The organism is Allobosea sp. RAF48 (assembly GCF_052114025.1).
Taxonomy (GTDB): Bacteria; Pseudomonadota; Alphaproteobacteria; order Rhizobiales; family Beijerinckiaceae; genus Allobosea.
In genome coordinates, this window is the sequence record NZ_JBFRDZ010000002.1 from 394,650 (window position 1) to 450,538 (window position 55,889).

Sequence of the window (55,889 nt, forward strand, 5' to 3'; positions counted from 1 at the left end):
GGCCGGCGGTCAGCGCCTTTTCGATTTCGCTTATATTGTGCTTCATCATCCGGATGTAAGTCCCCGCCGGGCCGCTCTCGGCCGAGAGCGCATCGGAATAGAGCCGGCCGCCGACCTTGGCGCCGCTTTCGCGCGCGATCTGTTCGACAAGGCGCGGATTGGTGACGTTTTCGAGGAAGACCGCCGGAATCTTCTGCGCCTTCACCTGCCGGATGATCCGAGCGACGTCCCTGGCGGAAGCTTCAGCCTCGGTCGAGACGCCCTGCGGCGCAACGAATTCGATACCATAGGCCTTCACGAAATAGCCGAAGGCATCATGCGTGGTGATCGCCTTGCGCCGCTCGGCCGGGATGCGCGCGACCAAAGCCTTCACCTCGCCTTCGAGCCCGTCCAGCGCCGCAAGATAGGTCGTGGCGTTGGCGTCGTAGGTAGCCTTGCCGGCGGGGTCGGCCATGCTCAGTGCATCGCGGATGTTGGCGACATAGGTCTTCGCATTGGCGATGCTCTGCCAGGCATGGGGGTCGTCATGGCCGTGGGCATGCGCATGACCCTTGCCGCGATCGTCATGGTCGTCATCGGCCTCGAGCGGCGTGATCCCCTTCGTCGCCTCGGCCAGCGTCGCCTTGGTGCCGGAGGATTTCACGAGACGCGGCAGCCAGCCCTCGAAATGCAGCCCGTTGACGACGACGAGCTTCGCAGCCGACATCGCCTTCGCATCGGCCGGGGTCGGCGAATAGACGTGTGCGTCGCCGTCCGGCCCAACCAGAGTCGTCACGTTGACGCGGTCGCCGCCGACCTGCCGGACGAAATCGCCGAGGACCGAGAAGCTCGCGACCACCGGCAGCTTCTCCTGCGCGAAGGTACTGAGCGGCGCGGCGGCTGCGGCGAGCCCGAAAGCGAGGCCGGCGACGAGGGCGCGACGGTTGGGCATTGGCAACTCCACGAAATGAAACAATATAACGTTTCTATCTCTGGAGATGGGCGCGAGGCAAGAGGCGACGCGCAAGTCCGTCCTGCGAGCCGAACAGGAGCGAGCCGATATAAATCGCGCCGGCCGCGAGGATGATCGAGGGGCCGGCAGGCAGGCTTGAACCGGCCGCGTAGGACACGACGAGCCCTGCATAGCCCGACACCATGCCGAAACCGGCAGCAAGCAGCAGCAGCCGCGTGATATCGGCCGTCCAGAAGCGCGCAGCAGCAGCCGGCAGCATCATCATGCCCACGGCGAGCAACGTCCCCAGCGCATGGAAACCGGCGACGAGGTTGAGCACGACGAGCGCGAGGAAAGTCAGATGCACGATGCCTCCGGAGCGGCTGACCGAGCGCAGGAAGCCGGGATCCACGCATTCCAGCACCAGCGGCCGGTAGAGCGCCGCCAGCGACAACAGCGACACGGTCGCGACACCGGCGAGCAGGATCAGCACCTGGTCGTCGAGCGCCAGGACATTGCCGAAGAGCACGTGCAGCAGGTCGATCGCCGACCCCCGCAGCGAGACGATGGTGACGCCCAGCGCCAGCGAGATCAGATAGAAGGCAGCGAGCGAAGCATCCTCCTTGAGCACCGTCGCCCGCGCCACCGCCCCGGCAGCGAGCGCCACGGCGAAGCCGGCCGCGAGCCCACCGATGGTCATCGCCGGCAGCGAGAAGCCGGCGACAAGATAGCCCAGCGCCGCGCCCGGCAGGATGGCATGCGCCATGGCGTCGCCTGTCAGGCTCATTCGCCTGAGCATCAGGAAGACGCCGATGGGCGCCCCCGAAACGGAGAGCGCCACCACGCCGACAAGCGCGCGCCGCATGAAGTCGAATTCGACGAAGGGGCTGATGAAGAGATCGTAGAGCATGAAACGCTATTTCCAGGTCATCCCGGGCGACCGCAGGGAGACCCGGGATCCATGCCTGAACCTCGTTCGGCAGCGCTCAGGCATGGATCCCGGGTCTTCGCTTCGCTACGCCCGGGATGACCGAGCACTTGTCATTGGGTTGGAGGAGGCGCTGGGGCGGTGGTTACGCCGCGTCGCGCTGGCAGGGAGTGGCGTGGCTGTCGAAGGCCTCGACCATGCGCCGCGCCTTCAGCAGGTTCTCTGGCGTCAGCACTGCGCCGGTCTCGCCCCAGGCGACAACCTCTCGCGCCAGCAGCAGCGTCTGCGGGAAAGCCTGCCGGACCGTCTCGATATCGTGCAGCACGGCGACGACGGTGCGGCTCTCGCCATGCCAGCGCCGGACGAGTTCGAGCAGATCGGCGGTCGTGCGCGCATCGATCGCGGTGAAGGGCTCGTCGAGCAGGATCACGTCGGCATCCTGCAGCAGGAGCCGCGCGAACAGCGCCCGCTGCATCTGCCCGCCGGAGAGCGTGCCGATCGGCCGGCGCTCGAAGCCGGTCAGGCCCACCGCCGCGATGGCATGCTCGATCTTGTGGGCAGCGCCCGCACCGATCCGGCCGAAGATGCCGGCCCGGTTCCACAGCCCCATCGCGACGAGATCGTAGACATGGATCGGGAAGGAGCGGTCGAGATCCGCCGATTGCGGGAGATAGGCGAGCCGCTTGCCCTTCGCGAGCGCAACGCCGCCGGACAGCGGCGCGAGCGCCCCGGCAATGCCCTTGAGCAAGGTCGACTTGCCGGCGCCGTTCGGGCCGACGATGGCGGTGAGGCTGCCGGTTTCGATCTCGCCCGAAAGGTGATGCACCGCCGGATGACGGTCATATCCCAGAGTCAGATCTGTCAGGCGGATGGCGGACATCAACGCTACTCGATCAAAGGATCACGGCCAGCGTCGCCACCCACAGCAGAGCGACGATGAGCGCCGCGAAACCAAGTCGCGCCGGCGCGGAAAGCCGCAGCAGCGAGAAACCGGGCTCTATCGCAACGGCATGGGAGTGAGTGTGGCTCTGCGACGGCATATGCACTGCTATAATATTACATTCGCCGCGGCGCAATGGCGGTCTGCCCGGCTGCCACGGCATCGCAGCGAAAGCGCTTGCATCAAGCGAGATTTTTGTACTCTATCTGTTCTAATTGGCCGGGGGACTTATCATGACGTTGCCGGTGCTTGCGGTCGCGGGCGCGACCTTGCGCGATCTCGGGCGCTTTCTGCTGCGCCATCCCTTAATGGTTTTAGTCGCGACGATATGTACGATCCCGATCCACCATCGACTCGTCCTGGTGGAACTGGCGGGGCAAAACGCGCCATCGCTCGAAAACTTCGCGACGTCGTGGCTCCTGAACGTCTCGTCGGCGATCCTCTGGCTGCCGCTTTGCCTCCTTGCAGTACGGGAGATCGTCCTGGGGCGGAACGTGGATTTCCGGATCGGCGCACCTTCGTTCACGACTTTGCGGTACGGCGCCTACAACGTCGTGGCGCTCTCGGCCATGCTGGTGATTTCAAGCGACGTTCCGGCATCTCCGGTCATCATGGCTGCGAAGTTGGTTTTCGCGATAGCGTTGAGCTGGATCCTGCTAAGGACGACGCTGGCATTCAGTGCACTCGCGCTCGGTAGGCAGGATCCCGGCCTCGCCCAGTCCATCGCAAGAACGGATGGGCTGACATGGCAGCTCCTCGCCATCGTCGTCGTGCCGGTGGCCGCAACGATGGCGGGTATCTTCGCGATCATGATCACCATGACGGGCATCTTGGATGTCGACGACAGCGACGCCTATATCTACCCGCTCGCCTTCGTGGGTGTTGCAAGCCAACTCGGCGTTCTCGGGATTGCGATCGCCGGGGCACATGTCTATCGCCTACTCGAAAGCTAGCGTTCCTCAGAACGGGAGATACTGGTAGAGCCAGGTCTCGGTCAGGACCGTGTCGCCGGCCTTGAGATAGCAGCGCAACTCGACCGGCTCGCTGCCGCCGACCGTAAGGTCGAACTGGGCGCGCCAGTGGCCGGGGACATCGTCCGGCATCGCCTCGGCGAAGACGTAGGAGAAGCTGCCGCGCGAGGCGGAAAGCACCACCTCCGGCTTCACGCCGAAGGGAATCGTCTCCAATGCCGGGCCGAGGAACTCGACCATGAACTTGCGCACGCCCTTTGGACGCGCCGTCCCGGGCTGGCCGCCATTTCCCAACCGCGTCGCGACGACCCGGCCGAGCGTGGTCGGAAAAGGTTCGTCGGCGAGCCAGTGCAGCGTGTAGCGGTAGTTGTAGGCATTGCCGGCTCGGGCCGAGGCCTCCGGCACCCACATCGCGACGATGTTGTCGTGGATCTCGTCGTCGGTCGGGATCTCGATCAGCTGAACCGAGCCCCTGCCCCAATCGCCTTCCGTCTCGACCCAGAGGCTCGGGCGGCGCTCGTAGAGCACGCCGTCCAGGTAGTGCCCGACTTCTCGATCGCGCTGCATCAGCCCGAAGCCGCGCGGGTTGTTGTCGACGAAGGCCGAGGCGATGGTGCGCGGCGGATTGTTGAGCGGCCGCCAGGCGCGCTCGCCCGGCCCCGTCCAGAGCGCAAGCCCGTCGGAATCATGGACCTCCGGGCGCCAGTCGATCGCCGTCGGCTTCAATGTCTCCGAATACCAGAACATCGAGGTCAGCGGCGCGATGCCGAGCCGCTCGACATCCTTGCGCAGATGGATCGCGGTTTCGATCTCCATGGTGACGCCCTTGCCGCGATGCATGCGGAAGCGATAGGCGCCGGCCACGCTCGGCCCCGAGAGCAGCGCATAGACCGTGACGTATTCGGCCCCGTCCTTCGGCGTCTCCAGCCAGATATGGGTGAAGTCAGGGAATTCCTCGGACCGGCCCGCGACTGCCGGGTCGATGGCGAGACCACGCGCCGAGAGGCCGTACTGATAGAGCTCGCCGATGGCGCGGAAATAGGACGCGCCGAGGAAGGCGACCCAGTCGTTCTTCTTCCAGTCGAGCGTCTCACCCTTGCGGCCGGGATGGCCACTGCGGCTTTCCTGGAAGCGGAAGCCGGCGAAGCCAGCCCCTGTCGGCAGCCCGCGCGCCGGCGAGTCGGCCGGCATCTCGAAATAGCTCTCGTCGTAGATAATCTCGCGCGCCCGGCCAGCCTCGACGACATGCATCCGCACCGGCTTCTGGAAATAGCGGCCGAGATGGAAGAAGGTCACCGGCCAGGGCGACGGCCCGTTCGCCCACAGCGCCATCTCCGGCTTGAACCTGATCTTGCCATGGGCGTCGTAATCGATCCGCTGCAGCACGTCCGGCCGCGGGCTCGGCGGCGGTTGATATGCCTGCGCCGCCATCTGCTTCGCCTGCGCCTTCAGCGCCTCGAAGGTGAAGTCCTCGGCCTGACCGAGCTTGAGCCCTTGCTGAGCCAGCGCCTCAGGCGTGAACCCGAGCGCCGCCAGCGTCGCCGTTGCGCCCGCGCCTGTGAGAAGAGTCCGTCGATCGAGGCGAAACCTCTGGTTGCTGCCCTGCCCGGCGCGGTTATCCATGTCGTTCCTGATAGCCTGTTGTCCCGTTGCCCGGCTGGCCCGCTCCCGGGGAAAGAGCAGCCGCGCGAAGCGGGAGATAGTCAGCCAATCATGGCGAAACCAGTCCGGGCTTGGGCTAAAGGCGAAAAGCGCGGGGCGCCGTCGTGCTTTCACTTTCACCGGCAGCATGCTCTAAAATGCGCGACAACCGGCCGCACGAGCCGGAGGCTTTCCAGGGAGACATCATGAAAACGCTGTTCCGCGCCCGGAACCTTGCCGGCCTCGCCGCCGCTGTCGCGCTCGCCGCCGCCCCGGTGAAAGCCAGTGCCCAGGACTTCATCAACATCCTGACCGGCGGCACCTCCGGCGTGTATTACCCCATGGGCGTCGCGCTCTCGAAGATCTATGGCGAGAAGATCCAGAACGTCCGGCCGACCGTGCAGGCGACCAAGGCCTCTGTCGAGAATCTCGTGCTGCTGCAGCAGGGCCGCGGCGAGATCGCCTTCACGCTCGGCGACTCGCTCGATGCCGCCTGGAAGGGCGACGAGGAAGCCGGCTTCAAGGCGCCGCTGAAGAAGCTGCGCGGTATCACCGCGATCTATCCGAACTATGTCCAGATCGTCGCCTCGAAGGAGAGCGGCATCAAGACGCTCGCCGATCTCAAGGGCAAGCGCCTCTCGGTCGGCGCGCCGAAATCCGGCACCGAGCTCAACGCCCGCGCCATCCTCGCGGCCGCCGGCATCACCTACAAGGACCTCGGCAAGATCGAGTACCTGCCCTTCGCCGAATCGGTCGAACTGATGAAGAATCGCCAGCTCGATGCCACCCTGCAATCGGCCGGCCTCGGCGTCGCTTCGCTGCGCGACCTCGCGACCTCCGTCGAGATCAACGTCGTCGAGGTGCCGAAGGCGGTCATCGACAAGGCCGGGCCGCCCTTCATCAGCGCCCCGATCCCGGCCAACACCTATACCGGCCAGACAAGCGACGTGAACACGGCCGCCGTGGTCAACTACCTCGTCACTCATGAGGGCGTGAAGGAGGAGCTCGTCTACCAGATGACCAAGAACGTCTTCGAGAATCTCGGCGATCTCGCCGCCTCGCACTCGGCCGGCAAGGAGATCAAGCTGGAGAAGGCGCTCGACGGCATGCCCGTGCCGCTGCATCCGGGCGCGGCGCGCTATCTCAAGGAAAAGGGCCTGAAGGCCGGTTCGTAGAACGTCATTCTCGGGCTTGTCCCGAGAATCTCATGACCAGTTCGCTGGTTTCCGAGATGCTCGGGTCAAGCCCGGGCATGACGGCGGTCGGCTTTCGAGGGTAGCGCGATGACACAGCAGACCTCCGTGACGGGAGCCGACACCGACCGGCTGCACGAACTCTCCGGCGCCACCCCGGTTCCGATCGAGCATCCCGATCTCGACAATTTCGAGCACGGCTTTCCGCCCGGCTTCGGCCCAGGCGGCTGGGGGCTCTTCGCCTATGCTCTGGCGATCGCCTTCGCCGCCTTCCAGATCGCGATCTCCGCCTGGAACTTCCTGCCGAGCCAGGCGGCGCGCGGCGTCCATGTCGGCTTCCTGCTGCTGCTCTCTTTCGGCCTCGTCGCCAATTTCCGGGCGAAGGATACGCCCGGCCGGCTGCTCGGCTGGGCGCTTGGCATCCTCGGCTTCGGCGTCGGCCTGTATCAATGGATCTTCTATGCCGACCTGATCCTGCGTGACGGCGACCCTTCGACCATGGACCTCGTCGTCGGCACGCTGCTGATCGTCCTGGTCTTCGAGGCGGCGCGCCGGCTGATGGGCAATGCCCTGCCGATCATGTGCGGCGTCTGCCTGCTCTACTGGTTCTTGGGCCAGTACCTGCCTGCGCCCTTCAACCATCGCGGCTATGGCTTCGACCAGATCATCGGCCATCTCTCCTTCGGCACGGAGGGCTTCTACGGCACGCCGATCTACGTCTCCGCGACCTACATCTTCCTGTTCATCGTCTTCGGCTCCTTCCTCGAGAAGGCCGGGATGATTCATCTCTTCAATGACGTCTCGCTTGGCATCTTCGGCGGCTCGCGCGGCGGCCCCGCCAAGGTCGCGGTGGTTTCATCCGGCATGATGGGCATGATCTCCGGCTCCGGCGTCGCCAACGTCGTCACCGTCGGCCAGTTCACCATTCCCCTGATGATCAAGTTCGGCTACCGCCGCGCCTTCGCGGCCGGCGTCGAGGCAACCGCCTCGATGGGCGGCCAGATCATGCCGCCGGTGATGGGCGCCGTCGCCTTCATCATGGCCGAGACGCTGGGCGTGCCCTATGCCGAGATCGTCAAGGCCGCCGCAATCCCGGCCGTGCTCTATTTCGCCTCGGCCTTCTGGATGGTGCATCTCGAAGCCGGCAAATACGGCCTCAAGGGCATCGAGCGCTCCATGCTGCCGAGCCCGCTCAAGGCCCTGCGCGAGCGCTGGTACCTGGCGCTGCCGCTCGCCGTGCTGATCTTCATGCTGTTCCACGGTTTCACGCCGCTCTTCGCCGGCACGATCGGCCTTGCCTTGACGGTAGGCTTGCTGCTCGGCGCGGGCATTGCGATGGGCCTGCGCACGCAGACCCTGCGCGTGATCTTCTGGATTGGCCTCGGCCTGATCGCGGCCGCGCTCTTCCGCGAGGGCATGGATATCCGCGTCGTCGCCGGGTTGATCGCGGTCTTGGTCCTCGCCAATGCGTTCACGCTCGGCGGGCGCACGACCTTGACGATCAGCCGCGACGCACTCGCCGACAGTGCCAAGACCGCCCTGCCGGTCGGCATCGCCTGCGCCATCGTCGGCACCATCATCGGCCTGATGACGCAGACCGGCATCGGCACCACCTTCGGCGCCTGGATCATCGGCCTCGGCCAGTCCAGCCTGTTCCTGGCGCTGATCCTGACGATGATCCTGTCGATCCTGCTCGGCACGGGCATCCCGACGATTCCGACCTACATCATCGTCGCGGCGCTTGCCGCCCCTGCGCTGGAGAAGCTCGGGGTGCCGCTGATCGTCAGCCACATGTTCGCTTTCTACTACGGCATCATGGCCGACCTCTCGCCGCCGGTAGCGCTGGCGGCACTCGCAGCCGCGCCGATCGCCAAAGAGAACCCCGACAAGATCGGCTGGGAGGCGATGCGCGTCGCGCTCGCGGGCTACGTCATCCCCTTCATCGCCGTCTATTCGCCGGCGCTGATGCTGCAACCGGGCGATCCGATGGCCAATGTCATCGGCTTCTGGCCGGCGGTGGTCTACGCCACCTTCAAGGCGACGGTCGCCATCGGCCTCTTCGGCATGGTCGCGATCGGCTACCTGTTCGGAAAGCTCTCCGTCATCGAGCGCGTGCTGAGCTTCGGCGCGGCGGTGCTGCTCTTCGGCGAGTTCGCCTATAGCGATCCACTCGGCTACGCGCTCGCCGCTGCTATCGTGCTGAGGCACTGGTTCGCGGCCCGCAAGGCCGAGACCGCGCTGGCATGAGCCTGTGTCTCGCGGCCGGCACGCTCGTCGTGGCGCTCGGCCGCAGCGAGATCACGCTCGGCTGGCACCATTCGGTGCAGAAGACGCTGTGGGAAGAGGTCTGGCGGGAGACGCCCGCCGGGCTCGAGATCGTCGAGGCGCGGATCGAGGGCTCCGGTGCCGGCATGGATCCGCCCGACGACGCCAAGCTTGTGGCTGGCTTCTGGCGCTGGCGCCCGGCGCTACCGCCGCTGAAGGAAGTCGTGATGCGCCGCTCGGGTGCGACGGGGGACTGGCGCATCTGCGCGGCATCAGGCTGCCGCTCGGTGGGAGACTATCTCCCGGCGGATGCCGATCCGGTCACGTTGAAGATCTGCGAGCAATAGCCGTCATTCTCGGGCGGAGCGAAGCGCAGACCCGAGAATCTCTTGAAGGCGAGGCGCGGGAGCCTTCCTCGGCCTGATATGCTCGGGTCAAGCCCGAGCATGACGCCCGATCAATCGACCTCGGTCAGATGCTCGATCTTGAGCATCCGGCGCATCAGGTTGAGCAGGCCATAGGCCGCGAAGACCGAGAAGATCGCCATCATGATGTATTCGAAGATGGCGCCGAGATCGAACAAGCCCGCCAGCGCCCAACCAGCCGCCAGGGCCACGCCGAAGAGCTCGACGGCAATCAGGATCCCGAACGAGGAGACCATGATCAGGTTGCGCCAGTTCATATGCCGTCCGGCCATGCTGTCCTTCCTTCGCGTGCCGGCCGCCTCACGCCGCCATGCGCCCTAGGCACCTAGCGGAGCTTGCCGCCCCATGCAACAAATTCGCGCCCGCCGCCCCCAGATGGGCATGATTCCGGAACTTGAAAAGCCCTGATGCTGGATACGCCTGTCTTCGCCTCCGCTGCAGTGGCAGCGCCCCATCGCCTCGCCTCCGAGGCCGGGCGAGCCGTGCTCGCCGAAGGCGGCAATGCGATCGAAGCCATGGTCGCGATGGCCGCGACGATCGCCGTGGTCTATCCGCATATGAACGCGATCGGCGGCGACGGCTTCTGGCTGGTGCATGAGCCCGGCGGCCGGCTGCACGGCATCGAGGCCTGTGGCCCGGCCGGCTCTCTCGCCACGATCGAGCGCTATCGCGGCAACGGCTACGACACCATTCCCTCGCGCGGGCCGGAAGCGGCATTGACCGTCGCCGGCGCCGTCGGAGGCTGGCAGCTTGCCCTCGATCTCTCGCGCTCGCTCGGCGGGCGCATGCCGCTCAGAGAATTGCTGATCGATGCCATCAGCCATTGCCGGGAAGGCTATGCGGTCTCGGATTCCGAGCTCGGCAACAAGCCCAACGAGCTGGAGGCGCTGAAGGCCGCGCCCGGCTTCCTCTCCAGCTTCTGGGTCGACGGCGCGCCGCCCAAGCCCGGCGCCCGCCGCAGGCCGGAAGCGCTCGGCGCAGCCCTGCAGCAGCTCGCCGATGCCGGCCTCGACGACTTCTACCGCGGCGACGTCGGGCGCGAGATCGCGGCCGATCTCGAACGCATCGGCGCCCCCGTCACTCGCGCCGATCTCGAACGCTATCGCGCGCGCTCCGTCGCGCCGCTGACGCTCAAGTTGCCCGGCCTCACCGTCGCCAACCTGCCGCCGCCGACGCAGGGGCTGGCTTCGCTGATCATCCTCGGCATCTTCGAGCGGCTCGGCCGGTTCGAGCTCGACAGCTTCGAGCACCATCACGGGCTGATCGAGGCGACGAAGCGCGGCTTCGCCATTCGCGACCGCTATGTCACCGACCCGGCCGAGCTCGATCACCCGCCTGCGGACTTCCTGACCGACGCCGCGTTGAAGCGCGAGGCCGCGGCCATCGATATGAAGCGGGCGGCGAAGCTGCCCCTGCGCAATGGCGACGGTGATACGATCTGGATGGGCGCGATCGACGGCAGCGGCCTTGCTGTGTCCTACATCCAGTCGATCTATTGGGAATACGGCTCCGGCTGCGTGCTGCCCGCAACCGGCATCCACTGGCAGAACCGCGGCGTCTCCTTCTCGCTCGACAGGAATGCCGCCAATCCGCTGGCGCCGGGGCGCAAGCCCTTCCACACGCTCAATCCTGCCTTCGCCCGCTTCGATGACGGGCGCATCCTGCCCTATGGCTCGATGGGCGGCGACGGCCAGCCGCAGTTCCAGGCGCAGATCCTGACGCGCTACCGTGCCGGCCAGAACCTCGCCACGGCGGTCGACGCGCCGCGCTGGCTCTTCGGCAAGACCTGGGGGGCCGGCTCAACCAGCCTCAAGCTCGAAAGCCGCTTCGATTCCTCGTTGCTGGAACGGCTCGATGCCGCCGGCCATCCGGTCGAGGAGAGCGGCCTGGCCTATTCCGAGGGCTTCGGCCATGCCGGCATGCTGGTGAAGCACGCCAAGGGCCGTGTCGAGGCGGTGCACGACCCGCGCTCCGACGGCGATGCAAGGGGGATCTGACGCCAGATGACTTTCGACGATCCGTTCCGCTGCTTTGTTCCCTACCCCGACGCGCCGGTGAAGCACGCCGCCGCGGGGCCTCTGGCCGGGCTGACGCTCGCGGTGAAGGATCTCTTCGACGTCAAGGGCTATCCGACCGGGGCGGGCTCGCCGCTGGTGCTGGCGCAGTCCGGCATCAAGACGAAGACGGCCCCGATCGTGAAGGACCTGCTCCAGGCCGGCGCCCGCTTTGTCGGCAAGACCCATACCGACGAACTCGCCTTCTCGCTCAACGGCCAGAATGCGCATTTCGGCTCGCCGATCAATCCCGCTGCGCCCGAGCGGATCACCGGCGGCTCGTCCTGCGGCTCGATGGCGGCGGTGGCGGGGCGCCTCGCCGATATCGCTGTTGGTTCCGACACCGGCGGGTCGGTGCGGGCTCCCGCAAGCTATGGTGGGCTCTTCGGCATCCGCCCGACCCATGGCCGGCTCTCGCTGAAGCGGGTTTGGCCGCTGGCGGAGAGCCTCGATACGCCCGGCTGGTTTGCCCGCGACGGCGAGGTCTTCGCCCGCGTGTCCAACACGCTGTTCGATCTGGATCGGACAGAACTGCCGGAGACGCCGCGCCTCATCATCGCCGACGACATGTTCGCCCAGGCCATCCCCGAGGCCGAGTCGATCCTGCGCAATGTCGTGCAGCGCACGATCCCGGCACTCGGCCAGCCGGAAAGCGTCAAGCTGGTGCGCGATCTCGACGCGCTCTACTGGGCCTTCCGCTGGATTCAAGGTCGCGAAGCCTGGTTGTCCGACGGCGCCATGATCGAGCGCTTCGCCCCGCCGCTCGGGCCGGGCGTCAGGGAGCGTTTCATCTTCTCCAAGGCGGTGACCGACGCCGAATACGCCCGGGGAGAAGCCACCCGCAAAACCTTCCGCACCCGGCTCGCGCGCCTTCTCGGCCGGGACGGCGTGCTGATCCTGCCGACCATGCCGGACATCGCCCCGTTAATCGCAGCGAAAGAGGCGGAGCTGGAGGATTTCCGCAACCGGGCCCTGCGTCTGCTCTGCCTTGCGGGGCTGTCTGGCTTCCCGCAGATCACCATTCCCGTGGCGCAGCGCGAGGGCGCGCCGCTCGGCCTGTCGCTTATCGGACCGAAGGGCTCCGACCGCTCCCTCGTCGCCTTCGCGGTGCGCTACGAGCGCGCCGCCCGCATCCGGATCGCCTGAGAGGAGGCCGCCATGAGCGGACATCACCACCACGATCACGACCATCATCACGACAACCACTTCACCGCCATCGAGGCGCGCGTGAAGGCGCTGGAAACGCTGATGGTTCAGAAGGGCTATGTCGATCCGGCCGCGCTCGACGCGATCATCGATACCTACGAGACGAAGATCGGCCCGCGCGACGGCGCCCGCATCGTCGCAAAAGCCTGGACCGATCCGGCCTTCGCCGAACGCTTGAAGGCGGATGGCACGGCAGCGGCGGCCGAGCTCGGCTATGGCGGGCGCGGCGGCGAGCATATCGTCGCCTGCTTCAACACGCCCGAGCAGCACAACCTGATCGTCTGCACGCTCTGCTCCTGCTACCCGTGGCCGGTGCTGGGGCTGCCGCCGGTCTGGTACAAATCCCCGCCTTATCGCGCCAAGGCGGTGATCGACCCGCGCGGCACCATCGCCGATTTCGGCGTGACGCTACCGGAGAGCCAGCGCATCCGCGTCTGGGATTCGACGGCCGAGACCCGCTTCATCGTCATCCCGATGCGCCCGGCCGGCACCGAGGGCTGGAGCGAGGAAAAACTCGCCAGCATCGTGACCCGCGATTCGATGATCGGGACCGGTTTGCCGAAGGTGGAGGACGCCGCATGAACAGCGCCCATGACCTCGGCGGACAGATGGCTTTCGGGCCGGTCGTCCCCGAGCCGAACGAGCCGGTCTTCCACGGCGACTGGGAGAAGCGCGTGCTCGCGATCAATGTCGCGGCCGGCGCCATGGGCGCCTGGACCATCGACGAGATCCGCCATGCCCGCGAGAGCCTGCCGCCGGCGCAGTACCTCTCCTCGACCTATTACGAGATCTGGCTGGCCGCGCTCGACAAGGTGCTGGTCAAGCATGGCTTCCTGACATCGGACGAACTCGCGACCGGCAAGCCTTCGGCTGAGCGCCGCGAACCGAAGCGCGTGCTCAAGGGCGAGGAGGTCGCCGGCGTGCTGCGCCGCGGCTTCCCCTATGAGCGCGAAGCGAAGGCGCCGGCCCGCTTCGCCGCCGGCGACAAAGTGCGAACCATCGTGATGCACCCGCAGCACCACACCCGCCTGCCGCGCTATGCCCGCGGCAAGGAAGGCGTGGTCGAGCGCATCGTCGGCTGCCACGTCTTCCCCGATACCGGCTCGCAAGGCCTGCCCGAGACGGCGCAGTGGCTCTACACGGTGGTCTTCACCGGCAGCGAGCTCTGGGGCCGCGATGGCGACCCGACCTCCGCCGTCAGCATCGAGGCCTGGGAGAGCTATCTTGAGCCGGCCTGAGACCGACCTGGCGGCAGCGCTCGCCGCCGACACGCCGATCCCGCGCGATGCCGATGGGCCGATCTTCGCCGAGCCCTGGCAGGCGCAGGCCTTCGCGCTGGTCGTCGCGCTGCAGAACAAGGGCGTCTTCACGGCCGATGAATGGGCGCAGGCGCTCGGCGCCGAAATCCGCGAAGCGCTCGCCAATGGCGGTTGCCGCGACGGCTCGGATTATTACGAGCGCTGGTGCGAGGCGCTGGAGCACCTGCTGATCGAGAAGGGATTAGCCTCGCATGACGGCGTCGACGCACTCGCCGCCTCCTGGGCCCGTGCCGCGGAAGCGACCCCGCACGGCAAGCCGATCCTGCTGAAGAACGATCCGCAGCGTTAGTTCGCCACTGGGCGAACTCAGCCCTCATCCTGAGGAGCGCCGCAGGCGCGTCTCGAAGGATGCTCCAGATGGTTCCAGAGCCTGCTGAAGCATCCTTCGAGACGCCGCTGACGCGGCTCCTCAGGATGAGGGCTGCGATTCTAGGCGTCTTCAGATTCAGCCCCCCGCCCCGCCGAGCCAGAGGCCGGTGAAGAGCGCCGCGCCCAGCACGGCGACGAAGGCGGCTGCAAGGAGCTCGAGCCCGGCGATCAGCCGCGCCGAGCGCAGGTTGCCGCCGCCGGCGAATTTCAGCGCCGCGAATTTGAAGAAGACCGCGAAGGCGGCCAGCGCCCCGGTGGTCAATGCGGTACCGAGCGCCATGGCCAGGGTCGCGGCGACGCCGGCCCAGAACAGCCCTTGCGACGCCGCGAAGACGAGGATGATCAGCGCCCCTGCGCAGGGCCGCGAACCAGCAGCCAGCACGACGCCTGCCATGTCCCGCCAGCCGGCGAGCCGCGAGACCTGATCGGCATCCGGCATATGGACGTGGTCGCAGGCCGCCGGATCATGCGCAGCGCCCGCCTCCAGCCCAATAAATGCGCCCGACTTGCGCCAGAGCATCAGCAGGCCGACCAGCGCGACCAGCAGGAAGCTGCCCTGCTCAATCACGGTCGTTGCGGCATTCATCTGCATCGCCGTGAGCCGCAGCAGCAGCGTCGCCACCGTCACGATCGCGATGGCGACCAGGGCCTGCAGCAGGGCCGCCGCGAAGCTCAGGCCAAGGCCGCGCTTCAGGCTACGGTTGTCGGCGACGATGTAACCGGAGATCACCGCCTTGCCGTGTCCGGGCCCGGCTGCGTGGAAGACGCCATAGCCGAAGGAGAGCCCGAGCAAACCCCAGAGCGCGCCGGGCGCCGTCGCGATCGCCTTCAGCGCCGCCGTCAGCTCGCGGTAGAAGCTCGACTGCCAGGCGATCAGCAGCGCGCCGAAGCCGGTGGTGGACGGCAGCGCCTCGCGTGGCAGCGCCGTGCCGAAAGGATTGCGCGGCGGAGGCGGAGGCGGTGGGCTAACACTCGCGATCAGCATGGCGAGAAGCGCAACCACGCCCACGACCAGGAGCAGCGCCAGCGCCGCAACGACGATGCGCGCAAATAGCGGCCTCGCCACTTTCGAGCCCTCATCCTGAGGAGCGCTCGGAGAGCGCATCTCGAAGGATGATCCAGAGTGCGCTGGACCATCCTTCGAGACGCCGCTCCGCGGCTCCTCAGGATGAGGGCTGAGTGACATAGTCACGGACATGCCACCAGCGCCCGCGTCGTCACTTCGAGCCCGCTGACATCGGGCATCGCGGTGATGTCGGCTTCGGCCAGGCGCTTCTGCGTGGCATCGTCGAGCTTGGGCGGCCGGTTCACCCGCACCACGCAGCCCTGCGGCGCGCCCTTGGTCACGACCGCGTCGGGCTCGTCGACGATGCTGAAGGCGACGAAATAGGTGGGATCGCCGATCTCGATGCCGAACGAGCGCGCTTTCGCTGGGCTCTTCAACGGCAGCGTGAAGACCAGGGTCAGCACCTTGTTGTCGAAGGACATCACCTGCTCGCCCGGCGTGCCGAATTCCTGCTTGCGGCCATTGAGCTTGGCCGCCGTGAAGAACTCGACATCCGGCAGCGATTCGACGTTGGTCTTGGCGAGTTCGGCGAGTTCGTCCGACGTCAGCTTGCCGTCCCCGTTCTTGTCGAGGCCCTGCGTGATATAGGCCGAATAGGCCTCGTCGAAGCTCCAACGGTGCCGGATCGCCTGCACCGTGCCGTCGGGCGCGAAGACGATCTCTGCCTTGGCATTGACGAAGACGTGCGGATGCGCAGCCGCCGGCCCGGCCGCGATGGCGGCCAGCAGGAGCCCGGCGAGGGCCGTCAAAGATGCGCGTCGCGTCAAAGGCGAACCCTCCGTGATCCTCCGGTGGCTTTGCGTGGATCATGGTTAAGCGATCGTCAACGACCATGACGGGCCTACGACCACCGCAACAGCCATCCCCGCCAAACGGGGCCAAATCGCGGCGCTCCCGCATGACGCCTGGCCTCCACGACCATCATCCCTCTGGACCGCGCCTCGAAAACTGGAATGATACCAGATCAATTGACCGCCTCCGGTCGATATGTCAGCATCACTGACATATTTGCCGCAAAGACGGCACAGCATGAGGCCGGGACAACCGGTCCGTCGGCGGGAACGACGATCCGGGGAGGCCGAGCATGGCCGAGACACCGCGCATATCGGGCACTGACGCGGGAGCACTGCGCAGCGTCGCGCTCGACGACAAATACGATCTCGACAAGCGTGAGGTGTTCCTCACCGGCACACAGGCCGTCGCCCGCATGCTGCTGATGCAGCGCGAGCGCGACCGCCGCGCCGGGTTAGACACCGCCGGCTTCGTCTCGGGCTATCGCGGCTCCCCGCTCGGCGGGCTCGACCAGCAATTGATGCGCGCCGGCAAGGCGCTGACCGCCGCCAATATCGTCTTCCAGCCCGGTCTGAACGAGGACCTCGCCGCCACCGCCGTCTGGGGCACGCAGCAGGCGGGGTTAAGCGGTGAAGGCAGGCACGATGGTGTCTTCGCGCTCTGGTACGGCAAGGGGCCGGGCGTGGACCGCTCCGGCGACGTCTTCCGCCACGGCAACATGGCCGGCACCGATCCCAAGGGCGGCGTGATCTGCCTGATGGGCGACGACCATACCGCAGAATCCTCGACCAACGCTCATCAGACCGAATTCGTCCTGGTCGACCGGATGATGCCGATCCTGAACCCGGCCGGCGTACAGGAGATCATCGACTACGGCCTGCATGGCATCGCGCTCTCGCGCTTCGCCTCGGTCTGGGTCGGCATCAAATGCGTGAAGGACAACATCGAATCGACGGCCTCGATCGACGGCTCGCTCGATCGCGTCGAGATTATCACGCCGACGGACTACGTTCCGCCGCCCGGCGGCCTCGCCATCCGCCGCGAGCTCGATTTCGTCGAGCAGGAGCGCCGGATGCATCTCTACAAGCGCGATGCGATGCTCGCCTATCTGCGCGCCAACAAGCTCAACCGCATCGTCACCCATGGCGGCCGGCAGCCGCGCATCGGCATCGCCACCGTCGGCAAATCGTATCTCGACGTGCAGCAGGCGCTGGAGGATCTCGGCATCGACGAGGTCCGCGCCAATGATCTCGGCATCCGCCTGTTCAAGCTCGCCTGCCCCTGGCCGATCGATCCGGCCGAGCTGAAGCAGTTTGCCGAGGGTCTCGACCTGATCATGGTGGTCGAGGAAAAGCGCTCGCTGATCGAGGTGCAGGTCCGCGAGGAGCTCTATGGCGCCCCGCACCAGCCCATGGTGATCGGCAAGAAGGACGAAAAGGGAGAGTGGCTCTTCCCGGTCCATGGCGCACTCGACCCCAACGACATCGCGATCGCCCTGGGCGGCCGCCTGCTCCAGTATCGCGACGATCCCGCCCTGCGCGCGAGGCTGGACGAGATCGCGAAAGCGCAGGGGCGGCTTGCCGAAGCGCAGGAGATCGCGAAGCGCACCCCTTATTTCTGCTCGGGCTGCCCGCATAACTCCTCGACAATCGTGCCCGAGGGGTCGCGCGCCTATGCCGGCATCGGCTGCCACTACATGGTGCAGTGGATGGACCGCGACACGGCAGGTTTCACCCAGATGGGCGGCGAGGGCGCCAACTGGGTCGGCGAAGCGCCGTTCTCGACGCGCGGCCACGTCTTCCAGAATCTCGGCGACGGTACCTATACCCATTCCGGCTCGCTCGCGATCCGCTGGGCCGTCGCCTCTGGCGTCAACGTCACCTACAAGCTGCTCTACAACGACGCCGTCGCCATGACCGGCGGCCAGCAGGCGGAAGGCCATCTCTCCCCCGACCAGATGGCGCGGCAGGTCGCGGCCGAAGGCGTGAGGCGCATCGCCGTCGTCAGCGACGACCCCGGCAAATATCCGCCCGGCACGCAATGGCCGGCCGGCACGACCCTGCACCACCGCGACGAGCTCGACGCCGTCCAGCGCGAACTCGCCACGATCTCCGGCGTCTCGCTGTTGCTCTACGACCAGACCTGCGCCACCGAGAAGCGCCGGCGGCGCAAGCGCGGCGCCTATCCCGATCCGGACAAGCGCGTAATCGTCAACGAGCTGGTCTGCGAGGGCTGCGGTGATTGCGGCGTGCAGTCGAACTGCGTCTCGGTACAGCCGCTCGAGACCGAGTTCGGCCGCAAGCGCCAGATCGATCAGTCGAACTGCAACAAGGACTTCTCCTGCATCAAGGGCTTCTGCCCGTCCTTCGTCACCGTCCACGGCGCCAAGCCTAAGAAGGCCGATCCGCTCAGGCTCGACGCCGCGGCGCTCGGCGAGGGCAAGGTCCCCGAACCGACCGTGCCGGCGCTCGACCGCAGCTATGCCGTGATCGTCACCGGCGTCGGCGGCACCGGCGTCGTCACCATCGGTGCCATCCTCGGCATGGCCGCGCATCTCGAAGGCAAGGGCTGCGGCATGATCGACATGGCCGGCCTGGCCCAGAAGGGCGGCGCCGTCTTCAGCCACGTCAAGCTCGCGCCGCATCCCGACGACATCCACGCCATCCGCGTCACGGCGGGACAAGCCGATCTCGTGCTGGGCTGCGATCTCACCGTCACCGGCTCGAAGAAGGTGCTCGGCGCGATCCGCCCCGAACGCGGCACCGTCATCGTCAACACCGCCGAGAGCCTGCCGGGCGACTTCACCCGCAACGCCGATTTCTCCCTGCCGACGGAGCGGCTGAAGCGCGCGATCCTGTCGGCGGCCGGCCGCGACCGGACGCATTTCCTCGACGCGACCGCCGCTGCGGTGGCCTTCCTCGGCAATGCCATCGCCGCCAACATGTTCATGCTCGGCCATGCCTGGCAGCTCGGCTGTGTTCCGCTTTCCCGCGATGCCCTGCTCAGGGCGATCGAGCTCAATGGCGAGGCCGTGGCGATGAACAGGCAAGCCTTCGAGCTCGGCCGCCGCGCCGCGCATGATCCCCAGGGGCTGGCCGAACTTCTCTCGCAGACCAAGGCGGCGACGCCAGCCCGCCAGCTTTCGCAGACGCTCGACGAGATCATCGAGCGCCGCGTCGCCTTCCTCACCGCCTATCAGAACGCCGCCTATGCGGCGCGCTACCGCCACCTCGTCGCCCGCGTGCAGACGCGGGAAGCCGCAGTCATGCCGGGCCAGACCACGCTGAGCGAGTCCGTCGCCCGCAATCTCTTCAAGCTGATGGCCTATAAGGACGAGTACGAGGTCGCCCGCCTCTACAGCGACGGCGCCTTCCGCAAGCAGGTCGCCGCGACCTTCGAGGGAGGCAGCGACGGCAAGAAGCTGCGCTACGAGTTCCACCTCGCCCCCCCGCTGCTGGCCCAGCGCGATCCGAACACGGGCCTGCCGCGCAAGATCAGCTTCGGTCCCTGGATGATGGGCGCTTTCTCGGTGCTGGCGAAGTTCAAAGGCCTGCGCGGCACCGCCTTCGACCCCTTCGGCTACACCGAGGAACGACGCACCGAGCGCCGCCTGATCGCCGATTACGAGGCCCTATTGAACGAGCTGCTGACGACGCTCACGCCGGAGAACCACACGCTTTGCGTGGCGCTCGCCGCGATCCCCGAAATGATCCGCGGCTTCGGCCATGTCAAAGAACGGCATCTGAAGGCAGCGAAGGCCGAGGAAGCGGTGCTGCTGGGGCAATTGCGCGAGGGCGGCCCTGCTGCGGTAATGTCGCAGGCTGCGGAATAGCCGGCAACGCGCTGTGCCGTCATGCTCGGGCTTGACCCGAGCATCTCATGACAAGGAGCCTCCAGAGCCTCTTCCTGAAGGCGATTCTCGGGCCTACGTTCCGCTTCGCCCGAGAATGACGCCACGCCGCCGAAACCTGCCTCATCAACCCGGATAACCGCCATCTTGATCACCCCCGAGGAACTGCGCGCCATCGCCTCCTGGTCCCATGACCTGTCGGAGGACGAGTTCGAGGAGGCCCGGCGCGGCATCTCCTTCAAGAGCTACGGCAAGGGTGCCTCGATCTGCCATGTCGGCGACCGGCTGGAATCCTGGACCGGGGTCGCCGAGGGGCTAGTCAAGATGGCGACCACCTCGAAATCCGGCAAAACGGCGACGCTCGCGGGCCTGCGCGCCGGCGCCTGGTTCGGCGAGGGCACGGTGATCAAGGCCGAACCGCGCCGTTACGAGTTGGTTGCCCTGCGCGAGTCGCGGATCGCCTTGATGCGCCGCTCGACCTTCCTCTGGCTGTTCGAGCATTCGGCGGCGTTCAACCGCTTCCTCGTCCACCAGTTCAATGAGCGGCTCGCGCAGTTCATCTCGCTGGCAGAGACAGAGCGCACGCTCGATTCAACCGGCCGCCTCGCCCGCAATCTCGCCTGGCTGTTCAACCCGATCCTCTACCCCGATCTCGGCCGCACGCTGGCGATCTCGCAGGAGGAACTCGGCATGCTCGCAGGCATTTCGCGCCAGATGGCCAATCAGGGCCTGGCGAAGCTTGCCGATCTCGGCCTGATCGAAGTTGGGCACGGCAGCATTACCATCCGCGACCTCGGCAAGCTTGCCCGCTACGAAGGTTGAGGATTCCCGGAAGGGCACCAAATCGCATCTCGCGCGTTGCCTTTCCCGAACAGTCCCGTGCGGAGAAAGGAACTTTCGAGATGTTTGGCTTCTTCGATCTGTTCATGAAGCGGGTCAACGACCAGGCGGCCGAATACGCTGCCGCTCAATCGGACATCGCCCATCGCGTCTGGGGCGATTGGGCCGACCCCTTCCACGTCCTCCAGCCGGTAAAAGTGAGCGTCGATCGCCGTGCAAGCCCGGGGACGCCGCGCCGCGGCCAAGCCGCGAGGCGCGGGCCTTTCTGAACGGCAGCCAACCTGCCCGTTCAGGCTTCATTGGGTCCGGTCTTGATCCAATGCGGCCATCGACTGAAGGAGACGACCATGCGTAGAATTCTGATGGCCGCCGGCCTAGCTCTGGCTGCGATCGCCGCCACGCCGGCCGGCGCCGCGCCGCAAACCGTTCCGCACGCCGCGGCGCTGGACAGGCTGCCGGCCGAGTATACACGTCACACCCGCGAACATCGCGAATGGGAAATCCAGCGGAACATGGAGCGGCAGCACCGGCGCGACTACTACCGCCAAGGCCGCGGCTATGATCGCGGCTACGGTTACGGTCGCCGCCATGGCGGGCCGCCGCCGCACGCGCCGGCCCATGGCTACCGGCGCCATCACTACGAGCGCTACTGACCGATCATCCGCCGCGTCCCGAGAGCCCGCCATCACGAGGATGGCGGGCTTTTCGATTCGGCTTGGCGCTTGAAACCGTGCCGACGGTCAAGTCAGGCTAAGCCGGGGCGTTGCACACCGCCTCGATATTGAAGCCATCGGGATCGACCACGAAGGCCGCGTAGTAGTAGGTGCCGTAATGGGCGCGTAGCCCTGGCGCGCCGTTGTCGCGCCCGCCATGCTGGAGCGCCGCCGCATGGAATTGATCGACGGCCGCCCGATCCGGCGCGGCAAAGGCAAGGTGAAATCCCGGGCCGGGCGGCCTCTGACCGTCCGGCTGCAGCTTCAGGGCCAATTTGTCGCCGCCACCCGGTGCGCCATAGCCGACCGCCTGCCCCGACTCGCCTGGCCTCAGGTCAGACCAGACCCTGACATATCCCAGCGGCGCCAGCACGGCGTCGTAGAAGGCGCTGGCGCGTTCGATGTCGGAAACGCCGAATGATAGATGATGAAGCATGTGCCGGTCCGCCACAGCGGCAGGGCGCTATCCGGCCCGCCGGTTGATCGTGCCCGATTCGCGAGGGAAATCAGTGCCAAAGCCAGGAAGGGCGCTGCAAATTTGCGCACGAAGCACACTTCGGCGGGACAATAGTCAACAAAAGGAGAATTGTCTGTCAAGCGGGTCCTTGCGAAGATGATACCCGCCTGCAAGTCTTGCATGAGAACGAGGCCGGGAACCGGCTTACAGGAAGCTGCCACGACGCATGGCGGCTCGTCAGGGAGAACGCAATCGTGGCAAGCGGCACCGCCGGCCAGGCGGACACCTTTCCGAAATTGCTGTTGCGCAACGCCGGGGAGCGCGCGTCCCGCGTCGCCTTCCGCCACAAGGATCTCGGCATCTGGCAGTCCTGGGACTGGGCCGAGGTGGCAAGCCATGTTCGCAACTTCGCCAAGGGCATGCAGGATCTCGGGCTGAAGCGCGGCGAGAAGGTCGCGATCATCGGCTACAACCGGCCGAAGCTCTATTGGTCGATGTGCGCTGCGCAATGGATCGGCGCGATCCCTGTGCCGGTCTATGCCGACGGCGTCGCCGAGGAGATGGCCTATGTCCTCGACCATGCCGAGGCCGCCTTCGCCGTGGTGCAGGACCAGGAGCAGGTCGACAAGCTGCTCTCGATCGCCGACCGCCTGCCGCATCTGCGCCAGATGCTCTACGACGAGCCGCGCGGCCTGCGCGACTACGATCACAGCAAGCTCCACGCCATCGAAACGGTGATCGCGGCCGGCGCCAAGGCGCTCAAGGACCCGCAGGCCGAGGCAGCGCTCGCCCGCGAGATGGAGCAGGGCAAGGGCTCGGACCTCGGCATCATCCTCTACACCTCCGGCACGACGGGGCGGCCCAAGGGCGTGATGCTCAGCCATTACAACGTCATCGTCGCCGCCGAGATCGGCTGCGGTTTCGACGGGCTCAACGAGAGCGACGAGGTCATCGCCTATCTGCCGATCGCCTGGGTCGGCGACCACGTCTTCTCCTATGCGCAGGCGATGCTGGCGGGCTTCTGCGTCAACTGCCCGGAAAGCCCGGACACCGTCGTCGACGACCGCCGCGAAGTCGGCACGACCTACGCCTTCGCCCCGCCGCGCGTCTTCGAGAACATGCTGACCATCACCATGGTGCGCATGGAGGACGCCGGCGCCCTGAAGCGCAGGATGTTCCACTACTTCCTCGGCGTGGCCAAGCAGTACGGCGAGCAGATCCTGAACGGCGAGAGCGTGCCGCTCAAGGGCCGGCTGCTCTACAAGCTCGGCGACCTCCTGGTCTACGGCCCGCTGCGCAACCGCTTCGGCCTGACCAACATCAAGGTCGGCTACACCGCCGGCGAAGCGATCGGCCCCGAGCTCTTCCGCTTCTACCGCTCGATCGGCGTCAACCTGAAGCAGCTCTACGGCCAGACCGAGGCCGGCGTTTACATCACCATGCAGCCCAACGGCGAGATCAAGGCCGACACGGTCGGCAAGCCGGCGCCGCTGGTCGAGATCCGCATCGACGACAATGGCGAGGTGCTTTACCGCTCGCCCTCGATCTTCGGCGGCTATTACAAGGACCCGGACAAGACCGCCGAGACGATGACCGCCGACGGCTATGTCCGATCGGGCGACGCCGGCTTCTTCGATGAGGGCGGCCACCTCAAGATCATCGACCGCGCCAAGGACGTCGGCAAGCTCGCGAGCGGCGACCTCTTCCCGCCCAAATACATCGAGAACAAGCTGAAGTTCTATCCGAACATCAAGGAAGCCGTCGCCTTCGGCCAGGGCCGCGACTACGCCACCGTCGCGCTGAACATCGATCTCACCGCCGTCGGCAACTGGGCCGAGCGCAACAACGTGGTCTACGCCTCCTATCAGGAGCTTGCCGGCCACGACCTCGTCTACGACATGATCGCCAAGCACGTCGACGAGGTGAACCGCTCGCTCGCCACCGAGCCGATGATGGGCGGGGCCCAGATCAAGCGCTTCCTCATCCTGCACAAGGAACTCGACGCCGACGACGGCGAGCTCACCCGCACCCAGAAGGTGCGGCGCGGCTTCATCGCCGAGCGCTACGCCCCGCTGGTCGCGGCTCTCTACGACGGCTCGGAGGCCGCCGACATCTCGACCGAAGTCACCTTCGAGGACGGCCGCAAGGGTGCGATCTCGGCCCGGGTCAAGGTGCGCGACGCCAAGACCTATCCCGTCACCGGGCAGGAGGCGCCGGCAGCGGCGAAAGCGGCATGAACGCGGAGCCGATGAACGTGACGGGCACCCCCATCCGCGGCAAGGGCGAAGTCCTGCTCTCGGTCGAGAACATCTCGCTGCGCTTCGGCGGCGTGAAGGCGATCACCGATGTCTCCTTCGACATCCGCAAGGGCGAAATCCGCGCCATCATCGGCCCCAACGGCGCCGGCAAGACCTCGATGCTCAACTGCATCAACGGGTTCTACCAGCCGCAGGAAGGCCAGATCGTCTTCAAGGGCGAGCGCCGCGCCAAGATGCGCCCGCATCGCGCCGCCGCCGGCGGCATCGCCCGCACCTTCCAGAACGTCGCGCTGTTCAAGGGCATGTCGACGCTCGACAACATCATGACCGGCCGCACGCTCAAGATGAAGAGGGGTTTGTTCTGGCAGGCGCTGCGCCACGGCCCGGCGATGCAGGAGGAGATCGCGCACCGCCGCGTCGTCGAGGACATCATCGACTTCCTGCAGATCGAGCACATCCGCAAGCTGCCGGTCGGCAAGCTGCCCTACGGCCTGCAGAAGCGCGTCGAGCTCGGCCGTGCGCTCGCCATGGAGCCTGAGCTGCTCCTGCTCGACGAGCCGATGGCCGGCATGAACCTCGAGGAGAAGGAGGACATGTGCCGCTTCATCCTCGACGTGAACAACCAGTTCGGCACGACGATCGCTTTGATCGAGCATGACATGGGGGTCGTGATGGACCTCTCCGACCGCGTCGTCGTGCTCGAATACGGCCGCAAGATCGCCGACGGCACGCCCGACGAGGTCAAGGCGAACCAGAAGGTGATCGACGCCTATCTCGGCGTGGCGCATTGAGGAGCGCGGACATATGAGCGACATCGCCACCCGCCCGGCCTCGAACCCGCTGGCCAATCCCTGGATCAAGGCCGGCCTGATCCTCGCCGCCGTCGTGATCGCCGCGATCGTCGGCGCCCGGCTCGACGGCTCCGGCACCCTCAACGCCATCTTCGTCGACCCCTTCCAGCAGATGGCGCAGGCGCCGGACCTCCTGGCACAGACGGTCTGGGAAGGGCTCGTCTCCGGCGTGCTCTACGCCCTGATCGCGCTCGGCTTCGTGCTGATCTTCAAGGCCTCGGGCGTGTTCAACTTCGCCCAGGGCATCATGGTGGTGTTCGCGGCGCTGACGCTGGTCGGCCTCTACGAGAAGGGCGTGCCGGCCTTCCTCGCCGTCATCATCACCCTCGGCGTCATGTTCGCGCTCGCCGTCACCATCGAGCGCGTGGTGCTGCGGCCGCTGGTCAACCAGCCGGACATCATCCTGTTCATGGCGACCTTCGGCATCACCTATTTCCTGATCGGCTTCGGCGAAGCGCTGTTCGGCGGCAATCCCAAGCAGATGATCGCCGACCAGCTCTATCTGCCGAAGGGCGCGCTCGATCTGCAGATCCTCGGCGGGCTGGTCTCGCTGCAGAAGATCGACATCGCCGCGGCCGTGATCGCCTCGCTGATGATCGCGCTGCTCGCCGCCTTCTTCCAGTACACCCGCATCGGCCGCGCGCTGCGTGCCGTCGCCGACAGCCACAAGGCCGCGCTCTCGGTCGGCATTTCGCTCAACCAGATCTGGGTCATCGTCTGGTTCACCGCCGGCATCGTCGCGCTGATCACCGGCATCATGTGGGGCGCGCGCTCGGACGTCTCCTTCGCGCTCGAGATCGTGGCGCTGAAGGCGCTGCCGGTGCTGATCCTCGGCGGCTTCACCTCGATTCCCGGCGCCATCGTTGGCGGCCTCATCATCGGCATCGGCGAGAAGCTCGGCGAGTTCTACTGGGGCCCGCTGGTCGGCGGCGGCATCGAAAGCTGGCTCGCCTATTTCATCGCGCTGGGCTTCCTGCTGTTCAGGCCGCAGGGACTGTTCGGCGACAAGATCATCGAACGTATCTGAGGAGCCGGACGACATGCTCTACCGCGAGGCCGGCCAGTTCAAATCGACCTACTCCGCCGACATGGCCGTCTTCCCGCTCAGGGAAGACCGGATCGGCATTGCCGTCATCCTGGCGATCGCCTTCGTCGCCATCCCCTTCTTCGGCAGCGACTTCTTCATCGCCTCGGTGATGATCCCCTTCCTCGTCTTCTCGCTGGCGGCGATCGGGCTCAACATCCTCACCGGCTATACCGGGCTGATCTCGCTTGGCACCGCCGCCTTCATGGGCGTCGGCGCCTATGCCTGCTACAAGCTGACGACCTTCTTCCCGAACGTGAACATCATCGTCCTGATCCTGGTGTCGGGGCTGTTCTCGGCCGGCATCGGCGTGCTCTTCGGCCTGCCCTCGCTGCGCATCAAGGGCTTCTACCTCGCCGTCGCCACGCTCGCCGCGCAGTTCTTCCTGCAATGGGCCTTCGTGCGCGTGCCCTGGCTGTTCAACTACAACGCCTCGGGCGCGATCGAGGTGCCTCAGCGCACGCTGTTCGACGTCCCGCTGACGGGAGCGTCCGCGACGCCCGAGACACGCTATTTCGTCTGCCTCGGCCTTGTCGTGGTGCTGACCTGGTTCGCCTCGAACCTGGTCCACGGCAAGCTCGGCCGCTCCTGGATGGCGGTGCGCGACATGGACATCGCCGCCGAACTCATGGGCATCAAGCTGCTCAACGCCAAGCTGATGGCCTTCGCGGTCTCGTCCTATTTCGCCGGCGTCGCAGGCGCGATGATGATCTTCCTCTGGTACGGCGGCGGCGAGGCGGCGGACGTGTTCTCGATCCGGCTCTCCTTCAACATCCTGTTCATGGTCATCATCGGGGGGCTCGGCTCGCTGATCGGCTCCTTCTTCGGTGCGGCCTTCCTTTCCATCCTGCCGACCGCGCTGAAGTTCGGCCTGCCAGCGCTCGGAGTCCCGATCGGCGGCGCAGCGGCCGAGCACGTCACTTTCATGCTCGTCGGCGCGCTGATCATCCTCTTCCTGATCGTCGAGCCGCACGGCCTCGCCCGGCTCTGGCAGATCGGCAAGCAGAAATTGCGGACGTGGCCCTTCCCCTACTGAGGCTAAGGGATGGACCCAAGAAACGACCGGCGACGCTGAAGCGCCGGCGCTGAAAGACCGATCCGGCAGCTGTCTGGTCGGGAGGAAACAAACGGAGGAAGTCCATGAAGACCAGCATTCTGATGAAAGGGGCGGCTCTGGGCGCCCTACTCACCGCAGCCGGCGCGATCGCTCCGGCCGCGGCGCAGGACAGCGTCTACTTCGCCAACAACGCCTATCGCACCGGCCCGTTCTCCGGCTCGGGCATCCCGATCGGCGACGGCATGCGCGACTACGTCACGATGATCAACGAGCGCGACGGCGGCGTGAACGGCGTCAAGGTCATCTACGAGGAGTGCGAGACCGGCTACGACACCAAGAAGTCGATCGAGTGCTACGAGCAGGCCAAGGCGAAGAACACCATCGTCTATTCGCCCTGGTCGACCGGCGCGACGCTCGCCGCGATCCCGCGCGCCCATGTCGACAAGATCCCGATCCTGTCGATGGCCTATGGCCTCTCCGCCTCGGCTGATGGCACGAACTTCCCCTGGGTCTTCATCCCGCCCTTCACCTATTGGGACGGCGCCTCCGTCATGGTGAAGCACATGGCGGCCGAGCTCGGCGGCCTCGACAAGCTCAAGGGCAAGAAGCTCGGCCTGATCCATCTCGACGCGCCCTTCGGCAAGGAGCCGATCCCGGTGCTCGAGAACCTCGCCAAGAAATACGGCTTCGAGCTGAAGCTGTACCCGGTGGCGGCGGCCGACATGCAGAATCAGGGCTCGCTCTGGCTCTCGATCCGGCGTGACCGGCCGGACTTCCTCTACAACCAGGGCTGGGGCGCGATGAACCCGACTGCGGTCAAGGAAGCCGCCAAGAACAACTTCCCGATGAACAAGTTCGTCGGCGTGTGGTGGGCTGGCGGCGATGACGACGCGCGTGCGGGCGGCGAGCAGGCCAAGGGCTACCGGTCGCTGAGCTGGACGCTGAGCGGCACCGAGGCGCCCGCGATGCAGGACATCCTGAAGTTCGTGGTCGACAAGGGCAAGAGCACGACACCGAAGGAGAAGGTCGGCGAGGCCCTCTACAACCGCGGCGTCTACAACGCGATGCTGGTCGTCGAGGGCATCCGCAACGCGCAGAAGCTCACCGGCAAGAAGGTGATCGATGCGCAGGACATGCGTCGCGGCCTGGAATCGCTCAACCTGACCGAGGCGCGCCTGAAGGAGATCGGGCTCGGCGGCTTCGTCACGCCGACGACGATCTCCTGCACCGACCATTCCGGCCACAGCAAGATGTTCGTCTCGGAGTGGGACGGCACGAAGTGGACCAAGAAGGCCGACTGGGTCGAGCCGATGAAGGACGAGGTCCGTCCGCTGATCGAGACCAACGCCAAGGACTATGTCGAGAAGGCCGGCAACTGGCCGAAGCGCTCCGAGACCTGCGAGAAGTCGTCGTAACGCAACGCCGAGCCTTCTCCCCCGGGGGGAAGGTGGCCCGGCATAGCCGGGTCGGATGAGGGAAAGGACGGATGAGGAGCTACAGCCCTCATCCGTCTGCTCCGCAGGCACCTTCTCCCCCGAGAGGAGAAGGATTTGGAGGTCCGATGTCCACCGCCACTCTTGAAAAGCCAACCGCAGCGACCGCGAGCGACACCATCCTGTCGCTCAACAATATCGAGGTCATCTACGACCATGTCGTGCTGGTGCTGAAGGGGGTCTCGCTGACCGTGCCGCGCGCCGGCATCGTCGCGATCCTCGGTGCCAACGGCGCCGGCAAGACCACGACGCTGAAGGCGATCTCCAACCTGCTCAAGGCCGAGCGCGGCGAGGTCACCAAGGGCTCGATCATTTTCGACGGCGAGCGCGTCGACAAGATGTCCCCGAACGAGCTGGTCCGGCGCGGCTGCATCCAGGTCATGGAGGGGCGGCACTGCTTCGGCCATCTCTCCATCGAGGAAAACCTGCTGACCGGCGCCTTCACCCGCCGCGACGGCAACGCCGCGATCAAGCGCGACCTCGAGAAGATCTACACGCTGTTCCCCCGCCTCAGGCAGCGCCGCAATTCGCAGGCCGGCTACACCTCCGGCGGCGAGCAGCAGATGTGCGCCATCGGCCGCGCGATGATGTCGAAGCCGAAGATGATCCTGCTCGACGAGCCCTCGATGGGCCTCGCGCCGCAGATCGTCGAAGAGATCTTCGAGATCGTTCGCCGGCTCAATGCCGAGGAAGGCGTCTCCTTCCTCGTCGCCGAACAGAACACCAACATGGCGCTGCGCTACGCCACCTATGGCTACATCATGGAGACCGGCCGCGTCGTCATGGATGGCGAAGCCCAGATGCTGCGCGAGAACGAGGACGTGAAGGAATTCTACCTTGGCGTCGCCGAGGGCAACAAGAAGTCCTTCCGCGAGGTGAAGAGCTACAAGCGCCGCAAGCGCTGGCTGTCGTGAACATCTGCCATCTTGCGAAGCCCTCATCCTGAGGAGCCGCGCAGCGGCGTCTCGAAGGATGCTCCGGGAGGTTCCGGAGATATCTGGAACATCCTTCGAGACGCACTCTCCGAGCGCTCCTCAGGATGAGGGCTGCTACCTGCCAAAGACCCGATGAACGAGACCGCACCATGACCGAGCATTACGACGCGCTCGAAACCCGCTCGCCCGAGGAGCGCGAGGCCGATCTCTTCGCGCGGCTGCCGAAGCTGATCGCCGCCGCGATGCAGGCACCGGCCTATGCCGAACGGTTGCGCGACATCGATCCCGCATCCGTGACGAGCCGCGAGGCACTGGCGCGCCTGCCGGTTTTGCGCAAGGCCGACTTGCCCGCGCTCCAGCAGCAGGCGCTGCCCTTCGGCGGCTTCGTCCCGGCTCACGCCGGCTCCTTCGGCCGGCTCTTCACCTCGCCAGGCCCGATCTTCGAGCCCGAGGGCACCGCCGCCGATGCCTGGAACGCGGCGCGCGGCCTCCATGCCGCCGGCTTCCGGCCGGGCGACATCGTGCTGAACACGCTTAGCTATCACCTGACGCCGGGTGGCTTCATCATGGACTCCGCAGCCCGCGCCATCGGCTGCGCCGTGATCCCGGCCGGGCCCGGCAATACCGAGCAGCAGATGGAGGTGATCTCCGCCTATCGGCCGAGCGCCTATGCCGGCACGCCGGACTTCCTCAAGATCCTGATCGAAGCCGCCGACGCTCGCGGCGTCGATATCTCCTCGATCAAGCGCGCGGTTGTCTCCGGTGCAGCCTTCCCACCCTCGCTGCAGGCCTGGGTCGGGGAGCGCGGGATAGACGCCTACCAGCTCTATGCGACCGCCGATGTCGGCGTCATCGCCTACGAAACGCCGGCACGCGAGGGCATGGTGCTGAACGAGAACCTGATCGTCGAGATCGTCCGCCCCGGTACCGGCGACCCCGTTCCCGAGGGCGAGGTCGGCGAGGTCGTCATCACCAATCTCGACCCGCATCACCCTCAAATCAGACTCGCCGTCGGCGATCTCACCGCCGTCCTGCCGGGCAGGAGCGCCTGCGGACGCAGCAACACCCGCATCAGGGGCTGGATGGGCCGCGCCGACCAGACCGCCAAGATCAAGGGCATGTTCGTGCGTCCCGAGCAGGTCGCCGAGATCGCCAGGCGCCATGCCGAGATCGCCAAGCTCAGGCTTGTGGTCGGCCGCGCCAACGAGACCGACACCATGACCCTCAAGGCCGAGATCTACGCCGAACCAGCCGGCTTCGTCGACGCGGTGTCCTCGACCCTGCAGCAGGTGACGAAGCTCAAGGGCGCGGTCGAGATCCTGCCGCTCGGCGCCCTGCCCAATGACGGCAAGGTCATCGCCGACGAGCGGCCGGTGGGGTGACATCCGCCGTCATTCTCGGGCGAAGCAGGGCTTCGACCCGAGAATCTCTTGCCGAACAAGGCGCCTCTTCTAACGCGAGATGCTCCGGTCAAGCCCGAGCATGACGGTCGTCGACATCACCAGGCGATCGCCTTCTCCCCCTGCCCTTCCAGCCAGGCATTCGCCCGGCTGAACGGCTTCGACCCGAAGAAGCCGCGCCTTGCCGAAAGCGGAGAAGGATGAGCGCTGGCGATGACGAGATGCCGGTCCTCGTCGATCAGCGGCCGCTTCGCCTGCGCGGGCGCACCCCAGAGCAGAAAGACGGCATGGGGTCGCTCCCGCGAGACGGCCGCGATGACGGCGTCCGTAACCTTCCCCCAGCCGAGCGAAAGGTGCGAACCCGCCTTGCTCGCCCCCTCCCGCACCGTCAGCGCGGTGTTGAGCAGCAACACGCCCTGCTGCGCCCAGCGCGTCAGGTCGCCGTCGGACGGCGCCGCCCTCCCGAGATCCTCGGCCCGCTCCTTGTAGATGTTGACGAGCGAGCGTGGCAGCGGCGGCGGGCCGACATAGGAGAAGGCGAGCCCATTGGCATGCCCGGGCGTCGGATAGGGATCCTGCCCGAGGATCACGGCGCGGACCGCGTCCAGCGGCGTCAGCGCCAGCGCGGCGAAGACCCGCTCCGGCGCCGGTGCCACGACATGCCCGGCCTCCCGCTCGGCATCGACGACGGCGCAGGCGCGCGCGGCGTCTCCCCCGGCAGCGAAGACCGGCAGGTCGCGCCAGCCCCTGGAATTCCCGCTCGCCAGAAAGGCAGCGAGCGCGTCGGTGCAGCTCACTTCAGGACGGCCCTGCCCTCGACCTTGGCGTCGACCGTGCCGAGCCGGCGCACATAGACCATCACTTCGTTCGCCATCAGCTTGCCGTCGGTGAGGCCGATCAGCGTCCTGCCGCGGCCCAGCGCCGTATAGCCGTCGCCGCCTTCCAGCATGAAGTTGTTGGAAGCGACGGTATATTTGCCGGCCGGGTCGATCGGCTTGCCGTCGACCGTGACCGCGATGACGCGCGAGCCTTGCGGCTGCTTGAGATCGGCTTCGAAGGTGAGGCCGGAGACCACGGGGAAGCGGCCGGCGCCCTGCGGCGCATCGCGCAAGCCGTTTTCGATCGCGTCCCTCACGTCCTTGCCGGTGATCTCGACCATCACCGTGGCGTTTCCGAAGGGCAGTTCGCTCAGCACGTCGCGGCGCGTCAGCTTCTGCCCGGCGGCATATTGCTTGTTGGCGCGGATGCCGCCGGCATTGGTGATGGCGAGCTGGGCGCCGGTCGCGGCCCGGATCGCATCGGCGATCAGGTTGCCGATCGCGGTCTCCTGCGTGCGGATGACGCCGGTGCGGGAATCGAGCGGCGCGGCCAGCGTGGCGATGTCGACGTCGAGCTCCTTCGAGAGCTCCGCCTCATAGCCCTTCACGATCGCGGCGACATCCGGGTCCGGCGTGGCGGAGCGGGAATCGTTGACGCGGAAGGTCGGCGTCCAGGAGACCTGCCGGGCCGCGCCCTCGCCCTTGACGCTGACGGCGATGTCGATGGCGGTGACGTAATTGCCCTCCTCGTTCGACTCGACCATCACCACCTTGCCGTCATAGGCGATGGCGAGGTCATGATCGTGGCCGGTCAGCACGATGTCGACGACGCGCGAGCGGACGATCTCATAATCCATCGCCCGGTCGGCATGGACGACGGCGACGAGAATGTCGGCGCCCTGCCCCTTCAGCGCCTTCGCCTCGCGGCGCAGCGCCTCCATCGTCGAGGAGAATTTCAGGTCGCCCGGAAAGGAAACCTGCGGCGTCGAGTCGAAGGCTGTGCCGATGACGCCGACCTTGATGCCGCCGAGCTCGAAGATCTGGCTGTCCTTGTGGCCGGGCAGCGGATTGCCCGACGCGTCGCGCAGATTGGCAGCGAAGGTCGGGTAGGTCTGCGCGGCCACGAGCTTGAGATAGTTCTCCTTGCCGAAATCGAATTCGTGGTTGCCCGGCACGAAGACGTCGATGCCCATCTTGTTCTGCATGGCGACGATATGCGCGCCCTGGTCGAAGCCCGACATCAGCGAGGGCGAGTAGCAGTCGCCGGCATGGCAGAAGAGCACCGGCACACCCTTGGCCCGCTCGGCCTTGGCGATGCCGGACGCGCGCGCGAAGCCGCCGCGCCCCTTGTCGTCGCTCATCTTGTAGATGTCGTTGACGAGCAGCAGCGTGAAGCTCGGCGCCGGCTGCTGCGCCATCGCCACCGGGGCGGTCGCGGCGAGCGTGGCAGGCGCCGCCAGGACGCCTAGAGCCTTGCGGCGGGTGAGTTTCGTCATGGCAGGCGCCCCTCAGGTCTTGAGAACGGCTCCAGACTAGCAAGAGTTAAGCCGCACTGACCAGAGGATGCATCGCGCCGCCGGACGGCGGCGGCAATGTCGCACCCATGCTTTCAACAGGCTTCAAGGCTGGACGAAAGCGCGAACTCGTCTAAATCACGGTGGCAAGGAGAGCATCCGCTCATGACTGCTGACATCGCCGCGGCGCCCGGCCGCGAGGCCGCTTCCCTGCCGCCCGACCATCCCAGGGTGCAATACGGACGCATCGGCGTGCTGCTGATGAATCTCGGCACGCCCGAGGGCACCGGCTACTGGCCGATGCGCGCCTACCTCAAGGAGTTCCTGTCCGACCGGCGCGTCATCGAGGAGCCGCGCTGGAAATGGTGGCCGATCCTCAACCTGATCATCCTGTCGACGCGCCCCGGTCGCAAAGGCAAGGATTACGCATCGATCTGGAACAACGAGCGCAACGAGGGCCCACTCAAGACCATCACCCGCTCGCAGGCCGAGCAGCTCGCCGAGCGCCTGAAGCCGCTCGCAGGCGACCGCGTCGTCTTCGACTGGGCGATGCGCTACGGCTTTCCCGATGTGAAGAGCCGGTTGAAGGCCCTGCTCGACCAGGGCTGCGAACGCATCCTGCTGGTGCCGCTTTATCCGCAATATGCCGCGCCGACCTCGGCCACGGCCTGCGACCAGGCCTTCCGCGCGCTGATGCAGATGCGCTGGCAGCCCTCGGTACGCGTCTCGCCGCCCTATCACGACGACCCTGTCTATATCGGCGCGCTGGCCCGCTCGATGCGCGCCTCGCTCGCCAAGCTCGATTTCGAACCCGAGGTCATCCTCTGCTCCTTCCACGGCATGCCGAAGGAATACCTGCTGAAGGGCGACCCCTATTACTGCCAATGCGTCAAGACCTGGCGCCTGCTGCGCGCCGAGCTCGGTCTCTCCGAAGAGCGCTTCCCACTGACCTTCCAGTCGCGCTTCGGCCCCGACGAGTGGCTGCAGCCCTATACCGACGAGACGGTGAAGGCACTGGCCCTGGCCGGGAAGAAGTCTATGGCGATCGTCGCGCCCGGCTTCTCGGCCGATTGCCTGGAGACGCTCGAGGAGCTCGACGGCGAGAACCGCGAGATCTTCCTGCACAATGGCGGCGAGAAATTCGCCTATCTGCCCTGCCTCAACGACTCGCGCGAGGGCATCGACGTCATCGCCGAAGTCGTGCAGCGGGAGCTGATGGGCTGGCTCTGAGCTTTCGCAGGCTCAGCTGATCCCGTCATTGCGAGCAAAGCGAAGCAATCCAAGGGGACCGGGTGGAACCGTCGAGCCCCGCGGTCCCTGGATTGCTTCATCGCTTCGCTTCTCGCAATGACGGCATGTCGTGCTCAATTCGCGACGAAGCGCGCCACGCTCTCGGCCACCGGCCGCGCCTTCAGGATGCGGCGATGGCCGAGCCCCTCCGTCGCTTCGAGCCTGACGAAGGAGCCGGCGCCGGCCAGCGCTTGCGCATGCTGGAAGCCGAGTTCGCGGTCCTGGCGGTCGTGAATGACCAGCGTCGGCAGTCCGATCGCCTCCAGCTGCAGCGGCCCTTCGAAGACCTCGACCGGGTTGCCCGCAACGACATGGATGCGCCGCTCCAGGGCCGCCTGACCGCGCCGGCCAAGGCCGATCGCGGCGCCGAATTGCCGGGTGATCTCGGTGATCGAAGACGGCGCGGCGATCAGCACCAACCGCCCGGCGCTGACCGGCGGCTGCCCCCTGACCGAGCCCGCCAATGCAGCAAGCGCGATCGCGCCGCCGAAGGAATGCGTGACGATCGCATGCAGCGGCCCGAACACCCGCGCCACGGCTGCGAGACTCGCCACGCCGAGCGGGAGGTTGAGCTCGCGCCCCGTCGAAGCGCCATGGCCCGGCAGGTCGAAGGCGACGACCCGGAAGCCCGCGGTCAGTAGCGGCTCGACGAAGGCGGTCATCGAGGCCGCCTCTCCCGTCCAGCCATGGACCAGCAGCACTGTCCCGGTCGCCGCGCGCCCCTCCGGCTCGAAGACATAGGCCTGCACGCTCCCGCAGGGGAACGGGATCGCGCGTCGGCTGGCTAGCCGTAGTCTTGTCGCGGCAGCCTGTTCGGGCGATTTTCCGTTTCGCTTCAGCGGCCTCGGCGGGGTACAGAACAGACGGAAAGCAAGCCGGCCGGTCGCACCGGGTGCCACGAAGCTGGCGGCCCGGACCAGCGGGCGCATGTAGCGGAGAGCGGAAGTGGTCATGGCACAGACTCTGTCTTGTTCAGCGCTGAACGAATATGTTCAGCCATGAACAAAAAGCAAGAGCTTTCCGCGCCGACCCCTTCCAATCAGGCGACAACACAGATTCTGCCCTGGGACCTGCCGCGCTTCCGCAACTGGGTTGCCGTCGCCCGCGCACATAGCCTGTGGGAGAAGGTCTTCACCGAGGCGCTGGCGCCGCTCGACATTCAGCTCGCGCATTACGACGTGCTCGCCAACATCTTTCATGCGCCAGGCCTTTCGCAGCAGGCACTGGCCGAGAAACTGCTGGTCGGACGCAGCGCGATGAGCATGTTGCTGCCGGTGCTGGAGCGGCGCGGGTTGATCGAGCGACGCAATGACGAAACTGACAAGCGCCTGCGCCGCCTCTGGCTGACGCCCGCAGGCGAAGCTCTGACCCGCAAGGCGATGGCGATCCACGTCGCCGAGATCGAGGCGATGATGACTGTGCTCAGCGACGAGGAATGCCATGCCGCCGGCGAGTCGATGCGCCGCGTCGCCAAGGCGCTCGAGGCCCGCAGCGCAGCCGCAGGAAACCGCCTCGGCAGGTCGTGAACCGAAAGTCGATCAGAGGGCCAGGATGACCCGTGCAACGGCATCGAGCGCCGCCTCGGCATCGGCGCATTCGAGCGCCCCATCGACCGCGGGCGCGCCGTCCAGCAGGAACACCGGCCGCTTGAACTGCAGGGCGAAGGCGATCTCCGACAGGGTACCGTAGCCGCCGCCGATCGCGACGAGGCAGCGGGCGGCACGGGCGATCAGCGCATTGCGCGCCACGCCGATCCCCGTCGCAAGCGGAACGGTGACGTAAGGATTGGCCGCCTCCGGCTCGTCATCGGGCAGCAGGCCAATCGACAGCCCGCCGGCCTGCGCGACGCCACGGCAGACCTCCTCCATCACGCCTGAGCGGCCGCCACACAGCACGGTGACGCCGTGCTCGGCGAGAAGCCGCCCCAAGGTCTCGGCGGCAACGGCCTGAGACGCGGTCGGCGTGCGCGTGCCGATCACGGCGACGGGCGTGCGCAGCGGCATCCCGCTCTCGCGCTGGAGCCAGCGCAGGGCATGGGCAGCCGAGACCGGCTCCCCCGGCCTGCCTGGTTGCGCTTCGCTCCATCGTCGCGCCGCCGGATCGAACATCCGGCCGCGCTCGTCGTGCAGCTCCCCGCTCTTGATATCGAGACGCAGCTGCGGGTCCTGAAGCATCGGCTCAGGCCGGCTTCTTTTCTTCACCGAAGGCGGAGATGCCGCCATGCTTGGACGACCAGCTCGCCGGATCGTTGAGGAAGCTCTCGACCTCGGCAAGGATCTTCGGCTCGAAATGGCCGCTGTCCTTCGCGACGGCCAGCACGTCCCACCAGGTGGTGAGGTAGTGCAGGTTCACACCGATCTCCGCCATCAGCTCGCGGCTCTTCGGGAAGATGTCGTAGTAGAACAGCACGAAGCAGTGCTGCACATCGGCGCCGGCATTGCGCAGCGCCTCGCAGAAATTGACCTTGCTGCGGCCGTCGGTGGCGAGATCCTCGACCAGCAGCGTACGCGCACCTTCGACGACCGAACCCTCGATCTGGGCGTTGCGGCCGAAGCCCTTCGGCTTCTTGCGCACATACTGCATCGGCAGCGCGAGGCGGTCCGAGATCCAGGCGGCAAAGGGAATGCCGGCCGTCTCGCCGCCGGCGATGGTGTCGAGCGACTCGTAGCCGATGTCGCGCACGATCGTGGTGGCGGCGAAGTCGATCAGCGTCGAGCGCAGGCGCGGATAGGAGATGATCTTGCGGCAGTCGATATAGACCGGGCTCGCCCAGCCCGAGGTGAAGAAGAAGGGCTTGTCGCTGTAGAAATGGACCGCCTTGATCTCGAGCAGCATCTTGGCCGCTTCGCGCGCGATCACGGTCCTGTCGGTGGGGGTGAACAGGTTGGGCATGGCGCGGTTTCTCCGGGCTGAGCGACGCCGCTCGCCGGGGAGGGCAAGGGCGCAGGGGCAGGTCGAATTGGCAAACGGCCTCTTCTGATCGCCCCCGCCCGGCAGGTCAATCCCCGTGCCGCGATTTCCACCACGGCGCGCGGACAGGCGCCCCGCTGTCGCCAAAGCCACACGCGCAAATGTTTCCTGACACATCCACAGCAGGGTCGAGGCCAATTATTGCGCCGGCTCCGGCTGCGTGACATGTCGAACCGACACCACGCATTTGAGCGCGCCTCGATCAGCTTTGCGGCTCAGCATCGTTCGGCCGCGCGAAAACGAGGGGCTTTGAGCCATGAGCGATCGGACAACATCTGCCGCCGCGCTGTCGGCACCGACGACGGTGGACGACAAGGCGCGCAAGGCGCTGTGGGGCGCCGCCATCGGCTATGCGATGGACGGCTTCGATCTGCTCATCCTCGGCTTCATGCTCAGGGCGATCTCGGCCGATCTGCAGCTGAGCCAGGCCCAGGCCGCCTCGCTGGTGACGGCGACGCTCGTCGGCGCCGTGCTCGGCGGCATCGGTTTCGGCATGCTCTCGGACCGCATCGGCCGCGTCCGCGTCCTGACCTGGACCATCGTCCTGTTTGCCGTCTTCACCGGCCTGTGCGCCTTCGCCCAGGGCTATTGGGATCTGCTGATCTACCGGACCATCGCCGGCCTCGGGCTCGGCGGCGAATTCGGCATCGGCATGGCGCTCGTCGCCGAGGCCTGGCCGGCCTCGAAGCGGGCGCGCGCTTCCTCCTATGTCGGCCTCGGCTGGCAGGTCGGCGTTCTCGCGGCAGCCCTCGTCACCCCGCTGCTGCTGCCCACGATTGGCTGGCGCGGCATGTTCGCCATCGGCGTCCTGCCAGCGATCGCGGCCTATTTCATCCGGCATTCGCTGCACGAGCCCGATGTCTTCGTCGCCCGCTCCAAGGACCGTCCGAAGGAATCGGCCCTTCGCCTGCTGGTCAAGGACTGGGAGACCACCAAGCTCAGCATCGGCATGGTGATCCTCTGCTCGGTCCAGAACTTCGGCTATTACGGCGTGATGATCTGGCTGCCGAACTACCTCGCCACGCGGTTCGGCTTCGCCCTCACCCAATCGGCCCTGTGGACGGCGGTGACCATCGCCGGCATGGCACTCGGCATCTTCGCCTTCGGCCATATCGCCGACCGGATCGGCCGTCGCCCGGCCTTCTTCGGCTACATGCTCGGCGCCGCGGTGATGGTCATCGTCTATTCGCGGCTGATCGACCCGATGCAGCTCCTCGTCGCCGGTGCGGTGATGGGCTTCTTCGTCAACGGCATGCTCGGCGGCTACGGCGCGCTGATGAGCGAGCTCTTCCCGACCGCAGCCCGCGCGACGGCGCAGAACGTGCTGTTCAACATCGGCCGCGGCGTCGGCGGCTTCGGCCCCGTCGTCGTGGGAGCGATCGCCGCTGCCTATGGCTTCCAGACCGCCATCGCGCTGCTCGCGACCCTCTATGTCCTCGACATCCTCGCGATGTGGCTCCTCATCCCCGAGAAGCGCGGCGAAGAGCTGCTGTAAGCCGCGCCGTCGCGACAGGACGCACTGCGGGACTGCTGGCGCGGAGGCCGCGCCAGCCGCTTCAAGACGCATCTGCAACCAGCGCGAGCAAGCCAGCCCTGCCTCTCGAAATGTCGCTGGTCGCTGCAGGGAAGCTCGATGGCTTCATCTCTTTGAAGGCCCACAGGTCGCGTCGAACGGCCTGATCCATGAGGAGCTTCTGGACGCGATCCGGGGCGCCTGACCGCGCCGGATCGATCAGCCCTTGTGTAGCGCCAGCGCTGCCACAGCGGCGTCCTCATCGGTGATCAGGATGGAAGCCCGCCCGGCACGCAGCGTAGCCGCAATCACCGCCGCCTTGTTCCTGCTGCCGCAAGCCGGGATCACGGTGGGAATGCGGCGCAGTCCCTCGAGCGGCAGGGCAGTCGCACACCGATCGCCGGGACAGCGCTATCTCCCGAGACTTACATCGCTTTCCCGGCGCTTCACAATGCGATCGGCAGCTTCCACAGTGGGCCTGGGGCACCGATCGGTCCTGCGTGGCGAAGCGTAAATCCAATCGGCTTCGTTTCAGCTCCGGTCGGAAAACCAAGTCGGCGGAGAAAGCATAACGCCGCATTATAGCTGATCGCAAACAAAGCATATGAAGAATGGGAGGCAACGATCTAAGGCTTTGATACGGCCCAGCAACCCCAAAGGGGCAGCCTCGACGAAAGCCACGCTCGGACGCGGCATATCGATCTCGAAGGAGGTCGTGATCGGGCGGCCCTCCACTTTCATCCGATCAGGAACGCCCGTGCCACGTATCGTCACAGTCGCCGCCGCCCAGTTGGGCCCGATCCAGCGGGCCGAGAGCCGCAAGCAGGTCGTCGAGCGCATGATCGCGCTCATGGAGGCGGCCAAGGCGCAGGGCGCGACATTCATCGTCTATCCCGAGCTGGCGCTGACCACCTTCTTCCCGCGCTGGTACAGCGAGGATCGCGCCGCGGCCGACCCCTGGTTCGAGCGCGCTATGCCCGGCCCGGAGACGCAGCCGCTCTTCGACAAGGCGAAGGAACTCGGGATGGCCATGAGCTTCGGTTATGCCGAGCTCACCCCGGAGGGACGCCACTTCAACAGCTCGATCCTCGTCGACCGCACAGGCCGGATCGTCGGAAAGTACCGGAAGATCCACCTTCCCGGCCATGTCGAGTTCGACCCGGAGCGCGCGCATCAGCATCTCGAGAAGCGCTATTTCGAGCCCGGCGATCTCGGCTTCCCGGTCTGGGAGTTCGAAGGCGGGCTGTTCGGGATGGCGATCTGCAACGACCGGCGCTGGCCCGAGACCTATCGCGTCATGGGGCTGCAGGGCGTCGAGATGGTCGTGCTCGGCTACAACACTCCCTCCGTCAACTCGCAATCTCCCAATGAGACGGCAGCCGACCGCCTGTTCCATCACCGGCTCTCGGTTCAGGCCGGCGCCTACCAGAACTCGACCTGGGTCGTGGCCGTCGCCAAGGCCGGCACGGAAGACGGCCACCACCTCTTCGGCGGCACGCTGATCGCCGCGCCGGATGGCAAGATCGTCGGCGAACTCGACCACGAGGAAGATGGCGTGCTCGTCCATCCCTGCGATCTCGACGACACTCGCTTCGGCAAGGCGACGATCTTCGACTTCGCCCGCCACCGCCGCGTCGAGCATTACGGCCTGCTGACCGAGCGCACCGGCGTCGGCGCCCCGCTCGGAAAGACGGAGGGCGCCTGAGCGCCCTCCTTGGCTCTCTCATCGGAACGGGTCGAACGGAGTGGGGAAGCGGCCCGCCGGCGCGATCTCGGCATAGGGGCCGCGCGCCAGCAACTGCCCCTGCCCCGGCTGCGCCAGCACGCGTTCGCCGTCGAAGACGAGGCGGCCGCGCTGATAGGTGGCCGTCGGATAGCCCTGCACCTCCATCCCCTCATAGGGCGTGTAGTCGCTGCCGTGATGCTGCATGGCATTGGTGAGGGTGACGCGCCGGTTTGGATCGAGCAGCACGATATCGGCATCGGCCCCCACCACGATCGCGCCCTTGCGCGGCGCCAACCCGAAACGCCTGGCCGGATTGGTCGCAACGAGATCGACGAAGCGGCGCAGGTCGATGCGCCCCTTCGCGACGCCTTCCGAGTAGAGAATGGGCAGCCGCGCCGCGAGGCCGGGCACGCCGTTCGGAATCTTGTTGAACGGCGCATTCTCGCCATGCTGCTTCTTGCCGCGCGGATCGTCGTAGCGCAGCGGCGAATGGTCGGACGAGACGATGTCGATGACGCCGTCGCGCAGGTACTGCCAGAGCGCCTCGCGGTCGGCGGCGTTGCGCAGGGCCGGCGAGATCATGAACTTCGCGCCTTCGAAGCCCGGCCTGTCCATGTCGGCCTCGTCGAGCACGAGATATTGCGTGCAGGTCTCGGCCCAGGCCTTCTGCCCGCGCGCCTGCGCCCGCTCGACCTCCTCGCCCGATTGCGCGCCGGAGACGTGGAAGATCTGGATCGGCGTATCCAGCGCCTCGGCCAGTGCCAGAATCCGATGCGTCGCCTCGCGCTCCACGACCATGGGCTTGGCCCAGGCGAGATGACGCGGCGCCGTCAATCCGGCCGCCAGCAGCGCCTGCGTCAACCAGGTGATCAATTCATGATGCTCGGCATGGACGCAGACCAGCGCGCCCGCCCGCCGCGCCGCAGCCAGCGTCTGCAGGATCTGCGCGTCGCCGAGGCGGTTGCTGTCATAGGTCATGAAAATCTTGACGGAGCGATGCCCGGCCTCGACCAGCGCCGGCAACTCGCTTTCCAGCACCTCCGGCGTCGGGTCGTTGACCAGCAGGTGGAAGGCATGGTCGATCCGAGCCTGCTTCGCCTTCTCGGCATAGGCGGCGACTGCGCCGGCCAGCGAGCCGCCCCGGATCTGCGGCGCATGGCAGACGACCGTGGTCGTCCCGCCCGCGGCGGCGGATGCCGTACCGCTCTCGAATCCATCCGCGATATCAGCGCCCGAGGAAAAGGGCTGATCGAGATGGACGTGGCTGTCGACGCCGCCGGGCAGCACGAGCTGGCCCCGCGCATCGACCTCTTCCCGGCCGCCCGGCAACCCCTCGCCGATCGCGGCGATGATGCCGTCGACGACACCGATATCGAAAGGCCCGATATCGCAGGCGGTCACGGCCGTTCCGCCGCGGATGACGAGATCGAAATCGCTCATGGTCTTTCTCCCCATGCGGCCGGGGCCCTGAAGTGGCGGCCACCCACAGCGCGCGAAACAGCGACGAGGTCAGAATGAAAACGGAATTGCGCGTTGCGCTCGGCGACAGGCTCTTCGGCGTCGAGCGCCCCTGGGGCGCGCTGCCCTCGATGCCGGGAAGGATCACCGATCTCGCCGTCGACAGGGACGGGCTCGTCCATGTCCTGCTGCGCCGCGACAGCGCCGTCGATCCCGACGGCCCCTGCGTCGTCACGCTCGCAGCCGACGGCAGGCTCCTGCGGAGCTGGGGCGAGGCGCTCTGCCTCGACGCGCACAAGATCGCGGGGATGCCCGATGGCGGGCTCGCCATCGTCGACCGCGACGCCCATCGGATTCTCTTTTGCGACGCCGAGGGGCAGGTCCGGCAGCAGATCGGCGAGAGCCATCGGCCCGGCCATCCCTTCAATCATCCCAGCGACATCGCCTTCGCGCCCGATGGCGGCTTCTATGTCGCCGACGGCTACGGCAACGGGCTCATCCATCGCTTCGACGCCGAGGGGCGCCCGCTCGGTCGCTGGGGCGCGGTCGGCACGGCGCCGGGCGCCTTCCTGACGCCGCACGGCATCTGCGTGCTCAGCGACAACAGCGTCATCGTCGCCGATCGCGAGAACAGCCGCGTGCAGAGCTTCACGGCCGATGGCGAGCTTCTGGCGGTATGGGACGCCTTCCTGCGGCCCCAGGATGTCGTCGCCGATGCGGAAGACCGGATTCATGTCTGCGATTCCATCCCGACGCTGAGCCTGCTCTCGCCGGACGGTGCCCTGCTCGGCCGCTGCCGGCCGGTTCTCAACGGAGCCCATGGCCTCTGGCTCGGACCTGCCGGCGACATCTTCCTCGCCGAGACCAATCCGAACCGCATCACCCGCCTCTTCCCCGTCGCGTCCTGACGCGGCGGATCGGCTGCGCTTCACGCGGCCGACGGAGCCGTGCGGTTCTGCAGCCGCGAGACCAGCCGCACGAAGGGCCAGAACATCAGGAAGTAGACGATCGCCACCGCGATCAGCGGGGTCGGATTGTAGAGCAGGCCCTGTGCGAGCTGCGCCGAGCGCAGCAGCTCCTGCAACGCAACCGCCGAGGCGATCGAAGTCTGCTTCACCAGCTCGACCGTGTTGCTGATCAGGTCCGGCAGCACATTGCGCGTGCCCTGCGGCACGACGACGTAGACCATGCTCTGGTACCAGTTCAGCCCGGTCGAGCGCGCCGCCTCGCGCTGGCCCTTCGGCACGGATTCGATGCCGGCGCGGAAGATCTCGGCGAAATAGCTCGACCCGTTCAGCGTCAGCGCCAGCACGGCCGCGGTGAACTCGTTGAGCTTCAGGCCCAGGAACGGCAGGCCGAAGAAGATGAAGATCAGCAGCACCAGCGGCGGGATCGCACGCATCACGTCGACATAGGCGATCAGCAGGAAGCGCAGCAGCTTGCTGGGCACGTCCTGCGCCATCGCGATGGCGATGCCGGCGAACACCGAGAGCGGCACGGCCACCGCGGCCAGCGCCAGCGTCATCCAGAAGCCCTGCAGCAGCAGCGGCCAGACCTGTTTGAGGACGTCGAAATTGAAGAAGGTCGTGACGAGCTCGTCCATCATGACCTCGGATGCGCGTAGACATGTTCCAGCCAGCGCGTGAAGCGCACGAAGGGCAGGAACAGCAGGAGGAAGAGCAGCGCGCCGACGGTGAGCGCAGTCGGATTGGCGACGTTGGACTGGATGCTCGACGTCACGTTGAGCAGTTCCGGCACGGCCACGACCGAGCCCAGCGTCGTGCCCTTGCTGATGCCGATGGCGCGGTTGGTCAGCGGCGGGATAGACATACGCACCACCTGCGGCAAGATGATGTAGGCCAGCGTCTGGGTGAAGCCGAGGCCCGTCGAGCGCCCCGCCTCCCACTGCCCCTTCGCCACGGCGTTGATGCCGGCCCAGAAGATCTCTTCGGCAAAGGCTGAGAGTACGATCGCAAGCGCCAGCACGGTCGCCGTGACCGGCTCCAGCACCAGCCCGAAATAGGGCAGCGCGAAATAGGCCAGCACGATCAGGACGAGCTGCGGGATCGAGCGGAAGAAGTCGATATAGAAGATGATCAGCCAGTTCAGCGGCCGGATGCCGTAGAGCCTGAGGATCGCGAGCGCGAGGCCGAGCGGGATGCCGATCAGCACCGTCAGGATCGACATCTCGACGGTGATCAGGAAGCCGCGCAGGATGTCGGGCCAGTAGGCCGACAGCAGCCCGAAATCGAAGAAGTAGCGGACGATCTGATCCATGTGCGCCCGTCAGCCGTGCGAGCGCATCACGAAGTCGCGGATGCGCTGGTGCTGCGGGTTGATCAGGATCTCCTGCGGCGTGCCCTCGGCCAGGATCGCGCCATGGTCCATGAAGACGACGCGGTCGGCGACATCGCGCGCGAACTTCATCTCATGCGTCACCACGATCATGGTCATGCCCATTTCCTTGGTGCGGACCATGACGTTGAGCACTTCGCCGACGAGCTCTGGATCGAGCGCCGAGGTCGGCTCGTCGAAGAGCATGACCTGCGGCTCCAGCGCCATGGCGCGGGCGATGCCGACGCGCTGCTGCTGTCCGCCGGACAGCTCGGCCGGATAGGAATCGGCCTTGTGGGCGAGGCCGACGACCTCGAGGTGGTGCCGCGCCTTGCGCTCGGCCTCCTCCTTGCCGAGGCCGACCACCTTGCGCAGCGCCAGCATCACGTTCCCCAGCGCGGTCTTGTGCGGGTAGAGATGGATGCCCTGGAAGACCATGCCGATCCGGCGGCGCAGGAGATTGAGGTCCACCTTCGGACCGGTGATCTCCTGCCCGCCGACGCGGATGGTGCCCGCCGTCGGTTCCTCCAGCCGGTTGATGCAGCGCAGGCAGGTGCTCTTGCCCGAACCGGAGGAGCCGACGATCACGACGGCCTCGCCCTTGCCGACCTTGAGGTCGACGCCGCGCAGCACCTCGACATGGCCGAAGCTCTTGCGCAGCCCCTCGATCGAAACGATCGTCTCAGCAGGCGTGGCCGTCATGGCGGGCTGCGAGTTCACTTGCAGGCAGCCTTGCGCTCGGTCGCGTCATAGCCCTCGAAATCCGGCGCGCCGGTGCCCGGATAGACCTTTGCCGCCGAGGAATTGGCATCCGGCTTCACGCCGAACCACTTCTCGTGGATCTTCGCGAGCGTGCCGTCGGTCTTCATGCATTCCAGCGCACCTTCGACCTGAGACCGGAAGGCGGCGTCCTCCTTGCGGAAGGCGATGCCGAAGTTGCGGCCGCTGTCGAGCACGAAGGCAACTTCCGCAGCTGGCGTCTGCGTGGAGACATAGCGCGAGACCGGCGCATCGGCGACGTTGGCGAAGGCGCGGCCGATCATGACCGCCTGCACGGCGTCGGCATTCTTGTTGTAGCGCTGGATGGTGAAGCCGTACTTGGCCTCGTTGTCGGTCAGCCACTTGTCCGAGATCGAGCCGTTGTTGACGGTCAGCGCCTTGCCCTTCAGCTCGTCGAGATTGGCGATCTTGTTGCCCTTCTTGACGAGGAAGCCGAGGCCCGTCGGCATGTAGGGCTCGCTGAACAGCATCTGCGCGGCACGCTCGGGCGTAATGTTGGTCGGCGCCGGGATCATCTCGTAGCGCTTGGAGAACAGGCCGGCGAAGATCGCCGAGAAGTTCGAATCCGTGACCTCGACGCCCGGGCGGCCAAGCTTCTGGGCGATCGCGAGGGACATATCATAGGTGAAGCCGGTGGTCTCGCCGGCCGGTGTCTTGAAGCAGAACGGCGCGAAACCGAGGTCGCAGGCCACTTTCAGCTTTTCGTTCTGCGGATGATCGGCGTCCTCAGCCATGGCCGGCATCGCGATGAGGGCGGCCAACGCCAAGCCCCTGATGGCGGCGCGCGCCATCCCGATCGAATTCAGTTTCATGCTTCCGCTCCCGTTGTGCGACGGCGCCGCCGCGATCGTTGCGCCCCTGTTCCAGCAACAATCCGGCCACGTCTGGAGCGAAGCCTAACAGGGCGAAATCATGCCCTGCCAATTATTTATTGTCAGGTTTCCATAACATGATGTTAAGCGTCTTCGGGCGGCTCCGCATCCTTGCCCCTGGGCAAGGGCGGCACCAATCCGCGCAAAATGTCGACGAAAGAGCTCGCCGTCCGCGAAAGCGGCTCGAAGCGCGGCGTCAGAAGGTGCGCGCGGACCCGCGTCTTGGGCGCGAGCGGGCGCGACACCAGCTCCGGCCAGGTCCGCCCGCGCAGCACGAACTCGTCGACGACCGCGATGCCGGCGCCGGCCCGCACCATTGCGCAGGCGACGGGCGTGAAGCGAACGACGGTGCTGATGCGGAGCGGCGCGGCTTTCAGAGCGAGCGCACGACCGACGACATCGCCATAGGGCGTCTGCGGCCCGAACCCGATCAGCGGATAAGGTACGAGATCGGCCGGGCGGATCACGCGCAGCCGCGCCAACGCATGGTCGCGCGGCATGATCACCATCAGCCGCCCCTCTGTCAGCACCTCCATGTCGAGCGTCGGCTCGTCGACGGGAAGGATCGAGACGCCGAGATCGGCCCGGCCGGCCACGATCTTGGCGACGATCTCGAGCAGGGTCAGCACCTCGAACTCGACGCGCAGATCCGGGAAGCGCTCGCGCAGGCGGGCAATGGCGTCCGGCACCAGCGCCTGCCCGACGCTCGGGCTCGCGACGATCCGCACCGAGCCCGTGCCGCGCTCCCGCAGTTCCTCCGCCAGCTCGTTGACCCGGACCACGCCCTGATGGACCTGATCGACCTCCTGGAACAGGCGGCGAGCCTCCGGCGTCGGCTGCACGCGGCCGCGTACCCGTTCGAACAGGCGCAGCGCCAACCGGTCCTCCGTATAGGCCAGGAGACGGCTGATCGCCGGCTGCGAGACCGAGAGCAGCCGGGCCGCGCCGCTGATCGAGCCAGTGATCATGATGGCACGGAAGACTTCGATCTGCCGGAGATTGAGGCGCATGAGGATAACATCCGATTATGGTCGGCCGCATAATAAGCATGATTCATTTCGCGCATAGCGCTCTAAGCTCGATCTCGCGCCGGCAACGACCGGTCACAAGGGACGAGGCCGGCCGATGAGGCGCTTTCTGACGATGAGGGATGTCGAGGCCGCTGTGGCCGGCGGTTCGGTCTTCGCCGCGGGCGGAGGCGGCTGGGCCGATCACGGCCGCATGCTCGGCACCGCCGCGGTCAACACCGGCAGGCCCGAGCTCGTCACCATGGACGAGATTCCCGACGACGCCATCATCGCCACCGCCGCCGCCATCGGCGCACCCGCCGGCACGACCGAGTGGGAGATGTGGGGCATCGACTACGTCAAGGCCGTGCAGCTGCTGCAGGAGGCACTGGGCAAGCCAGTCTACGGCCTCATCATCGGCCAGAACGGCATGTCGAGCACGCTGAACGCCTGGCTTCCCAGCGCGATCCTCGGGGTGAAAGTGGTCGACGCCGTCGGCGACATCCGCGCCCACCCCACCGGCGACATGGGCTCGATCGGCCTCGCCAACAGCCCGGAAGCGACCATTCAGGTCGCGGTCGGCGGCAACCGTGCCAAGAACCAGTATATCGAGCTGGTGACCCGCGGCGCCACGGCCAAGGTCTCGCCGATCCTGCGCACCGCTTCGGACATGTCCGGCGGCTTCATCGCCTCCTGCCGCAACCCCGTCTCGGCGGCCTACGTTCGCCAGAATGCCGCGCTCGGCGGCATCTCGATGGCGCTGGCACTGGGCGAGCGCATCCTCGATGCCAGGCCGAAGGGCGGTTCGGCCGTGATCGACGCGATCTGCGACCAGACCGGCGGTTCGATCATCGCGCGCGGCCCCGTCGCCAAGAAGGATGTCCGCTACACCAACGAGGCCTTCGACATCGGCACGATCCAGGTCGGCACCGGTGCGGCCGCGCGCATCATCCACGTCATGAACGAGTACATGGCCGTCACCGACCTGGATGGCGCCCGGCACGCCTGCTTCCCGGACGTGATTACCACGCTCGACAATGACGGCCAACCAGCCAGCGCCGGCCATGTCCGCGAGGGCATGGAGCTCTCGGTCCTGCGCGTGCCCAAGGACAAGATCCCGCTGAGCTCCAGCGTGACCGACCCCAGCGTCTATCCGATCGTCGAGAAGGCGCTCGGCATGAACTTCACCGAATACGCGCTCGGCCGCGAAGGCTAGGCCACGCGCTTCTCCCCACACCCGCAGGATCATCCGGATACCCCAGTCATGAGCGATTTCGATCTCGTCCTCCGCGGCAACATCGTGCTGTCCGACACGATCATCGAGGACGGCTATGTCGCCGTCACCGGCGGCAAGATCGGCAAGGTCGGGTCCGGCACACCGCCCTCGGCCCGCGAGACGCAGGATTTCCGCGGCCAGTGGATCATTCCCGGCGTCATCGACGGGCAGGTCCATTCCGGCAGCCAGGCCGATCACGAGGGCATCGGCATGTGCTCGCGCGCTGCGGCGGCCGGCGGGGTCACCGTCATGGTCGACATGCCCTATGACGAGCCCGAGCCCGTCACCAGCGCCAAGCTCTTCAACGAGAAGGTCGCGGTGGTCGAGCGCGACGCCCATGTCGATGTCGCGCTCTACGCGACCATCACCATCGAGAACGGGCTCCATGCCATTCCCGGCCTCGTCGAGGCCGGCGCCTGCGCCTTCAAGTTCTCGACCTTCGAGGCCAACCCGACGCGCTTTCCGCGCATCGGCGACGACACGCTCTACGAAGCCTTCAAGCTGATCGAGCCGACCGGCCTGCTCTGCGGCGTCCACAATCAGGACCAGGAGATGACCCGGCGCAATATCGCCAGGCTGATCGAAGCCGGCGATACCGGCCCGGACGCCTTCCTGCGCGCCCATACGCCGCTGATCGAGAACCTCGCAACCGCCCGCATCTACGAGATCGGCGCCGAGACGGGCGCGCGCGCCCACGCCGTCCACGTCTCGACCTCCCGCGGCTTCGAGATCTGCAACATGTACAAGCGCGCCGGCTACAAGGCGACGGTCGAGAGCTGTGTGCAGTACTTCATGCTCAACGCCGAGGAACACGTCCCGCGCTTCGGCGCCAAGGTGAAGCATTATCCGCCGATCCGCCCGAAGGCCGAGAGCGAGTTGCTCTGGAGCCATCTCGCCGCCGGCCATTGCGATTTCATCTCGTCCGATCACGTCTCCTGGGGCCTGGAGAAGAAGGGCGACCCGATGATCTTCAAGAACACCTCGGGCGGCCCGGGCATCGAGACCCTGCTGCCGGCCCTCTGGACCGGCTGCGAAGAGCACGGCCTCTCCCCGACCATCGTCGTGAAGCAGCTCTGCGAGGGGCCGGCGAAGGCTTTCCTGCTCGCCGACAAGGGCCGGCTCGAAGCCGGCGCCGACGCCGACATCACCGTGCTGGAGCCGGGCCGCTTCATTCATGACCCCAGCAAGAGCCTCGCGGCGGTGAAGTGGAGCTCGATGGAGGGTCGCGAGTTCCGCGTCCGCGTCGCCGCAACTTACGTACGCGGCCAGCTCGCCTGGGACGGCACCGAGATCCGCAACAAGGCAGGCGACGGCCGCTTCCTGCGTCCGGCGGCGTAGGCACATCATGTCGATCGATCAGGACCGTCTCTGGCGGCGCATCGAGGCGCTCTCGCGGATCACCGATCCGGAGCGCCCCTGGACGCGGCGCTCCTTCACCCCGCGCTTCCTCGAAGGCCGCGAATGGCTCACGGCGGAATTCCGCGACGCCGGGCTGGAGACGGAGCTCGACGCTGCCGGCAACCTGGTCGGCCGACTCACCGGGGCGGATCCGTCGCTGAAGCCGATCCTGATCGGCTCGCATTCCGACACCGTGCCGTCCGGCGGACGCTATGACGGCATTCTCGGCGTGCTCGCCGCATTGGAAGTCGCGCAGAGCTTCAGCGAGCGCGGCGACCGTCTGCGCCATACGCTGGAGGTCGTCGACTTCCTGGCCGAGGAGCCGAGCGAATTCGGTCTGTCCTGCATCGGCAGCCGCGCCCTCGCAGGCGCGCTGACCGAGCAGCATCTCGCCCTCACCCGCCCTGACGGCATGACGCTGCGCGAAGGCATCGCTTTCGTCGGCGGCCGGCCCGAAGAGCTGGCCGCGGTCAAGCGCGCGGCCGGCAGCGTCGCGGCCTATGTCGAGGTCCATATCGAGCAGGGCCGCGTGCTGGAGAACGAGCGCATCCCGATCGGCATCGTCACCGACATCGTCGGCATCCGCCGCGAGCGCATCACCGTGACCGGCCGGGCCGACCATGCCGGCGCGACTCCGATGCCGCTCAGGGCCGATGCGCTGGTCGGTGCCGCCAAGCTGGTCGAGGCCGCCTATAAGCGGGCGCTCGCGACAGCCCGGGACAACCAGCCTCTGGTCGCCACCTTCGGGCGCATCGAGGTCAGCCCCAACGCGGCCAATGCCGTGCCGGGCGAGGCCGTGCTGACGCTCGAGGTCCGCTCCGGCAACGAGGCGGCGGTCAAGGCCTTCGGGGAAGCGCTGGTACGTGACCTGCGCCCCGCGCTCGAAGAACTCCGGCTCTCCATCGCCGTCGAGCCGATCAGCCATGTCGCGCCGACGGCCTGCGCGCCGGAAATCCGTTCGGCCATCGCCAATGCATCCACCTCGCTCGGGCTCGCCACGCGCGACCTGCCGAGCGGCGCCGGCCATGACGGCGTCCAGGTCGCCCATACCGGCCCGATCGGGATGATCTTCGTACCCTGCCTCGAAGGCCGCAGCCACGCGCCGGAGGAATCGATCACGCCCGAGCAGGCCGGAGACGGCGCCCGCGTGCTGGCCGAGACGGTGCGCCTGCTCGATGTGAGCCTGGGCTGAGCCGATGGACTGGGCCGCAAGCGATCTGGCGGAACGCGACCTCTACAAGCTCCTCGTCAACACCGTGCTGCCGCGCCCGATCGCGCTCGTCACCACGGTCGATGCGCAAGGGCGCGCCAACGCCGCGCCCTTCAGCTTCTTCAACGTCTTCAGCCATGCGCCGCCGCTGGTCGTGCTCGGCATCGAGGGCCGCGATGGCGCGACTTCGCCGCTGAAAGATACGATGCGGAATATCCGCGAGACCGGCAGCTTCGTCGTCAATCTGGTCGATCGCGCCATGGTCGAGGCGATGCAGATCTGCGCCATCGACTTCCCCGGCGAGGTCGACGAGATCGAGGCGGCGGGGCTCGCGACCGCGCCGAGCGCCACGATTGCCGCGCCCAGGCTCGCCGCCTCCCCGGTCCAGCTCGAATGCCGCGAGACGGTCTCGCTCTCGCTCGGCACCCGCAATCGCAATCTCGTCGTCGGCGAAATCCAGCACATCCATATCCGCGACGGCGTCGTCGACGAGCGCTTGCATGTCGATATCGACATGCTCGACCTCGTCGGCCGCCTGCACGGTGCCGACTGGTACGTCACGCTGCGCGACCGTTTCCAGGCTCCACGTCAGACACTCGCAAGCTGGCGCGAACGGTCGCGGACCATCCCGGAAGGAGAGGTATCGTGAGCGGCACGATCTACGTCATCAATCCCAATTCGACCGAGCGCGTGACCAGGGAGATCGATGTCGCGGTCGCACCGCTGCGCATCGCCGGTGGCCCCGCGATCGAATGCCTGACGCTGGCCGAAGGTCCGCCCGGCATCCAGTCGCAGCGCGATGTAGACGGGCTGATCCCGGCCCTGCTGAAGCGTGCGGCCAGTCTGGAGAACGAGGCCGCGGCCTTCGTTGTTGCCTGCTTCTCCGATCCCGGCATGCATGCCCTGCGCGAGCAGAGCGAGAAGCCCGTGCTCGGCATCGCCGAATGCGGCGTGCTGACGGCGCTGACACTCGGCCAACGCTTCGGCATCGTCGCGATGCTGCAGAACTCGATCCCGCGTCATCTGCGCTATCTCGGTGCGATGGGGATGATGGACCGTTTCGCGGGCGACCTGCCCGTGAACCTCACCATCGCCGAGATGGCCGACGATGAACTGACGCTCGGCCGCATGATCGGCGTCGGCCGCACGCTGCGCGACACGCACCATGCCGATGTGCTGGTCATGGGCTGCGCCGGGATGGCGCGCTTCCGCGAACCGCTGGAACGAGAACTGGGCATCCCGATCGTCGAGCCGACCCAGGCGGCGGTGACGATGGCGATCGGGCGCGTGCGGCTGGGCTGGGGCGGACGCCCTCTCCGCGGAGGCTGAACATGGATGATCTGATTGCCGAACTCGCCGGGGCTCTCGGCGAGGCGAATGTCCTCGTCTCCCAGCAGGACCAGGCTCCGTTCCTCACCGACTGGCTCGGCAAATATCGCGGCGCCGCGCGGGCCGTCGCCCGGCCCGGCTCGACCGCGGAGGTCGCGGCCGTGATGCGCATCTGCACACGCCACAAGGTGCCTGTCGTTCCGCAGGGCGGCAATACCAGCATGTCGGGCGGCGCGACGCCGGATGAATCCGGCAACGCCGTCGTCCTTTCGCTCGCGCGGCTGAACCGCATTCGCGACATCGATGCTGTCAGCAATACGATCACCGTGGAGGCCGGCGTCGTCCTCGCCAAGGTTCAGCAGGCGGCGCAGGAGGCCGGGCGCTTCTTCCCTCTCAGCCTCGGGGCCGAGGGCAGTTGCACCATCGGCGGCAATCTCGCTGCGAATGCCGGCGGCGTCGCCGTCCTGCGCTACGGCACGATGCGCGAGCTCACCCTCGGCCTCGAAGTCGTGCTGGCCGATGGGCGCATCTGGGACGGGCTGACGGCGCTGCGCAAGGATAATACCGGCTACGCCCTGCGCGACCTCTTCATCGGCTCGGAAGGCACGCTCGGCGTCATCACCGGCGCGGTGCTGAAGCTCTTCGCCCAGCCGCATGCCCGTGCCAGTGCTTTCGTCGCCGTCGAGGACGCTGAAGCGGCGCTGGCCCTTCTGTCGGCGGTTCGCGACCGTTGCGGCGACCGGCTGACCGCCTTCGAGTTCATGACCGGCGATTGCCTGTCGCTGATCCTGCGCCATATCGGCGATGCGCGCCTGCCGCTCGCCACGCTGCCGCCGGCGGCAGTGCTGATCGAGCTTTCGGACCAGGACGACGAGCAGGGCCTGCGCGAGCGCCTCGAAGCCGCGCTGGCCGAGAGCATCGAGGCCGGCCTCGTCCTCGACGCCGCCATCGCGCAGGACGGCACGCAGGCCAGAGCCTTCTGGCGCATCCGCGAAGGCGTGTCGGAAGCGCTGGTGCGCGAGGGCAAGGCCGCCAAGCACGACGTCTCCATGCCGGTGTCGGCCATGGCCGATTTCGTCGCCGCAGCCGATGCCGCCGTCCGCGCCGTAGCGCCCGGCATCAGGCCGATCGTGTTCGGCCATCTCGGCGACGGCAACCTGCACTACAACCTGCTGCCGGCGTTGGGACAGGACCCAGCCGATTTCGCGGCCCTCACTCCCGAACTCACCCGCATCGTCCATGACGAGATCGGCCGCCGGCGCGGCTCGATCAGCGCCGAGCATGGCATCGGCCAGCTGCGCGTCTCCGAGATGGAGCTGCGCAAGGCGCCGCTCGAACTCGAACTGATGCACCAGCTCAAGCACCTGCTCGACCCGGCAGGCCTGCTCAATCCGGGCAAACTTCTGCCGGGCAAGCTCCTGCCCGCTTCCACCACCAACTGAGGACGATCATGGCTCTGCTCGATGAAACCGCTGGGGGTGTCTACGTCATCGCGGTGACGCCCTTCACAGACACCGGCGCGCTCGATCTCGAAAGCACCGACCGGATGGTCGATTTCTACCTGGAGAAGGGCGCGACCGGCCTCACCGTCCTCGGCATGATGGGCGAGGCGCCCAAGCTGACGGCGGACGAATCCCGTATCTTCGTGCGCCGCGTGCTGGCGCGCGTGCAGGGGCGCGTGCCCGTCGTCGCGGGCGTCTCAGCGCCGGGCTTCGCCGCGATGCGCGAGCTCAGCGAGAGCGTGATGGGTGATGGCGCCGCCGGCGTCATGGTCGCCCCGCCCTCCAACCTGCGGACCGACGACCAGATCGTCTCCTATTATGCGATGGCGGCGGAGACGCTGGGGCCGAAGACGCCCTTCGTGCTGCAGGATTTCCCGCTGGTCACCCAGGTGCAGATCACCCCGGCCGTGATCCTGAAGATCGTCGCCGCCCATCCGAGCTGCGTCATGCTCAAGCACGAGGACTGGCCGGGCCTCGCCAAGATCTCGGCGCTGCGCGCGGCGAGCGACAATGGCGGCCGCCGCATCTCGATCCTCGTCGGCAATGGCGGCATGTTCCTGCCGGAAGAACTTTCGCGCGGCGCCGACGGCGCCATGACCGGCTTCGCCTATCCCGAGATGATGGTCGATGTCTGGAAGGCCCATGCCGCCGGCAATGTCGAGCGCGCGCATGATCTCTTCGACGCCTATCTGCCGCTCGCCCGCTACGAGCAGCAGCCCGGCCTCGGCCTCGCCATCCGCAAGCACATCCTGGCGAAGCGCGGCGCCATCGCCTCCGCCACCCTGCGCAAGCCGGGCGGGGCGTTGTCCAGGGCCGACATCGCCGATATCGAACGCCTCATCGCGCGGCAGGAGCGGCGCCTCAAGGAGATCGGCTGATGGATCTGGGACTTGTTGGAAAGCGCGCGCTCGTATTGGGCGCGAGCCGCGGACTCGGCGCCGCGATCGCGCAGGCGCTCGCCACTGAAGGCGCGACCGTCATCGCCGCCGCCCGCAGCACCGATGTCACGGAAAGCTGGATCGCCGCTCTGCCGGCGGACCAGCGCGGCCGCGTCAGCGCCGCGAAACTGGACCTTGCCGATCTCGCCTCGGTCGATGCCCTTGCCGAGCGTCTCGTCGCGGAAGGCGGCGTCGACATCCTGATCGGCAACTCCGGCGGCCCGCCGCCCGGCGAGGCGCGCGACGCCAAGCGCGGCGACTGGCTGAAGCACTTCGAGGGCATGGCAGCCAATCTCTTCCATCTGGCGCAGCAGCTCCTGCCCGGCATGACGGAGCGCGGCTGGGGCCGCATCGTCACCATCGCCTCCTCCGGTGTCGAGCAGCCGATCCCGCGTCTCGCCCTCTCCAACGGCATCCGCGCCGCCGTGATCGGCTGGTCGAAGACGCTGGCTTCGGAGGTTGCGGGCAGCGGCGTGACGGTCAATGTCGTCCTGCCCGGCCGCATCCACACCGAGCGCGTCGACCAGCTCGACGATGCCGCGGCCGCCCGCAGCGGCGGCACGCGCGACGCGGTGGCACAGGCCTCGATGGCGACGATCCCCGCCGGACGCTATGGCAAACCGCAGGAATTCGCCGATGTGGTCACATTCCTCGCCAGCGAGCGGGCAAGCTATGTGACGGGCGCGAAGATCCGTATCGACGGCGGCTTGATCAGAGGCATCTGAACCCGGACTCGTCTGCGCCAGCGACAATAGAGCTGGCGCAGACGCCTGGACGTGGCGCTCGCCGTATCGATCTGCGGGGTGGAATACCTGCGGCTCGTCATCAATACAGGCGCGGATCGTTTCGCACGTCCTCGGCGCGCCGCGCCAAAAAGCAAAAAGCGCCGGAAGATCCGACGCTTGCATGCTTCTCA

Annotated in this window: 55 protein-coding genes (1 of these 55 only partly in view); 34 read left to right on the top strand and 21 right to left on the bottom strand. The window is 66.9% G+C overall.

Translation table 11 applies throughout. From position 1 onward, the window contains the following. From AB4Z10_RS05215 to AB4Z10_RS05230, 4 genes are all read right to left on the bottom strand, one after another. A protein-coding gene (locus AB4Z10_RS05215) for a metal ABC transporter substrate-binding protein (protein WP_441469315.1) crosses the window boundary here: on the bottom strand, positions 1-931 show its 5' portion. The gene continues 8 nt to the left of window position 1, outside the view; the window shows 931 of its 939 coding nt (coding positions 1-931); the start codon lies at positions 929-931; its stop codon lies beyond the left edge, outside the window. A gap of 34 nt (positions 932-965) precedes the next feature. Then, complete coding sequence (locus tag AB4Z10_RS05220; protein WP_441469316.1) at positions 966-1,841, bottom strand: metal ABC transporter permease; 876 nt, start codon at positions 1,839-1,841, stop codon at positions 966-968. Between the two features lie 163 nt (positions 1,842-2,004). Then, positions 2,005-2,739, bottom strand: coding sequence for a zinc ABC transporter ATP-binding protein AztA (gene aztA, locus AB4Z10_RS05225; RefSeq protein ID WP_441469317.1), 735 nt, complete (start codon positions 2,737-2,739; stop codon positions 2,005-2,007). A 13-nt stretch (positions 2,740-2,752) separates the two neighbouring features. Then, positions 2,753-2,899, bottom strand: a complete 147-nt coding sequence (locus AB4Z10_RS05230; RefSeq protein WP_441469318.1) for a hypothetical protein — start codon at positions 2,897-2,899, stop codon at positions 2,753-2,755. Positions 2,900-3,032: 133 nt separating this feature from the next. On the opposite strand from AB4Z10_RS05230, the gene AB4Z10_RS05235 reads away from it, so the two are divergent. Then, on the top strand, positions 3,033-3,752 hold the full coding sequence (locus AB4Z10_RS05235; RefSeq protein ID WP_441469319.1) for a hypothetical protein: 720 nt from the start codon (positions 3,033-3,035) through the stop codon (positions 3,750-3,752). Between the two features lie 6 nt (positions 3,753-3,758). Here AB4Z10_RS05235 and AB4Z10_RS05240 read toward each other — a convergent pair whose 3' ends face one another. Then, positions 3,759-5,393 (bottom strand): OpgD/OpgG family glucan biosynthesis protein, encoded by a 1,635-nt coding sequence (locus AB4Z10_RS05240; protein ID WP_441469320.1) that lies wholly within the window; start codon positions 5,391-5,393, stop codon positions 3,759-3,761. Positions 5,394-5,617: 224 nt separating this feature from the next. Between AB4Z10_RS05240 and AB4Z10_RS05245 the strand changes: the two genes are divergently transcribed. The 3 genes from AB4Z10_RS05245 (at position 5,618) to AB4Z10_RS05255 (ending at position 9,216) form a co-directional block, all read left to right on the top strand. Next, the gene (locus tag AB4Z10_RS05245; protein WP_441469321.1) at positions 5,618-6,586 is read left to right on the top strand and encodes a TAXI family TRAP transporter solute-binding subunit; all 969 of its coding nucleotides are present in this window, start codon (positions 5,618-5,620) and stop codon (positions 6,584-6,586) included. Positions 6,587-6,694: 108 nt separating this feature from the next. Continuing rightward, positions 6,695-8,851 carry a TRAP transporter permease gene (locus AB4Z10_RS05250; RefSeq protein WP_441469322.1) on the top strand — a complete coding sequence of 719 codons (2,157 nt, stop codon included), beginning with the start codon at positions 6,695-6,697 and terminating at the stop codon, positions 8,849-8,851. Then, positions 8,848-9,216, top strand: coding sequence for a DUF1850 domain-containing protein (locus tag AB4Z10_RS05255; protein ID WP_441469323.1), 369 nt, complete (start codon positions 8,848-8,850; stop codon positions 9,214-9,216). The genes AB4Z10_RS05250 and AB4Z10_RS05255 overlap by 4 nt, the downstream gene beginning before the upstream one ends. A 110-nt stretch (positions 9,217-9,326) precedes the next feature. On the opposite strand, the gene AB4Z10_RS05260 is transcribed toward AB4Z10_RS05255, so the two are convergent. Continuing rightward, entirely contained in the window at positions 9,327-9,566 is a 240-nt protein-coding gene (locus tag AB4Z10_RS05260) for a hypothetical protein (protein ID WP_441469324.1), read from the bottom strand. A gap of 135 nt (positions 9,567-9,701) precedes the next feature. Between AB4Z10_RS05260 and AB4Z10_RS05265 the strand changes: the two genes are divergently transcribed. From AB4Z10_RS05265 to AB4Z10_RS05285, 5 genes are read left to right on the top strand one after another with little or no spacing between them, the layout of a single operon-like run. Then, positions 9,702-11,291, top strand: a complete 1,590-nt coding sequence (locus AB4Z10_RS05265; RefSeq protein WP_441469325.1) for a gamma-glutamyltransferase family protein — start codon at positions 9,702-9,704, stop codon at positions 11,289-11,291. Positions 11,292-11,297: 6 nt separating this feature from the next. After that, the gene (locus AB4Z10_RS05270) at positions 11,298-12,494 is read left to right on the top strand and encodes an amidase (protein WP_441469326.1); all 1,197 of its coding nucleotides are present in this window, start codon (positions 11,298-11,300) and stop codon (positions 12,492-12,494) included. A 12-nt stretch (positions 12,495-12,506) separates the two neighbouring features. Continuing rightward, entirely contained in the window at positions 12,507-13,136 is a 630-nt protein-coding gene (gene nthA, locus AB4Z10_RS05275; RefSeq protein ID WP_441469327.1) for a nitrile hydratase subunit alpha, read from the top strand. After that, positions 13,133-13,792 (top strand): nitrile hydratase subunit beta, encoded by a 660-nt coding sequence (gene nthB, locus AB4Z10_RS05280; protein ID WP_441469328.1) that lies wholly within the window; start codon positions 13,133-13,135, stop codon positions 13,790-13,792. Before nthA ends, nthB begins: the two co-directional genes overlap by 4 nt. After that, positions 13,779-14,162 carry a nitrile hydratase accessory protein gene (locus tag AB4Z10_RS05285; RefSeq protein WP_441469329.1) on the top strand — a complete coding sequence of 128 codons (384 nt, stop codon included), beginning with the start codon at positions 13,779-13,781 and terminating at the stop codon, positions 14,160-14,162. Before nthB ends, AB4Z10_RS05285 begins: the two co-directional genes overlap by 14 nt. Positions 14,163-14,318: 156 nt before the next feature. On the opposite strand, the gene AB4Z10_RS05290 is transcribed toward AB4Z10_RS05285, so the two are convergent. Together AB4Z10_RS05290 and AB4Z10_RS05295 are read right to left on the bottom strand one after the other, a co-directional pair. After that, on the bottom strand, positions 14,319-15,308 hold the full coding sequence (locus AB4Z10_RS05290) for a nickel/cobalt transporter (protein WP_441469330.1): 990 nt from the start codon (positions 15,306-15,308) through the stop codon (positions 14,319-14,321). A 122-nt stretch (positions 15,309-15,430) separates the two neighbouring features. After that, positions 15,431-16,075, bottom strand: a complete 645-nt coding sequence (locus AB4Z10_RS05295; protein WP_441469331.1) for a DUF1007 family protein — start codon at positions 16,073-16,075, stop codon at positions 15,431-15,433. Between the two features lie 317 nt (positions 16,076-16,392). Here AB4Z10_RS05295 and AB4Z10_RS05300 point away from each other — a divergent pair, with 317 nt between their 5' ends. The 4 genes from AB4Z10_RS05300 (at position 16,393) to AB4Z10_RS05315 (ending at position 21,443) form a co-directional block, all read left to right on the top strand. Continuing rightward, entirely contained in the window at positions 16,393-19,932 is a 3,540-nt protein-coding gene (locus AB4Z10_RS05300; RefSeq protein ID WP_441469332.1) for an indolepyruvate ferredoxin oxidoreductase family protein, read from the top strand. Between the two features lie 165 nt (positions 19,933-20,097). After that, a complete protein-coding gene (locus AB4Z10_RS05305; protein WP_441469333.1) occupies positions 20,098-20,772 on the top strand; it encodes a Crp/Fnr family transcriptional regulator in 675 nt (224 codons plus the stop codon). A gap of 80 nt (positions 20,773-20,852) precedes the next feature. After that, positions 20,853-21,059: a hypothetical protein gene (locus tag AB4Z10_RS05310; RefSeq protein ID WP_441469334.1), complete on the top strand. Its 207-nt coding sequence runs from the start codon at positions 20,853-20,855 to the stop codon at positions 21,057-21,059. A gap of 78 nt (positions 21,060-21,137) precedes the next feature. After that, positions 21,138-21,443: a hypothetical protein gene (locus tag AB4Z10_RS05315; protein WP_441469335.1), complete on the top strand. Its 306-nt coding sequence runs from the start codon at positions 21,138-21,140 to the stop codon at positions 21,441-21,443. Positions 21,444-21,540: 97 nt separating this feature from the next. Here the strand turns inward: AB4Z10_RS05315 and AB4Z10_RS05320 are convergent, their stop codons facing one another. Continuing rightward, complete coding sequence (locus AB4Z10_RS05320; RefSeq protein WP_441469336.1) at positions 21,541-21,939, bottom strand: VOC family protein; 399 nt, start codon at positions 21,937-21,939, stop codon at positions 21,541-21,543. Between the two features lie 272 nt (positions 21,940-22,211). Here AB4Z10_RS05320 and AB4Z10_RS05325 point away from each other — a divergent pair, with 272 nt between their 5' ends. From AB4Z10_RS05325 to AB4Z10_RS05355, 7 genes are all read left to right on the top strand, one after another. Next, positions 22,212-24,197, top strand: a complete 1,986-nt coding sequence (locus tag AB4Z10_RS05325; RefSeq protein WP_441469511.1) for an AMP-dependent synthetase/ligase — start codon at positions 22,212-22,214, stop codon at positions 24,195-24,197. Positions 24,198-24,208: 11 nt separating this feature from the next. Further along, entirely contained in the window at positions 24,209-25,009 is an 801-nt protein-coding gene (locus tag AB4Z10_RS05330) for an ABC transporter ATP-binding protein (protein WP_441469512.1), read from the top strand. A gap of 172 nt (positions 25,010-25,181) precedes the next feature. Beyond that, positions 25,182-26,096: a branched-chain amino acid ABC transporter permease gene (locus AB4Z10_RS05335; protein WP_441469513.1), complete on the top strand. Its 915-nt coding sequence runs from the start codon at positions 25,182-25,184 to the stop codon at positions 26,094-26,096. A gap of 13 nt (positions 26,097-26,109) precedes the next feature. Continuing rightward, positions 26,110-27,189 (top strand): branched-chain amino acid ABC transporter permease, encoded by a 1,080-nt coding sequence (locus tag AB4Z10_RS05340; RefSeq protein ID WP_441469337.1) that lies wholly within the window; start codon positions 26,110-26,112, stop codon positions 27,187-27,189. 104 nt (positions 27,190-27,293) lie between these two features. Further along, positions 27,294-28,625: an ABC transporter substrate-binding protein gene (locus AB4Z10_RS05345; protein ID WP_441469338.1), complete on the top strand. Its 1,332-nt coding sequence runs from the start codon at positions 27,294-27,296 to the stop codon at positions 28,623-28,625. A 146-nt stretch (positions 28,626-28,771) separates the two neighbouring features. Next, a complete protein-coding gene (locus AB4Z10_RS05350) occupies positions 28,772-29,617 on the top strand; it encodes an ABC transporter ATP-binding protein (protein WP_441469339.1) in 846 nt (281 codons plus the stop codon). A gap of 170 nt (positions 29,618-29,787) precedes the next feature. Beyond that, positions 29,788-31,020, top strand: a complete 1,233-nt coding sequence (locus AB4Z10_RS05355) for a phenylacetate--CoA ligase family protein (protein ID WP_441469340.1) — start codon at positions 29,788-29,790, stop codon at positions 31,018-31,020. A 116-nt stretch (positions 31,021-31,136) separates the two neighbouring features. Here the strand turns inward: AB4Z10_RS05355 and ung are convergent, their stop codons facing one another. Together ung and AB4Z10_RS05365 are read right to left on the bottom strand one after the other, a co-directional pair. Continuing rightward, positions 31,137-31,835: a uracil-DNA glycosylase gene (ung, locus tag AB4Z10_RS05360; protein ID WP_441469341.1), complete on the bottom strand. Its 699-nt coding sequence runs from the start codon at positions 31,833-31,835 to the stop codon at positions 31,137-31,139. After that, positions 31,832-33,352, bottom strand: coding sequence for a bifunctional metallophosphatase/5'-nucleotidase (locus AB4Z10_RS05365; RefSeq protein WP_441469342.1), 1,521 nt, complete (start codon positions 33,350-33,352; stop codon positions 31,832-31,834). The genes ung and AB4Z10_RS05365 overlap by 4 nt, the downstream gene beginning before the upstream one ends. 183 nt (positions 33,353-33,535) lie before the next feature. On the opposite strand from AB4Z10_RS05365, the gene hemH reads away from it, so the two are divergent. After that, entirely contained in the window at positions 33,536-34,600 is a 1,065-nt protein-coding gene (hemH, locus tag AB4Z10_RS05370) for a ferrochelatase (protein WP_441469343.1), read from the top strand. Positions 34,601-34,734: 134 nt separating this feature from the next. On the opposite strand, the gene AB4Z10_RS05375 is transcribed toward hemH, so the two are convergent. After that, positions 34,735-35,613 (bottom strand): alpha/beta fold hydrolase, encoded by an 879-nt coding sequence (locus tag AB4Z10_RS05375; RefSeq protein ID WP_441469344.1) that lies wholly within the window; start codon positions 35,611-35,613, stop codon positions 34,735-34,737. Between the two features lie 45 nt (positions 35,614-35,658). Between AB4Z10_RS05375 and AB4Z10_RS05380 the strand changes: the two genes are divergently transcribed. Then, complete coding sequence (locus tag AB4Z10_RS05380; RefSeq protein WP_441469345.1) at positions 35,659-36,186, top strand: MarR family winged helix-turn-helix transcriptional regulator; 528 nt, start codon at positions 35,659-35,661, stop codon at positions 36,184-36,186. Positions 36,187-36,198: 12 nt separating this feature from the next. Here AB4Z10_RS05380 and AB4Z10_RS05385 read toward each other — a convergent pair whose 3' ends face one another. Continuing rightward, positions 36,199-36,834, bottom strand: coding sequence for a TIGR00725 family protein (locus tag AB4Z10_RS05385; protein WP_441469346.1), 636 nt, complete (start codon positions 36,832-36,834; stop codon positions 36,199-36,201). A gap of 4 nt (positions 36,835-36,838) precedes the next feature. Then, positions 36,839-37,552 carry an orotate phosphoribosyltransferase gene (locus AB4Z10_RS05390; RefSeq protein ID WP_441469347.1) on the bottom strand — a complete coding sequence of 238 codons (714 nt, stop codon included), beginning with the start codon at positions 37,550-37,552 and terminating at the stop codon, positions 36,839-36,841. 334 nt (positions 37,553-37,886) lie between these two features. Between AB4Z10_RS05390 and AB4Z10_RS05395 the strand changes: the two genes are divergently transcribed. Continuing rightward, the gene (locus tag AB4Z10_RS05395) at positions 37,887-39,125 is read left to right on the top strand and encodes an MFS transporter (RefSeq protein WP_441469348.1); all 1,239 of its coding nucleotides are present in this window, start codon (positions 37,887-37,889) and stop codon (positions 39,123-39,125) included. 237 nt (positions 39,126-39,362) lie between these two features. On the opposite strand, the gene AB4Z10_RS05400 is transcribed toward AB4Z10_RS05395, so the two are convergent. Continuing rightward, positions 39,363-39,524 (bottom strand): sugar-binding domain-containing protein, encoded by a 162-nt coding sequence (locus AB4Z10_RS05400; protein ID WP_441469514.1) that lies wholly within the window; start codon positions 39,522-39,524, stop codon positions 39,363-39,365. A 376-nt stretch (positions 39,525-39,900) separates the two neighbouring features. On the opposite strand from AB4Z10_RS05400, the gene AB4Z10_RS05405 reads away from it, so the two are divergent. Next, entirely contained in the window at positions 39,901-40,848 is a 948-nt protein-coding gene (locus tag AB4Z10_RS05405; protein ID WP_441469349.1) for an N-carbamoyl-D-amino-acid hydrolase, read from the top strand. 18 nt (positions 40,849-40,866) lie between these two features. Here the strand turns inward: AB4Z10_RS05405 and hydA are convergent, their stop codons facing one another. Next, the gene (gene hydA, locus AB4Z10_RS05410; RefSeq protein ID WP_441469350.1) at positions 40,867-42,309 is read right to left on the bottom strand and encodes a dihydropyrimidinase; all 1,443 of its coding nucleotides are present in this window, start codon (positions 42,307-42,309) and stop codon (positions 40,867-40,869) included. 74 nt (positions 42,310-42,383) lie between these two features. On the opposite strand from hydA, the gene AB4Z10_RS05415 reads away from it, so the two are divergent. Beyond that, positions 42,384-43,235 (top strand): NHL repeat-containing protein, encoded by an 852-nt coding sequence (locus tag AB4Z10_RS05415; RefSeq protein WP_441469351.1) that lies wholly within the window; start codon positions 42,384-42,386, stop codon positions 43,233-43,235. A 20-nt stretch (positions 43,236-43,255) separates the two neighbouring features. Here AB4Z10_RS05415 and AB4Z10_RS05420 read toward each other — a convergent pair whose 3' ends face one another. The 4 genes from AB4Z10_RS05420 to AB4Z10_RS05435 are packed head-to-tail and all read right to left on the bottom strand — an operon-like array spanning position 43,256 to position 46,175. Next, a complete protein-coding gene (locus tag AB4Z10_RS05420; RefSeq protein WP_441469352.1) occupies positions 43,256-43,930 on the bottom strand; it encodes an amino acid ABC transporter permease in 675 nt (224 codons plus the stop codon). Further along, positions 43,930-44,604, bottom strand: a complete 675-nt coding sequence (locus AB4Z10_RS05425) for an amino acid ABC transporter permease (RefSeq protein WP_441469353.1) — start codon at positions 44,602-44,604, stop codon at positions 43,930-43,932. The genes AB4Z10_RS05420 and AB4Z10_RS05425 overlap by 1 nt, the downstream gene beginning before the upstream one ends. A gap of 9 nt (positions 44,605-44,613) precedes the next feature. Next, positions 44,614-45,363: an amino acid ABC transporter ATP-binding protein gene (locus AB4Z10_RS05430; protein WP_441469354.1), complete on the bottom strand. Its 750-nt coding sequence runs from the start codon at positions 45,361-45,363 to the stop codon at positions 44,614-44,616. Positions 45,364-45,377: 14 nt separating this feature from the next. Beyond that, positions 45,378-46,175, bottom strand: a complete 798-nt coding sequence (locus AB4Z10_RS05435; protein WP_441469355.1) for a substrate-binding periplasmic protein — start codon at positions 46,173-46,175, stop codon at positions 45,378-45,380. Here AB4Z10_RS05435 and AB4Z10_RS05440 point away from each other — a divergent pair. After that, entirely contained in the window at positions 46,174-46,341 is a 168-nt protein-coding gene (locus AB4Z10_RS05440) for a hypothetical protein (protein WP_441469356.1), read from the top strand. The genes AB4Z10_RS05435 and AB4Z10_RS05440 overlap by 2 nt on opposite strands. Before the next feature lie 55 nt (positions 46,342-46,396). Here the strand turns inward: AB4Z10_RS05440 and AB4Z10_RS05445 are convergent, their stop codons facing one another. Then, complete coding sequence (locus tag AB4Z10_RS05445; RefSeq protein ID WP_441469357.1) at positions 46,397-47,323, bottom strand: LysR family transcriptional regulator; 927 nt, start codon at positions 47,321-47,323, stop codon at positions 46,397-46,399. Between the two features lie 115 nt (positions 47,324-47,438). Between AB4Z10_RS05445 and AB4Z10_RS05450 the strand changes: the two genes are divergently transcribed. From AB4Z10_RS05450 to AB4Z10_RS05485, 8 genes are read left to right on the top strand one after another with little or no spacing between them, the layout of a single operon-like run. Then, complete coding sequence (locus tag AB4Z10_RS05450; RefSeq protein WP_441469358.1) at positions 47,439-48,536, top strand: DUF917 domain-containing protein; 1,098 nt, start codon at positions 47,439-47,441, stop codon at positions 48,534-48,536. A 48-nt stretch (positions 48,537-48,584) separates the two neighbouring features. Beyond that, positions 48,585-49,934 (top strand): dihydroorotase, encoded by a 1,350-nt coding sequence (locus AB4Z10_RS05455; RefSeq protein WP_441469359.1) that lies wholly within the window; start codon positions 48,585-48,587, stop codon positions 49,932-49,934. Between the two features lie 7 nt (positions 49,935-49,941). Beyond that, positions 49,942-51,186, top strand: coding sequence for a Zn-dependent hydrolase (locus tag AB4Z10_RS05460; RefSeq protein WP_441469360.1), 1,245 nt, complete (start codon positions 49,942-49,944; stop codon positions 51,184-51,186). A gap of 4 nt (positions 51,187-51,190) precedes the next feature. After that, positions 51,191-51,853, top strand: coding sequence for a flavin reductase family protein (locus AB4Z10_RS05465; protein WP_441469361.1), 663 nt, complete (start codon positions 51,191-51,193; stop codon positions 51,851-51,853). Continuing rightward, the gene (locus tag AB4Z10_RS05470; RefSeq protein WP_441469362.1) at positions 51,850-52,533 is read left to right on the top strand and encodes an aspartate/glutamate racemase family protein; all 684 of its coding nucleotides are present in this window, start codon (positions 51,850-51,852) and stop codon (positions 52,531-52,533) included. The genes AB4Z10_RS05465 and AB4Z10_RS05470 overlap by 4 nt, the downstream gene beginning before the upstream one ends. 2 nt (positions 52,534-52,535) lie before the next feature. Further along, positions 52,536-53,975 carry an FAD-binding oxidoreductase gene (locus AB4Z10_RS05475; RefSeq protein WP_441469363.1) on the top strand — a complete coding sequence of 480 codons (1,440 nt, stop codon included), beginning with the start codon at positions 52,536-52,538 and terminating at the stop codon, positions 53,973-53,975. An 8-nt stretch (positions 53,976-53,983) separates the two neighbouring features. Beyond that, positions 53,984-54,913 carry a dihydrodipicolinate synthase family protein gene (locus AB4Z10_RS05480; protein ID WP_441469364.1) on the top strand — a complete coding sequence of 310 codons (930 nt, stop codon included), beginning with the start codon at positions 53,984-53,986 and terminating at the stop codon, positions 54,911-54,913. Continuing rightward, positions 54,913-55,698, top strand: coding sequence for an SDR family oxidoreductase (locus tag AB4Z10_RS05485; RefSeq protein WP_441469365.1), 786 nt, complete (start codon positions 54,913-54,915; stop codon positions 55,696-55,698). The genes AB4Z10_RS05480 and AB4Z10_RS05485 overlap by 1 nt, the downstream gene beginning before the upstream one ends. The last annotated feature ends 191 nt before the right edge of the window (positions 55,699-55,889 follow it).

Bases quoted from the DNA above. Each gene is read 5' to 3' on its own strand.
- AB4Z10_RS05220 (WP_441469316.1), bottom strand. From the start codon at position 1,841: ATGCTCTACGATCTCTTCATCAGCCCCTTCGTCGAATTCGACTTCATG.
- aztA (WP_441469317.1), bottom strand. From the start codon at position 2,739: ATGTCCGCCATCCGCCTGACAGATCTGACTCTGGGATATGACCGTCAT.
- AB4Z10_RS05230 (WP_441469318.1), bottom strand. From the start codon at position 2,899: ATGCCGTCGCAGAGCCACACTCACTCCCATGCCGTTGCGATAGAGCCC.
- AB4Z10_RS05235 (WP_441469319.1), top strand. From the start codon at position 3,033: ATGACGTTGCCGGTGCTTGCGGTCGCGGGCGCGACCTTGCGCGATCTC.
- AB4Z10_RS05240 (WP_441469320.1), bottom strand. From the start codon at position 5,393: ATGGATAACCGCGCCGGGCAGGGCAGCAACCAGAGGTTTCGCCTCGAT.
- AB4Z10_RS05245 (WP_441469321.1), top strand. From the start codon at position 5,618: ATGAAAACGCTGTTCCGCGCCCGGAACCTTGCCGGCCTCGCCGCCGCT.
- AB4Z10_RS05250 (WP_441469322.1), top strand. From the start codon at position 6,695: ATGACACAGCAGACCTCCGTGACGGGAGCCGACACCGACCGGCTGCAC.
- AB4Z10_RS05255 (WP_441469323.1), top strand. From the start codon at position 8,848: ATGAGCCTGTGTCTCGCGGCCGGCACGCTCGTCGTGGCGCTCGGCCGC.
- AB4Z10_RS05260 (WP_441469324.1), bottom strand. From the start codon at position 9,566: ATGGCCGGACGGCATATGAACTGGCGCAACCTGATCATGGTCTCCTCG.
- AB4Z10_RS05265 (WP_441469325.1), top strand. From the start codon at position 9,702: ATGCTGGATACGCCTGTCTTCGCCTCCGCTGCAGTGGCAGCGCCCCAT.
- AB4Z10_RS05270 (WP_441469326.1), top strand. From the start codon at position 11,298: ATGACTTTCGACGATCCGTTCCGCTGCTTTGTTCCCTACCCCGACGCG.
- nthA (WP_441469327.1), top strand. From the start codon at position 12,507: ATGAGCGGACATCACCACCACGATCACGACCATCATCACGACAACCAC.
- nthB (WP_441469328.1), top strand. From the start codon at position 13,133: ATGAACAGCGCCCATGACCTCGGCGGACAGATGGCTTTCGGGCCGGTC.
- AB4Z10_RS05300 (WP_441469332.1), top strand. From the start codon at position 16,393: ATGGCCGAGACACCGCGCATATCGGGCACTGACGCGGGAGCACTGCGC.
- AB4Z10_RS05310 (WP_441469334.1), top strand. From the start codon at position 20,853: ATGTTTGGCTTCTTCGATCTGTTCATGAAGCGGGTCAACGACCAGGCG.
- AB4Z10_RS05315 (WP_441469335.1), top strand. From the start codon at position 21,138: ATGCGTAGAATTCTGATGGCCGCCGGCCTAGCTCTGGCTGCGATCGCC.
- AB4Z10_RS05320 (WP_441469336.1), bottom strand. From the start codon at position 21,939: ATGCTTCATCATCTATCATTCGGCGTTTCCGACATCGAACGCGCCAGC.
- AB4Z10_RS05330 (WP_441469512.1), top strand. From the start codon at position 24,209: ATGAACGTGACGGGCACCCCCATCCGCGGCAAGGGCGAAGTCCTGCTC.
- AB4Z10_RS05335 (WP_441469513.1), top strand. From the start codon at position 25,182: ATGGCGCAGGCGCCGGACCTCCTGGCACAGACGGTCTGGGAAGGGCTC.
- AB4Z10_RS05340 (WP_441469337.1), top strand. From the start codon at position 26,110: ATGCTCTACCGCGAGGCCGGCCAGTTCAAATCGACCTACTCCGCCGAC.
- AB4Z10_RS05345 (WP_441469338.1), top strand. From the start codon at position 27,294: ATGAAGACCAGCATTCTGATGAAAGGGGCGGCTCTGGGCGCCCTACTC.
- AB4Z10_RS05350 (WP_441469339.1), top strand. From the start codon at position 28,772: ATGTCCACCGCCACTCTTGAAAAGCCAACCGCAGCGACCGCGAGCGAC.
- AB4Z10_RS05355 (WP_441469340.1), top strand. From the start codon at position 29,788: ATGACCGAGCATTACGACGCGCTCGAAACCCGCTCGCCCGAGGAGCGC.
- AB4Z10_RS05365 (WP_441469342.1), bottom strand. From the start codon at position 33,352: ATGACGAAACTCACCCGCCGCAAGGCTCTAGGCGTCCTGGCGGCGCCT.
- hemH (WP_441469343.1), top strand. From the start codon at position 33,536: ATGACTGCTGACATCGCCGCGGCGCCCGGCCGCGAGGCCGCTTCCCTG.
- AB4Z10_RS05375 (WP_441469344.1), bottom strand. From the start codon at position 35,613: ATGACCACTTCCGCTCTCCGCTACATGCGCCCGCTGGTCCGGGCCGCC.
- AB4Z10_RS05380 (WP_441469345.1), top strand. From the start codon at position 35,659: ATGAACAAAAAGCAAGAGCTTTCCGCGCCGACCCCTTCCAATCAGGCG.
- AB4Z10_RS05385 (WP_441469346.1), bottom strand. From the start codon at position 36,834: ATGCTTCAGGACCCGCAGCTGCGTCTCGATATCAAGAGCGGGGAGCTG.
- AB4Z10_RS05390 (WP_441469347.1), bottom strand. From the start codon at position 37,552: ATGCCCAACCTGTTCACCCCCACCGACAGGACCGTGATCGCGCGCGAA.
- AB4Z10_RS05395 (WP_441469348.1), top strand. From the start codon at position 37,887: ATGAGCGATCGGACAACATCTGCCGCCGCGCTGTCGGCACCGACGACG.
- hydA (WP_441469350.1), bottom strand. From the start codon at position 42,309: ATGAGCGATTTCGATCTCGTCATCCGCGGCGGAACGGCCGTGACCGCC.
- AB4Z10_RS05415 (WP_441469351.1), top strand. From the start codon at position 42,384: ATGAAAACGGAATTGCGCGTTGCGCTCGGCGACAGGCTCTTCGGCGTC.
- AB4Z10_RS05420 (WP_441469352.1), bottom strand. From the start codon at position 43,930: ATGGACGAGCTCGTCACGACCTTCTTCAATTTCGACGTCCTCAAACAG.
- AB4Z10_RS05425 (WP_441469353.1), bottom strand. From the start codon at position 44,604: ATGGATCAGATCGTCCGCTACTTCTTCGATTTCGGGCTGCTGTCGGCC.
- AB4Z10_RS05430 (WP_441469354.1), bottom strand. From the start codon at position 45,363: ATGACGGCCACGCCTGCTGAGACGATCGTTTCGATCGAGGGGCTGCGC.
- AB4Z10_RS05440 (WP_441469356.1), top strand. From the start codon at position 46,174: ATGGCCGGCATCGCGATGAGGGCGGCCAACGCCAAGCCCCTGATGGCG.
- AB4Z10_RS05435 (WP_441469355.1), bottom strand. From the start codon at position 46,175: ATGGCTGAGGACGCCGATCATCCGCAGAACGAAAAGCTGAAAGTGGCC.
- AB4Z10_RS05445 (WP_441469357.1), bottom strand. From the start codon at position 47,323: ATGCGCCTCAATCTCCGGCAGATCGAAGTCTTCCGTGCCATCATGATC.
- AB4Z10_RS05450 (WP_441469358.1), top strand. From the start codon at position 47,439: ATGAGGCGCTTTCTGACGATGAGGGATGTCGAGGCCGCTGTGGCCGGC.
- AB4Z10_RS05455 (WP_441469359.1), top strand. From the start codon at position 48,585: ATGAGCGATTTCGATCTCGTCCTCCGCGGCAACATCGTGCTGTCCGAC.
- AB4Z10_RS05460 (WP_441469360.1), top strand. From the start codon at position 49,942: ATGTCGATCGATCAGGACCGTCTCTGGCGGCGCATCGAGGCGCTCTCG.
- AB4Z10_RS05465 (WP_441469361.1), top strand. From the start codon at position 51,191: ATGGACTGGGCCGCAAGCGATCTGGCGGAACGCGACCTCTACAAGCTC.
- AB4Z10_RS05475 (WP_441469363.1), top strand. From the start codon at position 52,536: ATGGATGATCTGATTGCCGAACTCGCCGGGGCTCTCGGCGAGGCGAAT.
- AB4Z10_RS05480 (WP_441469364.1), top strand. From the start codon at position 53,984: ATGGCTCTGCTCGATGAAACCGCTGGGGGTGTCTACGTCATCGCGGTG.
- AB4Z10_RS05485 (WP_441469365.1), top strand. From the start codon at position 54,913: ATGGATCTGGGACTTGTTGGAAAGCGCGCGCTCGTATTGGGCGCGAGC.